53 protein-coding genes, 1 tRNA gene, 6 pseudogenes and 1 riboswitch are annotated in these 55,279 nt (G+C 63.8%); of the genes and pseudogenes, 35 read left to right on the top strand and 25 right to left on the bottom strand.

Features of this window, described 5'->3' with window-relative positions; translation table 11 throughout:
* Positions 1–113: 113 nt before the first annotated feature.
* Together P1U75_RS04925 and P1U75_RS04920 are read right to left on the bottom strand one after the other, a co-directional pair.
* Positions 114–461: pseudogene (locus P1U75_RS04925) on the bottom strand (biotin carboxylase N-terminal domain-containing protein); the annotation flags it as partial.
* Positions 462–565: 104 nt separating this feature from the next.
* The gene (locus tag P1U75_RS04920; RefSeq protein ID WP_300240461.1) at positions 566–1,720 is read right to left on the bottom strand and encodes an alpha-hydroxy acid oxidase; all 1,155 of its coding nucleotides are present in this window, start codon (positions 1,718–1,720) and stop codon (positions 566–568) included.
* A 228-nt stretch (positions 1,721–1,948) separates the two neighbouring features.
* On the opposite strand from P1U75_RS04920, the gene P1U75_RS04915 reads away from it, so the two are divergent.
* The gene (locus tag P1U75_RS04915; protein ID WP_300240457.1) at positions 1,949–2,524 is read left to right on the top strand and encodes a transposase; all 576 of its coding nucleotides are present in this window, start codon (positions 1,949–1,951) and stop codon (positions 2,522–2,524) included.
* 322 nt (positions 2,525–2,846) lie between these two features.
* Here the strand turns inward: P1U75_RS04915 and P1U75_RS04910 are convergent, their stop codons facing one another.
* Together P1U75_RS04910 and uvrB are read right to left on the bottom strand one after the other, a co-directional pair.
* Positions 2,847–3,323, bottom strand: coding sequence for a hypothetical protein (locus tag P1U75_RS04910; protein ID WP_300240455.1), 477 nt, complete (start codon positions 3,321–3,323; stop codon positions 2,847–2,849).
* 102 nt (positions 3,324–3,425) lie between these two features.
* Positions 3,426–5,621 carry an excinuclease ABC subunit UvrB gene (gene uvrB, locus P1U75_RS04905; RefSeq protein WP_300240453.1) on the bottom strand — a complete coding sequence of 732 codons (2,196 nt, stop codon included), beginning with the start codon at positions 5,619–5,621 and terminating at the stop codon, positions 3,426–3,428.
* Positions 5,622–5,834: 213 nt separating this feature from the next.
* Between uvrB and P1U75_RS04900 the strand changes: the two genes are divergently transcribed.
* From P1U75_RS04900 to P1U75_RS04890, 3 genes are all read left to right on the top strand, one after another.
* A complete protein-coding gene (locus P1U75_RS04900; RefSeq protein WP_300240451.1) occupies positions 5,835–6,146 on the top strand; it encodes an ETC complex I subunit in 312 nt (103 codons plus the stop codon).
* 7 nt (positions 6,147–6,153) lie between these two features.
* Positions 6,154–6,678 carry a GNAT family N-acetyltransferase gene (locus P1U75_RS04895; protein ID WP_300240449.1) on the top strand — a complete coding sequence of 175 codons (525 nt, stop codon included), beginning with the start codon at positions 6,154–6,156 and terminating at the stop codon, positions 6,676–6,678.
* Positions 6,669–6,745, top strand: a tRNA-Arg gene (locus P1U75_RS04890). The genes P1U75_RS04895 and P1U75_RS04890 overlap by 10 nt, the downstream gene beginning before the upstream one ends.
* A gap of 322 nt (positions 6,746–7,067) precedes the next feature.
* Here P1U75_RS04890 and P1U75_RS04885 read toward each other — a convergent pair.
* The gene (locus P1U75_RS04885; RefSeq protein WP_300240447.1) at positions 7,068–8,381 is read right to left on the bottom strand and encodes a glutamine synthetase family protein; all 1,314 of its coding nucleotides are present in this window, start codon (positions 8,379–8,381) and stop codon (positions 7,068–7,070) included.
* Positions 8,382–8,565: 184 nt separating this feature from the next.
* Between P1U75_RS04885 and P1U75_RS04880 the strand changes: the two genes are divergently transcribed.
* Together P1U75_RS04880 and P1U75_RS04875 are read left to right on the top strand one after the other, a co-directional pair.
* Complete coding sequence (locus tag P1U75_RS04880) at positions 8,566–9,408, top strand: N-formylglutamate amidohydrolase (RefSeq protein ID WP_300240445.1); 843 nt, start codon at positions 8,566–8,568, stop codon at positions 9,406–9,408.
* Entirely contained in the window at positions 9,405–10,058 is a 654-nt protein-coding gene (locus tag P1U75_RS04875; RefSeq protein WP_300240443.1) for an isochorismatase family cysteine hydrolase, read from the top strand. The genes P1U75_RS04880 and P1U75_RS04875 overlap by 4 nt, the downstream gene beginning before the upstream one ends.
* A gap of 22 nt (positions 10,059–10,080) precedes the next feature.
* Here the strand turns inward: P1U75_RS04875 and P1U75_RS04870 are convergent, their stop codons facing one another.
* The 12 genes and pseudogenes from P1U75_RS04870 to P1U75_RS04815 all read right to left on the bottom strand — a co-directional run.
* Positions 10,081–11,055, bottom strand: coding sequence for a quinone oxidoreductase (locus P1U75_RS04870; RefSeq protein ID WP_300240441.1), 975 nt, complete (start codon positions 11,053–11,055; stop codon positions 10,081–10,083).
* A gap of 5 nt (positions 11,056–11,060) precedes the next feature.
* Entirely contained in the window at positions 11,061–11,471 is a 411-nt protein-coding gene (locus P1U75_RS04865; protein ID WP_300240439.1) for a carboxymuconolactone decarboxylase family protein, read from the bottom strand.
* A 16-nt stretch (positions 11,472–11,487) separates the two neighbouring features.
* Positions 11,488–12,336, bottom strand: a complete 849-nt coding sequence (locus P1U75_RS04860; protein WP_300240437.1) for a branched-chain amino acid aminotransferase — start codon at positions 12,334–12,336, stop codon at positions 11,488–11,490.
* A gap of 49 nt (positions 12,337–12,385) precedes the next feature.
* Positions 12,386–13,882, bottom strand: a complete 1,497-nt coding sequence (locus P1U75_RS04855; protein WP_300240435.1) for a sugar ABC transporter ATP-binding protein — start codon at positions 13,880–13,882, stop codon at positions 12,386–12,388.
* Positions 13,879–14,916 (bottom strand): hypothetical protein, encoded by a 1,038-nt coding sequence (locus P1U75_RS04850; RefSeq protein WP_300240433.1) that lies wholly within the window; start codon positions 14,914–14,916, stop codon positions 13,879–13,881. The genes P1U75_RS04855 and P1U75_RS04850 overlap by 4 nt, the downstream gene beginning before the upstream one ends.
* Complete coding sequence (locus P1U75_RS04845; RefSeq protein WP_300240431.1) at positions 14,913–17,036, bottom strand: SMP-30/gluconolactonase/LRE family protein; 2,124 nt, start codon at positions 17,034–17,036, stop codon at positions 14,913–14,915. Before P1U75_RS04845 ends, P1U75_RS04850 begins: the two co-directional genes overlap by 4 nt.
* 90 nt (positions 17,037–17,126) lie before the next feature.
* Positions 17,127–18,146 carry a sugar ABC transporter substrate-binding protein gene (locus P1U75_RS04840; protein WP_300240429.1) on the bottom strand — a complete coding sequence of 340 codons (1,020 nt, stop codon included), beginning with the start codon at positions 18,144–18,146 and terminating at the stop codon, positions 17,127–17,129.
* Between the two features lie 64 nt (positions 18,147–18,210).
* Positions 18,211–19,182 carry an ABC transporter permease gene (locus P1U75_RS04835; RefSeq protein WP_300240427.1) on the bottom strand — a complete coding sequence of 324 codons (972 nt, stop codon included), beginning with the start codon at positions 19,180–19,182 and terminating at the stop codon, positions 18,211–18,213.
* Between the two features lie 167 nt (positions 19,183–19,349).
* Entirely contained in the window at positions 19,350–20,276 is a 927-nt protein-coding gene (locus P1U75_RS04830) for a LysR family transcriptional regulator (RefSeq protein ID WP_300240425.1), read from the bottom strand.
* A gap of 52 nt (positions 20,277–20,328) precedes the next feature.
* A complete protein-coding gene (locus P1U75_RS04825) occupies positions 20,329–20,556 on the bottom strand; it encodes a hypothetical protein (RefSeq protein WP_300240473.1) in 228 nt (75 codons plus the stop codon).
* Positions 20,557–20,635: 79 nt separating this feature from the next.
* Positions 20,636–20,953: pseudogene (locus P1U75_RS04820) on the bottom strand (transposase); the annotation flags it as partial.
* Positions 20,954–21,031: 78 nt separating this feature from the next.
* A pseudogene (locus P1U75_RS04815) lies at positions 21,032–21,374 on the bottom strand (transposase); the annotation flags it as partial.
* Between the two features lie 718 nt (positions 21,375–22,092).
* Between P1U75_RS04815 and P1U75_RS20585 the strand changes: the two are divergent.
* From P1U75_RS20585 to P1U75_RS04780, 8 genes and pseudogenes are all read left to right on the top strand, one after another.
* The gene (locus P1U75_RS20585; protein WP_366914957.1) at positions 22,093–22,479 is read left to right on the top strand and encodes a LysR family transcriptional regulator; all 387 of its coding nucleotides are present in this window, start codon (positions 22,093–22,095) and stop codon (positions 22,477–22,479) included.
* Positions 22,380–22,940: pseudogene (locus P1U75_RS20580) on the top strand (ATP-binding cassette domain-containing protein); the annotation flags it as partial. The gene P1U75_RS20585 and the pseudogene P1U75_RS20580, both read left to right, overlap by 100 nt.
* A 196-nt stretch (positions 22,941–23,136) precedes the next feature.
* A complete protein-coding gene (locus P1U75_RS20575) occupies positions 23,137–23,412 on the top strand; it encodes an oligopeptide/dipeptide ABC transporter ATP-binding protein (protein ID WP_366914964.1) in 276 nt (91 codons plus the stop codon).
* On the top strand, positions 23,405–24,415 hold the full coding sequence (locus tag P1U75_RS04800) for an ABC transporter ATP-binding protein (RefSeq protein ID WP_300240421.1): 1,011 nt from the start codon (positions 23,405–23,407) through the stop codon (positions 24,413–24,415). Before P1U75_RS20575 ends, P1U75_RS04800 begins: the two co-directional genes overlap by 8 nt.
* Positions 24,416–24,427: 12 nt before the next feature.
* Positions 24,428–25,363 carry an ABC transporter permease gene (locus tag P1U75_RS04795; protein ID WP_300240471.1) on the top strand — a complete coding sequence of 312 codons (936 nt, stop codon included), beginning with the start codon at positions 24,428–24,430 and terminating at the stop codon, positions 25,361–25,363.
* Positions 25,360–26,019: a gamma-glutamyltransferase gene (locus tag P1U75_RS04790; protein WP_300240419.1), complete on the top strand. Its 660-nt coding sequence runs from the start codon at positions 25,360–25,362 to the stop codon at positions 26,017–26,019. Before P1U75_RS04795 ends, P1U75_RS04790 begins: the two co-directional genes overlap by 4 nt.
* A 390-nt stretch (positions 26,020–26,409) precedes the next feature.
* Positions 26,410–26,535: pseudogene (locus tag P1U75_RS04785) on the top strand (IS6 family transposase); the annotation flags it as partial.
* Between the two features lie 316 nt (positions 26,536–26,851).
* On the top strand, positions 26,852–27,544 hold the full coding sequence (locus P1U75_RS04780) for a Crp/Fnr family transcriptional regulator (protein WP_300240418.1): 693 nt from the start codon (positions 26,852–26,854) through the stop codon (positions 27,542–27,544).
* Between the two features lie 37 nt (positions 27,545–27,581).
* Here P1U75_RS04780 and P1U75_RS04775 read toward each other — a convergent pair whose 3' ends face one another.
* The 3 genes from P1U75_RS04775 to P1U75_RS04765 all read right to left on the bottom strand — a co-directional run bounded on the left by P1U75_RS04775 (position 27,582) and on the right by P1U75_RS04765 (position 32,635).
* Positions 27,582–29,957, bottom strand: a complete 2,376-nt coding sequence (locus P1U75_RS04775; protein WP_300240416.1) for a cbb3-type cytochrome c oxidase subunit I — start codon at positions 29,955–29,957, stop codon at positions 27,582–27,584.
* A gap of 82 nt (positions 29,958–30,039) precedes the next feature.
* Positions 30,040–31,191: an alkane 1-monooxygenase gene (locus P1U75_RS04770; protein WP_300240413.1), complete on the bottom strand. Its 1,152-nt coding sequence runs from the start codon at positions 31,189–31,191 to the stop codon at positions 30,040–30,042.
* Positions 31,192–31,243: 52 nt separating this feature from the next.
* Positions 31,244–32,635 carry a cytochrome P450 gene (locus P1U75_RS04765; RefSeq protein ID WP_300240410.1) on the bottom strand — a complete coding sequence of 464 codons (1,392 nt, stop codon included), beginning with the start codon at positions 32,633–32,635 and terminating at the stop codon, positions 31,244–31,246.
* 588 nt (positions 32,636–33,223) lie between these two features.
* On the opposite strand from P1U75_RS04765, the gene P1U75_RS04760 reads away from it, so the two are divergent.
* Genes P1U75_RS04760 through P1U75_RS04750 form a run of 3 tightly spaced genes read left to right on the top strand, consistent with a single transcriptional unit; the run spans position 33,224 to position 36,269 of the window.
* Complete coding sequence (locus P1U75_RS04760; protein WP_300240408.1) at positions 33,224–33,805, top strand: TRAP transporter small permease; 582 nt, start codon at positions 33,224–33,226, stop codon at positions 33,803–33,805.
* The gene (locus tag P1U75_RS04755; RefSeq protein ID WP_300240406.1) at positions 33,796–35,103 is read left to right on the top strand and encodes a TRAP transporter large permease; all 1,308 of its coding nucleotides are present in this window, start codon (positions 33,796–33,798) and stop codon (positions 35,101–35,103) included. The genes P1U75_RS04760 and P1U75_RS04755 overlap by 10 nt, the downstream gene beginning before the upstream one ends.
* Positions 35,104–35,150: 47 nt before the next feature.
* On the top strand, positions 35,151–36,269 hold the full coding sequence (locus P1U75_RS04750; RefSeq protein ID WP_300240404.1) for an enolase C-terminal domain-like protein: 1,119 nt from the start codon (positions 35,151–35,153) through the stop codon (positions 36,267–36,269).
* A gap of 79 nt (positions 36,270–36,348) precedes the next feature.
* On the opposite strand, the gene P1U75_RS04745 is transcribed toward P1U75_RS04750, so the two are convergent.
* Positions 36,349–37,521, bottom strand: a complete 1,173-nt coding sequence (locus P1U75_RS04745) for a LysR substrate-binding domain-containing protein (protein WP_300240402.1) — start codon at positions 37,519–37,521, stop codon at positions 36,349–36,351.
* Between the two features lie 188 nt (positions 37,522–37,709).
* Between P1U75_RS04745 and dctP the strand changes: the two genes are divergently transcribed.
* From dctP to P1U75_RS04715, 6 genes are all read left to right on the top strand, one after another.
* Positions 37,710–38,735 (top strand): TRAP transporter substrate-binding protein DctP, encoded by a 1,026-nt coding sequence (gene dctP / locus P1U75_RS04740; RefSeq protein WP_300240400.1) that lies wholly within the window; start codon positions 37,710–37,712, stop codon positions 38,733–38,735.
* A 148-nt stretch (positions 38,736–38,883) separates the two neighbouring features.
* The gene (locus tag P1U75_RS04735) at positions 38,884–39,984 is read left to right on the top strand and encodes an FAD-dependent oxidoreductase (protein WP_300240398.1); all 1,101 of its coding nucleotides are present in this window, start codon (positions 38,884–38,886) and stop codon (positions 39,982–39,984) included.
* Positions 39,977–40,267: a (2Fe-2S)-binding protein gene (locus P1U75_RS04730; protein WP_300240469.1), complete on the top strand. Its 291-nt coding sequence runs from the start codon at positions 39,977–39,979 to the stop codon at positions 40,265–40,267. Before P1U75_RS04735 ends, P1U75_RS04730 begins: the two co-directional genes overlap by 8 nt.
* Positions 40,260–41,678, top strand: coding sequence for an FAD/NAD(P)-binding oxidoreductase (locus tag P1U75_RS04725; protein ID WP_300240396.1), 1,419 nt, complete (start codon positions 40,260–40,262; stop codon positions 41,676–41,678). The genes P1U75_RS04730 and P1U75_RS04725 overlap by 8 nt, the downstream gene beginning before the upstream one ends.
* Positions 41,662–42,003 carry a RidA family protein gene (locus P1U75_RS04720; protein ID WP_300240467.1) on the top strand — a complete coding sequence of 114 codons (342 nt, stop codon included), beginning with the start codon at positions 41,662–41,664 and terminating at the stop codon, positions 42,001–42,003. The genes P1U75_RS04725 and P1U75_RS04720 overlap by 17 nt, the downstream gene beginning before the upstream one ends.
* Before the next feature lie 148 nt (positions 42,004–42,151).
* On the top strand, positions 42,152–42,295 hold the full coding sequence (locus P1U75_RS04715; protein ID WP_300240394.1) for a hypothetical protein: 144 nt from the start codon (positions 42,152–42,154) through the stop codon (positions 42,293–42,295).
* A gap of 80 nt (positions 42,296–42,375) precedes the next feature.
* Here the strand turns inward: P1U75_RS04715 and P1U75_RS04710 are convergent, their stop codons facing one another.
* Complete coding sequence (locus P1U75_RS04710) at positions 42,376–42,708, bottom strand: metalloregulator ArsR/SmtB family transcription factor (protein ID WP_300240392.1); 333 nt, start codon at positions 42,706–42,708, stop codon at positions 42,376–42,378.
* 217 nt (positions 42,709–42,925) lie between these two features.
* On the opposite strand from P1U75_RS04710, the gene P1U75_RS04705 reads away from it, so the two are divergent.
* The 7 genes and pseudogenes from P1U75_RS04705 (at position 42,926) to P1U75_RS04675 (ending at position 47,771) form a co-directional block, all read left to right on the top strand.
* Complete coding sequence (locus P1U75_RS04705) at positions 42,926–43,933, top strand: succinylglutamate desuccinylase/aspartoacylase family protein (RefSeq protein ID WP_300240390.1); 1,008 nt, start codon at positions 42,926–42,928, stop codon at positions 43,931–43,933.
* Positions 43,933–44,943 carry a threonine/serine dehydratase gene (locus P1U75_RS04700; RefSeq protein WP_300240388.1) on the top strand — a complete coding sequence of 337 codons (1,011 nt, stop codon included), beginning with the start codon at positions 43,933–43,935 and terminating at the stop codon, positions 44,941–44,943. The genes P1U75_RS04705 and P1U75_RS04700 overlap by 1 nt, the downstream gene beginning before the upstream one ends.
* Positions 44,940–45,992: an ACR3 family arsenite efflux transporter gene (gene arsB, locus P1U75_RS04695; RefSeq protein ID WP_300240386.1), complete on the top strand. Its 1,053-nt coding sequence runs from the start codon at positions 44,940–44,942 to the stop codon at positions 45,990–45,992. The genes P1U75_RS04700 and arsB overlap by 4 nt, the downstream gene beginning before the upstream one ends.
* Positions 45,989–46,144, top strand: a complete 156-nt coding sequence (locus P1U75_RS04690) for a hypothetical protein (RefSeq protein WP_300240384.1) — start codon at positions 45,989–45,991, stop codon at positions 46,142–46,144. Before arsB ends, P1U75_RS04690 begins: the two co-directional genes overlap by 4 nt.
* A pseudogene (locus tag P1U75_RS04685) lies at positions 46,117–46,272 on the top strand (arsenical resistance protein ArsH); the annotation flags it as partial. The gene P1U75_RS04690 and the pseudogene P1U75_RS04685, both read left to right, overlap by 28 nt.
* A gap of 73 nt (positions 46,273–46,345) precedes the next feature.
* Positions 46,346–46,663, top strand: a complete 318-nt coding sequence (locus P1U75_RS04680; protein ID WP_300240382.1) for a metalloregulator ArsR/SmtB family transcription factor — start codon at positions 46,346–46,348, stop codon at positions 46,661–46,663.
* A gap of 55 nt (positions 46,664–46,718) precedes the next feature.
* Positions 46,719–47,771 (top strand): permease, encoded by a 1,053-nt coding sequence (locus P1U75_RS04675; RefSeq protein ID WP_300240380.1) that lies wholly within the window; start codon positions 46,719–46,721, stop codon positions 47,769–47,771.
* Between the two features lie 61 nt (positions 47,772–47,832).
* Here the strand turns inward: P1U75_RS04675 and P1U75_RS04670 are convergent, their stop codons facing one another.
* A complete protein-coding gene (locus P1U75_RS04670; RefSeq protein ID WP_300240378.1) occupies positions 47,833–48,894 on the bottom strand; it encodes a zinc ABC transporter substrate-binding protein in 1,062 nt (353 codons plus the stop codon).
* A 102-nt stretch (positions 48,895–48,996) separates the two neighbouring features.
* Between P1U75_RS04670 and P1U75_RS04665 the strand changes: the two genes are divergently transcribed.
* From P1U75_RS04665 to P1U75_RS04645, 5 genes are all read left to right on the top strand, one after another.
* The gene (locus P1U75_RS04665; protein WP_300240465.1) at positions 48,997–49,494 is read left to right on the top strand and encodes a transcriptional repressor; all 498 of its coding nucleotides are present in this window, start codon (positions 48,997–48,999) and stop codon (positions 49,492–49,494) included.
* Entirely contained in the window at positions 49,491–50,234 is a 744-nt protein-coding gene (locus P1U75_RS04660; protein WP_300240376.1) for a metal ABC transporter ATP-binding protein, read from the top strand. The genes P1U75_RS04665 and P1U75_RS04660 overlap by 4 nt, the downstream gene beginning before the upstream one ends.
* Positions 50,234–51,031: a metal ABC transporter permease gene (locus tag P1U75_RS04655; RefSeq protein ID WP_300240373.1), complete on the top strand. Its 798-nt coding sequence runs from the start codon at positions 50,234–50,236 to the stop codon at positions 51,029–51,031. The genes P1U75_RS04660 and P1U75_RS04655 overlap by 1 nt, the downstream gene beginning before the upstream one ends.
* A 115-nt stretch (positions 51,032–51,146) precedes the next feature.
* On the top strand, positions 51,147–53,507 hold the full coding sequence (locus P1U75_RS04650) for an ATP-dependent helicase (RefSeq protein ID WP_300240371.1): 2,361 nt from the start codon (positions 51,147–51,149) through the stop codon (positions 53,505–53,507).
* Positions 53,508–53,573: 66 nt separating this feature from the next.
* A riboswitch (cobalamin riboswitch) is annotated at positions 53,574–53,770 on the top strand.
* A 152-nt stretch (positions 53,771–53,922) separates the two neighbouring features.
* Positions 53,923–54,219, top strand: coding sequence for a hypothetical protein (locus P1U75_RS04645; RefSeq protein ID WP_300240369.1), 297 nt, complete (start codon positions 53,923–53,925; stop codon positions 54,217–54,219).
* A 424-nt stretch (positions 54,220–54,643) separates the two neighbouring features.
* Here the strand turns inward: P1U75_RS04645 and P1U75_RS04640 are convergent, their stop codons facing one another.
* Positions 54,644–54,817: a DUF1127 domain-containing protein gene (locus P1U75_RS04640; protein ID WP_300240463.1), complete on the bottom strand. Its 174-nt coding sequence runs from the start codon at positions 54,815–54,817 to the stop codon at positions 54,644–54,646.
* A gap of 38 nt (positions 54,818–54,855) precedes the next feature.
* Positions 54,856–55,279: hypothetical protein (locus P1U75_RS04635; protein WP_300240367.1), on the bottom strand; the 424-nt coding region annotated here is incomplete at its 5' end.

The following is a 55,279-nucleotide window of genomic DNA, read 5'->3' as shown; positions in this document are numbered from 1 at the left end:
CCCGGCTATGGCCTCTTGTCCGAAAACCCCGATTTCGTCGATGCCTGTACCGAAGCGGGGATCACCTTCATCGGCCCCAAAGCCAAAACCATGCGCGAATTGGGCGACAAGGCCAGCGCGCGCATGGTCTCGGCCTTTGGCCCGATGAAGGCGATACCGGCGGCGGTGCAGGCATCGACGAAATCGGGGTTCTCGCTGAGCAGGCCATAGCCCGGATGGATCGCGTCCGCCCCGCTCTCGCGCGCCACACGGATGATCTCCTCGATGCTCAGATAGGCCGCGACCGGCCCCATCCCTTCACCGATCTTGTAGGCCTCGTCGGCCTTGAACCGGTGCAGCGAAAGCTTGTCCTCCTCGGCATAGATCGCCACCGTCCGCTTGCCCATCTCGTTCGCCGCCCGCATCACACGGATCGCGATCTCGCCTCGGTTCGCTATCAGGATCTTGCGGAAGTCGGACATGGGCACCTCAGTCTCGGCTTTGTGTTGCACCGCAGCATACGGCGATTTTGCCATGCTTATATGGGTTCGGCGGACCTGGCCAGAATGGTTGCGCTATCGGCCGGTCAATCCGATGCTGCAGGTGCAACCGGGATCGGAGCGGGCAAATCGGCGAGCGTCTTAACCCCCATCTGGCCCATGTTGGCCGCCATATCCTTGGCAAGGATGTCGATCAGATGCGCCGGCCCGCGCGGCCCCAGCGCCGCCAGCGCGAAATGAAAGGCGCGGCCGAGCATGACGAAATCGGCGCCGAGCGCGAGGGCGCGCAGGATGTCGAGCCCGCCCTCGATGCCACTGTCGAAAAGGAGCGGCAGGCGGGTGGCCGCGCGCAGCGCCGGCAGCGCCTCGATCGCGCCGGGGGCGCCGTCGAACTGGCGGCCGGCGTGGTTGGAGACCCAGAGCCCGTCGATGCCCAGTCTTTCAAGCAGCTCGGCATCCTCGGTGCGCAGCACGCCCTTGACGATGAAGGGGCCGTCCCAATGGTCGCGCAGCCATTTGACATACTCCATGTCGGGGGAGGTGCGCAGGAGATACCCTATATGTGCGGTGGGCGGCAGGTTGGAATTGCTCTCGATATAGCGGTCTAGCGTGCGCATCCGTGGCATCTCGCGCCGCGCCGCCATGCCCAGCGCCCAGGCCGGGCGGGTGGCGATTTGCGCCAGAATCCGGGGGGTTAGCCGCGGCGGCTGGGTCAGGCCGGAGCGGGTCTGACGTTCGCGGCGGGAGGCGACGGGCACATCGGCGGTGAGCACCAAGGTGGTGAAGCCGGCGGCGCGGGCGCGGGCCAGCAGATCGGTGCGGATCTCCGGCTTTTTGGGCGGATATAGTTGGAACCAGGCGTTTTCCCCCAGATGTTGTGTGATGTCCTCGGGGTTTTGGGCGGCGACGGTGGAGAGAGTATAGGGAATCCCGGCCTCGGACGCGGCGCGGGCGAGCAGCGCCTCGGCGCCCGGCCAGATCAGCCCGGACATGCCGATGGGGGCGATGCCGAAGGGCAGGGGAAAGCGCCGGCCCAGCAGCGTCGCGGAGAGGTCCGGCGCCTGCGGCCCCTTCAGGATGGCGGGGAGGAAACCCAGCGAATCCAATGCCTTGCGGTTGCGCGCCTTGGTCGCCTCGGTTCCCGTGCCGCTGTCGAGATACTCCCAGACAAAGCGCGGAAGGCGTCGTTTTGCGCGCCACTTCAGGTCCATGACCCCGGGAAAGGTGCTGTGCAGATCCATGCGCCGTATTAGTCGATGCGGCGGCGGTCTTGTCCAGATGCGGCGATGCGGCAGGGGCGAAATGGGGAGTTTCGGGCGCGTTTTGTACGGGTTTCCGCGGCGCGGCGCGGCCGGGACGGGCGGTTCGGGGAGTTTCGGGCACGTTCTGTACGCTCGGGCCCTCGCTTCGCGCTCCGGGGCAGGCTCCGATTAACCCCCGGTTAATCGCCGTCCCGGCACGCTGTCCGGATGTCCGCCTATCGCCGCCTGCGCCGGTCCGGCGCCAGCTATTTCTTCACGGTCAATCTGGCCGACAGGTCCGCGCGCCTGCTGGTCGAGCATATCGACCTGCTGCGCGGCGCCTATGCCGCGATGATCCGCGACAGGCCGGTGGTCTGCGACGCGATGGTGATCCTGCCCGGCCACCTGCACGCGGTCTGGACCCTGCCGGAGGGGGACGCGGATTATTCGGTCCGGTGGGGCGCCCTCAAGGCGCGGTTCACGCGGGGGGTGTGCCGGGCGGGGGTTTGCCCGCCGCAGGAGTTGCCGGTCGTGCGGGCCGGGCGCCATGCCGGGCTGAAGCCCGGTCTACGCAGACACAAACGCGAGGCCGGAGTCTGGCAGCGGCGGTTCTGGGAACACATGATCCGGGACGAGGCGGATTACCGGGCGCATGTGGAATATTGCTGGGGCAACCCGGTGAAACACGGGTTCGTCGCGCGGGCGGCGGATTGGCCGTTCTCCTCGATCCACCGGGATATTCGGGCCGGCCGTGTCGGGCCGGAATGGGTTGGCGGGGAGGTAGAGGGGGAATTCGGGGAGTAGGGCGGCGGGGTAGGGCGCGGGTCGGGCGTAGGGCGTAGGGCGGGCTTCAGCCCGCCATGGCATCGGGTCCACCCCGGCGGGGCTTTCGTCGGAATGGGGCTTTGGTTGGCTGGATGGCGGACGTAGGGCGGGCTTCAGCCCGCCCCGGTGGGGGGCACGGGAAAGAGGTATTGGTTGGGTCGGGTGGCGGGCTGAAGCCTGCCCTACGGGTTGCTGCCCGCAGGGAACTTCGGAGAAGGCAGTGGGCATACCGCCCACCTCATTTCCCAATCAAACCACTCTCGTCAGAGGGCAGATTGCTCACCCTATGGAATGCGCATGGCTATTCCTCGGACATTTCGAGTTGCAAATCTGTAATTTGCGCGGAGATACTTCCCTGGTTAGCTTTCCAAATCGTCCCATCGGCAAAACGAGCAATATCGATATACGCCACTGCCGTTCCATATCTGCGAAATAGATATGCCGAAAGCGACCGCCGTTCCCATACTGGATCTTGCGTGCTTCCAACCTTTATTCCGGACATATCGTAACCAACAAACGGAAGATCCATGCTTCGCTTAAATGCATCGAATACTTGGATGCCCACGCCATAGGCGACAACATCTTGCTCCCCAATATTTTCCACAACAAACCTATGAACAATTGACCCGTCACCGATTCCTCTAGCCGGGGATTTGTAGTTTGCACTATAGCTCGAAATTCTCAATGGTGCGCCGATTTGCTCTAGTATCTTGATTTCAGTAGCTTGTGCGACCGTTGCCAGGCACAAAATAAAAAGAAGTGGAAAAATTTTTCTCATGATACAACACCTCATGCTTGTTAAAAAAATATACCACAATTTTAACGAAAGTCCATGCCGCCTCATCTGTCCCGTTTCTCTTTGCCCGGCGCTACCCAAAAATCACCGCCCCCTACGCTTCACCCCGCCGCGCTGCCCCGGCCGGCCGGCCGTGGAGCGGCCGCGCGCGGTGACGGCGGCCTCGCTGGCGGCCTCCACCGCCGATTGCCGCGCCAGCGGGTCGTCGGCGATGGCAAGGTCCACCGCCTCCAGCCGCTTGACCTCGTCGCGCAGGCGGGCGGCCTCCTCGAACTCCAGGTTCTCGGCGGCCTTGCGCATCTCGGTCCGCAGCCCGTCCAGATGCGCCTCCAGATTAGCGCCGTGCAGCGGCTTGTCGACCTTGGCGGTCACCCGGTTCATGTCCGCGTCGCCCTTGTAGAGGCCCGACAGGATGTCCTCGACGTTCTTCCTGATGGTCGCGGGGGTGATGCCGTGTTCCTGGTTATAGGCGATCTGCTTGGCCCGCCGCCGGTCGGTTTCGGCCAGGGCGCGTTCCATGGATCCGGTGATCCGGTCGGCGTACATGATGACGCGCCCCTCGGCGTTGCGCGCGGCCCGGCCGATGGTCTGGATCAGCGAGGTTTCCGAGCGCAGGAACCCCTCCTTGTCGGCATCGAGGATCGCCACCAGCCCGCATTCGGGAATATCCAGCCCCTCGCGCAGCAGGTTGATGCCGATCAGCACGTCAAAGGCGCCAAGCCGCAGGTCGCGCAGGATCTCGATCCGCTCGATGGTGTCGATGTCCGAATGCATGTAGCGCACGCGGATGCCCTGTTCGTGCATGTATTCGGTCAGGTCCTCGGCCATCCGCTTGGTCAGGGTGGTGACCAGGGTGCGGAAGCCGTCGGCGGCGACCCGGCGCACCTCGTCCAGCAGGTCGTCGACCTGCATGTCGACCGGGCGGATCTCGACCATCGGGTCGAGCAGGCCGGTGGGGCGGATCACCTGTTCGGTGAAGATGCCGCCGGTCTGCTCCATCTCCCACTTGGCCGGGGTGGCGCTGACGAAGACCGATTGCGGGCGCATCGCGTCCCATTCCTCGAACTTGAGCGGTCGGTTGTCCATGCAGGACGGCAGGCGAAAGCCGTGTTCGGCAAGGGTGAACTTGCGCCGATAGTCGCCCTTGTACATGCCGCCGATCTGCGGCACCGAGACGTGGCTTTCATCGGCAAAGACGATGGCGGTATCGGGGATGAACTCGAACAGGGTGGGGGGCGGCTCTCCGGGGGCGCGGCCGGTGAGATAGCGCGAGTAATTCTCGATCCCGTTGCAGACGCCGGTGGCCTCGAGCATTTCCAGATCGAAACTGGTGCGCTGCTCCAGCCGCTGCGCCTCGAGCAGCTTGCCCTCGCCGACCAGTTGATCGAGCCGCTGGCGCAGCTCTTTCTTGATGCCCTGAATCGCCTGCTGCATCGTCGGTTTCGGCGTGACGTAGTGGCTGTTGGCATAGACGCGGATGCGCTCGAAATTGTCGGTCTTCTCGCCGGTCAGCGGGTCGAATTCGGTGATCGATTCCAGCTCTTCGCCAAAGAAGGAGAGTTTCCAGGCGCGGTCCTCGAGGTGGGCGGGAAAGATCTCCAGCACGTCGCCGCGCACCCGGAAACTGCCGCGCTGAAACGCGTGGTCGTTGCGCCGGTACTGCTGGGTCACCAGATCGGCGATCACCGCGCGCTGGTCGTATTCCTTGCCGACCACCAGATCCTGTGTCATCGCGCCATAGGTCTCGACGCTGCCGATGCCATAGATGCAGGAGACCGAGGCGACGATGATCACGTCGTCGCGCTCCAGCAGCGCCCGCGTGGCCGAGTGGCGCATGCGGTCGATCTGCTCGTTGATCTGGGATTCCTTCTCGATATAGGTGTCGGAGCGCGCGACATAGGCCTCGGGCTGGTAGTAGTCGTAGTAGGAGACGAAGTACTCGACCGCGTTGTCGGGGAAAAATCCCTTGAATTCCCCGTAAAGCTGCGCCGCCAGTGTCTTGTTGGGGGCCAGGATGATCGCCGGGCGCTGGGTCTGCTCGATCACCTTGGCCATGGTGAAGGTCTTGCCGGTGCCGGTCGCGCCCAGCAGCACCTGGTCGCGCTCGCCGTCCCGCACCCCCTGGCTGAGTTCGGCGATGGCCGTGGGCTGGTCCCCGGCCGGCTGAAACTCGGTCTCCAGAACAAATCGCTTGCCGCCCTCCAGCTTGGGGCGCGATTTCACGTCCGGGGCGGGCGCGTGCATCATCGGCTGCGACTTGTCGGAATGGGCGTAGGCCATGGGGGGAATCCTTTTCTCGCCCCGATCTTGGTCACTTTTTGTTCCAGATCAAGGGCACCCCGCCCGCCGGGGGCAAAGAAAGCGCGCGTATCCGGGCGTGGGTCTGTTCGCGCCTGCTCCACGACGGGCCTGCGGCCCGGGGCGAAAACGAGCCTTGCCGCGCGGCAGCGGCTGTCGCATATAGGGGTCAGTCAGACTGCACGGAGAGAGCCCATGCGCGCACGGATTTACCGACCGGCCCGAAACGCCATGACCTCGGGGATGGCCAAGACGCGCGACTGGGTGCTGGAATACGCCCCGGCCTCGGCCCGCGATGTCGATCCGCTGATGGGCTGGACCTCGTCGTCGGACACCCAGGCCCAGGTGCACCTGCGGTTCGAAAGCAAGCAGGCGGCGCTGGATTATGCCGAGGCGCATGGAATCGATGCCAAGGTGATCGAACCGCACCAGCGCCGGACCAACATCCGCCCGCGCGGCTATGGCGAGAATTTCGCCACCGACCGGCGCGTTCCCTGGACCCACTGAAACCCGCTTGACCGGGTTCTCGATCCGCGCCGACAGGCCGGGCAGCCCCGCCGCGCGGGGGCTGCTGGCGCGCCATCTGGCGACAATGCGCGCACAAAGCCCGCCCGAGGCCGTGCATGCGCTGGACGAGGCGGGCCTGTCCGGGCCCGACGTACGGTTCGTTGTCTTGTGGGAAGGGGATTTGCCGCTTGCCATGGGGGCGCTGAAACGGCTTTCGGACACCGGGGGCGAGCTCAAATCCATGCATGTGGCTGCCGAGGCGCGCGGGCGCGGGGCCGGTGCGGCCATGCTGAGGCACCTGCTGGCGCTTGCCGCCGACATGGGGATGTCCCGGGTCAGCCTCGAAACCGGAAGCTCCGCCGATTTTGCACCGGCGCGGCGGCTCTACGCGCGCCACGGCTTCACCCCCTGCGCACCGTTCGCAGGCTACGCGCCCGATCCGCGCAGCAGTTTCATGTCCCTCGAGCTTGGCCAAGTTTCGCTTGAACCCAACGGCCAAAGCCCGCAAAAGTCACGCCCAGCGGTCCCATAGCTCAACTGGATAGAGCAGCTGACTTCTAATCAGCAGGTTGAGGGTTCGAGTCCTTCTGGGATCGCCAATTGGATCAATGACTTGGGTTTAAATCGGAAGCGCGTGAAATTCGACGTGTCCGTTTGGTGTCCGGTGTCTCAAATACCTTGCAAATGTCGTGACCGCGAAGTCCTTGAAGATTAGATCGCACAAGATCCCGCTGCCCTTTCAGGAAGGGCGACCCGAGGGGCTGACCGCTGACGGCGTGGTCGCGGGGTTTCAATACAGGCCCTCGCAGGGGGGGCATCGGCGCCGGTCAACCCAAGGAAACCGGGCGCCGGCGGAACGACCGGACTGAGAATTCCCACCTGCCATTTGGACGGCGGGAAAGAGCGGGTCGGGCAAGTGGATCAGTAGACATCGCGATAGGCCGCACAGCGTTCCGCGTCGGTCATACCGTCGAGATGGGCGATTTCACAGCGTTTATGGGCGGTATAGAGCTCGGCGAAGCCTTTGGGGAACCATCCGGTTACCGTCGGGTTCTGTTCGAACCGGCACAGGGCCTCATCCAAGGTCTGCGGCAGCCGCAGATAGCCTCGGCGGGCGAGGTCTTTCGGCGGCACAAGCGACAGGTCTTCGGATGTTGCCTGCGGGGCGGGCAGGGCGTCTTCGATCCCCTGCGCCCCGGCATGCACGATCGCCGCGAGCGTCAGGTACGGCGAGGCAGAGGCATCGGCGGCGCGATACTCGAAATTGTACTGGCGCGCCCGGGTCTCGGCATCGCCGGATTGCACCGGGCAGATGCGCACCGAGGCTTCGCGGTCGCGGAAGCCGAGATTGTTGAAGGCCGCGCTCCAGCGGTGCGGGGTCAGGCGCAGATAAGAGATGTCGGAGGCGGCGGTCAGGGCCACGATCGCGTCGAGGTATTTCAGCACGCCGGCAATGAAGGCGCCGGTCAGTGCCGACATGCCCGCAGGCCCCTCTTCGTCATAGGTGACGGGTGCGCCGGAGGCGTCGGTGAAGCTCATGTGGATATGAACCCCGTTGCCGACGCTGGCCGGATCGAGGATCGGCGAGAACGAAACCCTTTCGCCGCAGCGCAGGGCCGTCATCCGCGTCAACTCGCGCAGGATCACCGCGTGATCGGCCGATCTGTGCCCTGAGGCGGGGCCATTGGTGGCCTCGTACTGTTCGGGGCCGTATTCCTTCATGAAAGTGTCGGTTGTCAGCCCGCCCTGTTCCAGCGCCGCGAACAGGGCCTCGCCAAAGTGCCGGCGTCGGCTGAACCCGCCGAGCGTATAGGCCTCGCCCGGGGCGGCAGTGCTGTCGGGGAACTGGAACTCATGCTCGAAGGCGCTGACCAGAGCGATACCGCCTGCCGCGTTCAACCGGGCCAGCGCGGATTTGAGGATGGAGCGGGTGCAGAACGCCCACGGGGTGCCGTCAAGCTCCTGTATGTCGCCGATCATGAATCGTTCGACCGTGCCGCCATCGCCGAAATCAACCTCAGCGCCGGCCTTCGGGTCCGGGATGATCTGGAGATCGCCAAGTGCTGCGAACGGGCTTGGCGCAATGGTGTCAAAGCAGGTGATCTGCACATTCGTCGGGGTCCAGCCAACCCCGCGCCGCAGCCGCTTTTCGAGATCCGAGACCGGAAAGGCCTTGCCGCGCGTCTTTCCGGCGATGTCGGAAATGGCCGCGAAAACGAGTGGTTTGGAGATCATCGTTTCATCCTTCGCCTGTGCCAGCTCCAGGGCCTGGGACGACCCGGGGAGAATGATGAAAGAAAACCGCCGGATATGAAAGCGTTGCGGTCCGGAAAGGACGAGGCATCTGCGCCCGTCCGGCTCAGCCGTCGCGGCTGTTGCGCCACAGTCGGGGAACTTGTGCGGCAGGGCGCCAGCGCCATTGACCAACCCCGCGGTTCGGCCGAAGAATTGCGTTGGCCGAACGGGTATTGCAGAACCGAAGACGGGGACGGATGTGCAGGAAACTGGCGATCTTCTGGGACCGGGTGACCCCGACCCCGTGGACGAGGTGAATCCGCAGGGCTCTGCGCCTGTGCTCTTGGTCTGTGAACACGCGGGCCAGACCGTGCCGGCAGCTCTGGGCAATCTCGGGATCACCTGCGCCGATCTCGATCGTCACATCGGCTGGGATATCGGGGCAGGGGCCGTGACCCGTCTGCTGGCCGAGGCGCTGGACGCGCCCGCCATGCTGCAGCGCTACAGCCGCCTGGTGATCGACTGCAACCGGCCGCCGGATGCGCCGGACGCAATGCCCGAGCAAAGCGACAAGGTGGTCATCCCCGGTAATGCCGCCCTGTCTGCGCAGATGCGCGAGGCACGGGTGCGGGCGATCTTTGATCCTTTCCATGCCGGGATCGGGCATCGGCTCGACACCGGCCGCTTTCGCGCCGCGCTGTCGATCCACAGTTTCACACCCGTGTTCGACGGTGTACGGCGCCCCTGGGATATCGGCCTGCTCTACCGCCATGACACCGATACATCCGAAAGGTTGCGGGCGCATTTCCAGCGCCGGCACCCGGAACTCAACGTCGGCATGAACCAACCCTACCAGGTTGACGATATGTCCGACTGGTTCGTGCCGCGCCATGGCGAGGCGCGCGGTATTCCGCACAGCCTCATCGAGATTCGAAACGATCATATTTCGACGCCCGCCGGCCAACAACGCTGGTCCGAAATTCTGAGTGGCGCAATCCGCCACCTGCTGTACGAGGACGCCCCATGACCGAGACCCTGACCCGAGACCTGCCGGTGATACCCGGCCAGGCGGCGCTGCTGTTCATCGATGTGCAGAACTTCAGCGCGCACCGCGAAGGAGCGGAATTCGCGGGCCTGCCAGAGCAAGAGTTCGAGGAGACATACGGATGGTTTTTCAGCGAGCTGGAGGGGCGCGTCATCCCGAACATGCAGCGCCTGCAGGGCGCCTGCCGCACCGCCGGGGTCGAGGTGATGTATACCACCATCGAAAGCCTCACGCTGGACGGGCGTGACCGGTCGCTGGACTACAAGATCACCGGTTTCCATGTGCCGAAAGGATCGTGGGACGGCAAGGTGATCGATCAGATCGCGCCGCAGGGCGACGAGATCGTGCTGCCGAAATCATCGTCTTCGGTGTTTATCTCGACCCATATCGACTATGTTCTGCGCAACCTCGGTGTTCGGCAGTTGATCGTCAGCGGGCTGGTCACGGATCAGTGCGTTGAAAGCGCGATCCGCGATGCCTGCGACCTGGGGTATCTGGTGACCCAGGTGACCGATGCCTGCCTGACCTACAGCGCCGACCGGCAGGCCCATTCGCTGCGCACGATACAGGGATATTGCCGCCAAGTGTCCACCGACGACCTGGTCGGGGAACTGGCGCGGCCCCGCGGATAGACGCGCCGCCCGGGGTGGTGCCTCAGACGATTAGGATGGTCGATCCGCTGGTCTGGCGCGTTTCCAGTGCGGTATGCGCGGCGCCGGCTTCGGAAAGCGGGCGCCGGGTCGCCGCGTCGAGCCGGATCGTGCCATCCAGGATCCGGGTAAACAGGTCATTCGAACGCGCCAGCAGTTCGTCGCGCTCCACGATGTAGTCGAACAGCACCGGCCGGTTGGCGGACAGCGAGCCGCCGGCGGCAAGATCCGACAGGGCGAACCCGGTGATCATCCCCGAGGACTGGCCGAAATTCACGAACATGCCGCGCCGTTGCAGGCATTTGAGCGACCCGCGCCAGGTGTCGGCGCCGACGCTGTCATAGACCGCGGCACAGCCCTTGCCATCGGTCAGTTCGGCCACCACGGCGGCGAAGTCTTCGGTGCGGTAGTTGATGACATGGTCGTAGCCATGCGCCAGGGCGAGCGCCACCTTCTCTGGCGTGCCTGCCGTTCCGATCGCCCGCGCCCCGAGCGTGTGCAGCCATTGCCCGAGGATCAGCCCGACGCCGCCGGCGGCGGCATGAACCAGCACGGTATCGCCCGCCTGCACCTTGTACGAGCCGGTGACCAGGTATTGCGCGGTCAGCCCCTTGAGCATTGCGCCCGCGATCAAGACCGGATCAATCCCGTCGGGCAGGCGCACCAGACGATCGGCTGCCACCACCCGGTGCATCCGATACGCCCCGTGCGGCAGGACATAGGCAACCTTGTCGCCGGGGGCGAGATCGCGCACCCCGGCACCCACGGCCTGCACCACGCCGGATGCTTCGGCGCCCGGGATCATCGTCTTTTCCGGCCACGGATATAGACCGCTGCGGAAATAGACGTCGATGAAGTTCACCCCGACGGCCGTCTGTTCCAGCAAGACCTCGCCGGGACCCGGTGCAGCGACCGGGAGATCCACCCATTCCATCACCTCGGGGCCGCCGGGGCCGTGGGCGATCCAACCTTTAGACATTGTCATCAGCTCTCGACCAGGAAAGCGTCATCGACCGGCAGTTGCATGGCCGTGACCAGGTGATTGGTCTGTGCCGCCAGCCCGATGATCGTGAGAAGTTCGGCGTGCTGCTCGGGTGTCATGCCCTTGGCCTTGGCCGCAGCGGTGTGGGAATGCACGCAGTAGGTGCAGCCGTTCGCCGTCGAGACGGCGATATAGATCATTTCCTGGAAGGCCGGGGTCAGGGCGGTATCGCCGGTCATTGTGGCCTTCAGGGTTTCCCAGGTGCGCGCCAACGCGACCGGATCATTCGCCAGCCCGCGCCAGAAATTATTGATGAAGTCGGTCTTGCGCGTTGCGCGGATGTCGTCGAACACGGCTTTCACCGCAGGAATCGCCTCGGCCTCGGCATCGCTCAACAATTTTACTGTCGCCATGTCTTCCTCCTATGTTTCAGGCTTTCGCCCAGTCCCAGTAGAGCTGCCGCGCCCTGCGCGCCACCGGCCCGAACGGCAGGTCGCGGCCATCGAACCCGATCACCGGCACCACTTTCGAGATGTTCCCGGTCGAGAAAATCTCGTCCGCCTCGCGGAAATCATCGATGCTCAGCGTCACCTCGTGAACCGCCACGCCGGCGCCGCGCAGCAGCGCGATCACCCGTTGGCGGGTGATCCCGTTCAGGAACGTGCCGTTGGGCAACGGCGTGAACACCTCTTCGCCGCGGGTCATGAACACGTTGGATGTGGCCAGTTCCGCGACATTGCCGTTTGCATCGCAGCACAGCGCATTCTGATAGCCCTTGGCCTGCGCCTCGCGCACCATGCGGGCGTTGTTGGCATAGAGGCAGGCGGCCTTGGCGTTGACCGGCATCACCTCCATCGTCGGCCGCCGGAAACGGGTGGTGGTGATGGTGAACCCGGTCGGTTCCACCATCGGCATTTCCTCGAGGCACAGGGCAAAATCGGTGCTGTCGGGCTTCGGCGGCAGAATACCGGCGTCGCTTTCCTCGGCCCAGTACATCGGCCGGATATAGACATCGGTGCCGGGGGCGAAATTCTTCAGCCCTTCGAATGTCAGCGCCTCGATCTCTTTGGCCGACAGGGTCGGGGCGAGGCCGAGCGCGCGGGCACTGTCATTGATGCGCGCGCAGTGGCGGTCGAGATCAGGGGCCACGCCATCGAACAGGCGCGCGCCGTCGAACACCAGGCTGCCGAGCCAGGTCGCGTGCGAGTCCGCCCCGAGGATGCGGGTATCGCCCTGATGCCAGGCGCCGCGGTAATAGGTCCATATCGTCTTTGTCATTCGGTCTTCTCCTTCGGCACGTTCGGGGGCCGCTGTCCGGCTGCGCGGGTCAGTGAACGGCGGCGTACATGATTTTTTCTTCGGTGGCCTCGGCCGGCGACAATTCCTCGACGATACGGCCCTGTCGACAGACCAGAATGCGGTCTGACAGGTTCATGATTTCGGGCAGGTACGAGGAAATCATCACCACCGCGAGCCCGGCGTCGGCCAGTTCGTTGATGATCTGGTGGATCTCGGCAATCGCCGCCACGTCCACGCCCCGCGTCGGTTCGTCGAAAATCACGATGCGGGGCTTCTGGATCAACCCCTTGCCGATCACCACCTTCTGCTGGTTGCCGCCGGAAAGCTCGACCACCTGCGCCTCGGCGTTGATCGTGCGGATGTTCAGGCGGTCTGTCCATTCTGCCGCCAGGTCGCGGATGTCACTGTTGCGAATGACAAGGCCGTCTTCCTTGCCGGCGGCCAGAAGCCCGCCAAACATGTTCTCACCGATCGACATCGTCTCGAAGATTCCTTCGGACTTGCGGTCTTCGGAGACATAGGCGATGCCGTCACGCACAGCTTCGGCGGGGGTATAGTAGCGGACCGGCCGGTCATCGAGGGCGATGGTCCCGCCGCGCAGGAAGTCGCGTTTGTAGATGCCGGAGACGATCTTGAAGGTTTCCGTCCGTCCCGATCCGATCAGCCCGAACACCCCGGTGATCTGCCCTTCGAATACGGAAAACGCGGTGTTGCGCACCATTGCGCCCATCGAAATGTCCTGCACCGACAGGACCTTGCGGCCGGGTTTGCGCAGGCGCGTCTCGTCGTGGTGGCGATAGATTTCATCCGACAATGTGCGCCCGACCATCGCGGCGATGATCTTGTCGCGGTCAAACTCGGAGGTCGGGCCGGTGGCCACCCTTTCGCCGTCGCGCAGGATGGTGATGCGGTCGGAAATCAGCAACGCCTCTTCAAGCGCGTGGGAGATGAACACGATCGAGACGCCCTCGGCCTTCAGCCGGCGCAACAGCGCGAAGAAATGGCGTTTTTCCTCGGGCGTGAGGGTGGCGGTGGGTTCATCGAAGATGATCACGCGTGCCTTGTGGTGCACCGCGCGCGCGATTTCGACCATCTGCCGCTTGGCCGCGCCAAGGGTTTCGACCATTGCGGCGGGATCGACGGGAAAGTTGAGCGACTGCAGGAATTGCTGCGCCGAGATATAGGTGCCGCGCAGCCGGTTCAGGAAGTTTTCGGACCCGAGATAGAGGTTTTGCGCCACCGTCATCGACGGCACAAGGCTGGTCTCCTGAAACACCATCGCGATGCCGGCCTGAAGCGCCGCGTGCGGGCTGGCGAACTGCACCTCTTTGCCCAGATAGGTCATCTTGCCCGAGGTCGGGGTGACGACACCCGCCATGACCTTGGTCAGCGTCGATTTCCCGGCGCCGTTCTCGCCAAGAAGGGCATGGATTTCACCCTCGGCGAGGTCGAAATCAACATCTTTCACCGCCGGAACGCTGCGGTAGGTCTTGGTGATCTGCTCCATCCGCACAACGGGGGTCATGCCATCTCCTCCGCCGCGAGAATGCAGTTGCCGCCGCGCGACGCGATGAGGGCGCGGCCGTTGTATTCGATTGCGCTGCAGGTGCCGTGCCGCTTGCCATTGGCGCGGCTGTGCAGGCTGAACGCCGGGGTCTTGTCCGGGGCAAGGCGCACCGCCAGCCCGCAGGACCGACTGGGCGACCAGGCCTTGTGAACGCCCATGGTGCGAATGCCGCCGCATTGCAACGGTTCCAGAAAACTCTGGCCCGAGGCAAGAGCCGGCGCGATCCAGAATTCACGCGGCACGCTGGCCATCATGTCGAAACGGTAATGGCTTTCCTGAAGGACCATTTCGATCAGCCGGTTGCGCGGTGCGAAAATCGACAGCCAGGCGCCGCCGTCGGCACAGGGCGCAAGCCGGGCGGGGTAGCCCGGCAAATGCCGCAGAACCGGCTTGACCGTGCCGCCCTCGACCCGGACCAGCCGGTGCCGCCAGCTTTCGCTGACCAGGCATCCTTTGGCGTCGGGCAGCAGGCCAAACGGCCATTCCAGGTTTTTCGCCATCACCTCGAAACCCGCGCCGGGCATCCGTCGCCAGACCGACCCGTCGGCGTTCTTCTCCATCAGATCGGCGACCCAGCCCGACACCGGGTGCCGGGAAGAGCCGTTGGCGAGCCACAGCGCACCATCGGGGCCATAGGCCAGCGCCGTGATGCAGGCCACCCCCTTGGGCAAGGGCACGGGTGTGCCGTTCTCGGTCAGGCTGCCGTCATCGAGCGCGACGGCGAGCGTACCATCCGGTCCGGCGGCCAGCGCGGCGATGGCGGCGGCAAAGCTTTCCAGATGTTGCGGATCGGCATCCTCGCGCAGTTCGACGAGATCGCTGCCGCTGGACGCCAGCAGCCGGTCGCCGACCCGGCACAGGTTGTCGGCGTCAGGCAGGTCGGCAAACACCGCAATCTCGTCCAGGGCGGAATTGGGACGAAATGCGCCATCCATCGGCGGGATGGTGATTGCGCGGCCGCGAAAGATGTCGAGGATCGGATCAAGGATCATTTCGCCGCCCCCCAATAGGCGTCGTTCGAGGTCCAGGTCTTGTCGGCTCCGTCGACCGTGAAGCGACCGATCCGGTTGTTCAGGATGCCTCCGATGAACAATTCACCCTTGTGCTCGCGCATCGAGGTGACCATCGGATGCGCCAAACCTGTCAGATCGCCCATGGTCTGAAGGATTTCGCCGTTGTCGTTGAACTTGACCACGCCGCCGGTGTTGATGTTGGGAAACAGCCAATCGTCCTGCGGCAGGCGGCGCGCCATGCGTTTGCGCATTGCCGGGTGACGCAGCGACAGATCGAACGACGGCGTGCGCATGCCCAGCCATGCCATCCAGTAGGTGCCATCGGATGCGCGGTTGATGTTGTCGGGATAGCCCGGCATATCGCGGATCACGCATTCGGCGGTGCCGGCCTTGGGGCCTTCCAGCCAGTAGCGATGAATGCGGCAGGCCCAGCTTTCGCAGAAGAACAGAGATTTGTTGTCATGCGCCATCGTCACGCCGTTGGTGTAGCGATAGCCATCGAGCAGGGTCTTGGTGCTGCCGTCGGCGGGATCATAGACCAGCAGCCGCCCGGTGGCGCGGTTCTCGATGCTGTCGAGCGCCCATTCATGTGCGTCGTAGCGTTTGGTCGAGTCGGTGAAATAAACCTTTCCGTCAGGGGCGATATCAAGATCGTTGGGATCGCGCAGGCGGGCGTCATCGACGATGGATGTCAGCGAGCGTCGGGTTTCGGCCGACAACCGGGTGACAGTGCGGTCAGGTGCGATCTGGTAGAGACCCATTGCGCCGACGCAGGTGATCAGATTTCCGTCGCGGTCGAAGGCAAGCCCGAGGGGGAAGCCGCCGATATGGGCAAACACCTCGGACCGGGTGTAGTCGGGGGCGAAAAAGCGCACGATCTCGCCGTGGCGGGTGCCGCAATACAGGTGATCGTCCCGGTCAAGGATGACGTCCTCGGGGCCTTCCACCTCGCCCAGCCCGATATGCGCGGCGCTGGAAAGGTGGCTGTTGAGCGAGTACGGCGTGCCCGAGCCCGGCACCGCCGAGGGCGCCTCGCCCATGCGCAGATAGACCGGTGCGACATAGACCTCGTTCAGCACCTTGTGGCGGTTCTTGAGCCAGCGGATGTCGATGGTCACGGCCACGGCGAGCAGGATGCCCAGAACCATCTGGTTGGTGCCGGTGCCATAGCCGAGCCGGATCAGCCCGTTGGTCATCACCAGCACGATCACCGCGCCCATCATGCCCTTCACCACCGAGCCGCGCCCGCCGCCAAGGCTGTTGCCACCGACGACAGCCGCCGTAAGGGCGAGGATTTCGAGCCCATGCCCGGTGCCGGGCCCGGCGCCCGAAAGTCGTGTGGCGATCAGGAAACCGGCGGCCGCGGCGCACAGGCCGGAAAAGACGTAGGTCATGAACACGGTCAGGCGCACCCGGATGCCGGCATTGTGGGCCGAGCGGCGCGACCCGCCGACGGCCAGGACGTGCCAGCCGGGGCGTGAGCGGGTCAGGGCGATATGGGTGACGATGGCCAGAAGAATGGCCGACAACACCGGGACCGACAGGCCCAGCACGGTGCCGTCGCCGATGAAATCCCAGGTGTCGGATGACACCATCGACAGCTGGATCTTGGAACCGAATTTGACCACCAGGATATCATAGAGCGCCCGCCCGATGATGAAGGTCACAAGCGTGGTAATGAAGGCCCGCAATCGCAGAAACCCGATGAGATAGCCGTTGATCGCGCCGAATGTGGCACCTGTGGCCATCGAGGCGGCAAAGGCCAGCCAGACGGGTGTTTCAAAGATGAAGACCATCGACACGGCGGAAAACGCGGACAGCGCGAAGATCGAGCCGACCGCAAGGTCGATGCCGCCGCCCAGCATGACCACGGTCACGCCGGTCACGACCAGGCTGAATTCGCCCAGTTGACGGGTCGATTCCTGCAGCGAGTAGAGTTTGAAAAAGCCGGGGATTGCGCTGCCGAAACTGGCGACGACGATCACCAGTGCGATGAAAGGGATCGCGTTGTCGGTCCAGCGCTTGGTCAGGATTTCGCCGATGATGTGATCCGGCACAAGATTATAGCGCCACGCCTGCAACTGCTCGCGGAATGTCATCGGGGCTCCATCGGATATGGGAGGGAGGGGCAGAGGGGGAAACGGCCAGATCGGGTCTGGCCGTTTCATGAGGCGTTCGGGTGCCCGGGATCAGTCCGCGTTCATCGCCTGCAGGGCCTTCAGATCCCAGCAGCTGTCGGGCTTGAGGTCGGCTTTGGTGGTCGCCTTGAGCAGAGTGTAGATGTAGGGCGAAGAGGTTCCCGGTTCTTGCCCGCTCTGCAGCAGGTACTTGATGATGGTGACCATGTTGTAGCTTTCCTGTGCCAGCTCGGTCATGACCACAGCGCCGTAGGTGCCGTTTTCGATCATGTCGCAATCGGCGGCTTTTTCACCGCCACCGGTGGTGACGAGGAACACCTGGTCCTGCATTCCCGCGTCGCGGATCGCGGCGGCGGCGCCGGTCGCGTCGCCATCCCAGAAGTCGATGATGGCGCAGATGTCGGGATGCTGTTGCAGCATGGTGGTGGTCACGTTGCGCGAGGTGGTCGCATCCCAGTTGGAATCCGGTTTGGCCACGATTTCGAAGCCGGGGTTCTTGGCCATCACATCCATGATGCCGGCATACTGGAACAGGCTGGTGGCGTTGACCTGATCCCCCTGCACCAGACCGATCTGCTTGGACGAATCCTCGCCGCAGCCCTTGATCGCGGCCTCGGCTTCAAGCCGGCCAAGCTGGGTCCAGTCGCTGCCGATATAGGCATCCGGTTTGAAGTTGGCAGGGTTGTCGATCAGCAGCACATAGATCCCGGCCTTCTGCGCGCGCTTCATCAGCTTGGAATAGGAGTTCATGTCCGGCGACATCACGATCAGCACATCCGGTTTTTGCTCGGACGAGATCGCTTCGGTGATGGCCTGCGCGCCGGCCTCGACGCTCCAGTTCGGGTCGCGGGTCTCGAAGATGCCGCCAAAGGCCGAGACCTCGTGCTCGAGAATGGCGGCCCAGCCCTGCGCCAGGTCAAAGCCCATCGCCATCGGCACCAGCAGAACGCGCTTGCCGCTCAGGGCCTCGGAATAGGTCATGGGCCCCGGATCCTGCGCCGCGGCAGGTACGGCGGCAAGGGTGGCTGCGGTCATCGCCGCGGCCGTCAGAAATGTCCGTATCATCTTCATAACTCTGTCCTTTTCCTGTTGGTCTTGTTCTTCGGTTGTTATTCCGTCTTTGACTGAAGCGAGGTCAGATATCCCCCTGCTGGGCGGTTTGTTCGTCGCGCGGGTTCAGGACGCCATCGACGATGATCGCGAACAGCAGGATCGTCGATTTGATCAGGTTCTGATACAGCAGGGGAATGTCGATGATCGTCATCGCATTCAGCATGATACCGATCAGCGCGGCGCCCACCAGCACGTTGCGCACACCGCCCTTGCCGCCGGACAATCCGATGCCGCCGATCACGGCGACCAGGACAATGTCATAAAGAAGGTTGGAGTTGACGACGCGGGTGTTGATCGAATGCAGGCTGGCGGCGGTCAGCAGCCCTGCGACAAAGGAGATCAGGGCCGCCAGCACATAGCGCAGCACCAGCATCGGCCGCACCGGAATGCCGATATTTCGCGCCGCAATCGGGTTGTCGCCGGCGTAATAGACATAACGGCCCCACTTCGTATAGCGCAGGAACAGGAACATCGCGCCGGACAGCAGCGCAAAAAGATAGACCTCGACCGGAATGCTGGCAAAGCGAAGCCCGCCCAGCAAGGCGACCCAGTGCCCCTCGGGCACCGGCACCGCGTCGGAAGAAATCAGCTGAGACCGCACATACCCGAAGACGAAAGAGCCGCTGGCAAGGGTCACGAATATCGCGGGAACGTCGGCATAGGCGACCAGAAATCCATTAAGCAATCCAATCGCCAGAACGCCGGCCAGAACCAGCAGCAATGCCGTGTGGTCGGGCACGCCATTGCCCAGAAGCTGGAGGTACCAGGCCACCGACATGGCCATGATCGCGACCATCGACAGGTCGATGCCCCGGCCGATGATGACGACCGACATACCCAGGGCCAGGATACCCAGCACCGAGATCGAACGGACAATCGCGATCAGGTTCGGCGCAGACAGAAAGCCCGGAAGCGCGACCGATGCGGTGACGAAAATCAGGACTGCCACGATCAGGACAATACGTTCCTGATTGAGGTTTTTCAGGTTGCTCAACGGGCCGATATCCATGTGTTGCTAGCTGCTCCCCGATCGCACCATCCCTTTGTGGAATGCGCGCCGAGCAGCCTGACAACAGGCTAGCAACAGGCTATCGCAGCCGTCCAATGAAAGTTTTGTTCGGAAAATCATTCCGATAGGGAATGCGTCTGGACACGATGCGCCTACACAATATGCAGATGTCCGCGACCTGCCGATTTTTCTTCCACCACGATATGCTTGCGCAACGCCTCGATGAAACGGCGCCCATAAACCGGCAGCGTGGCGCGGCTGTCTGACATGGCGCAGATGTCGAACCGGATGGGTTCGCCGCGCAGGGTGATCGGTCGGCTGATCAGCGACCGGCCTGCAAGTATCGCCGAAGACGGCACCACGGCGATGCCATTTCCGCCCTCGGCCATGGCAAAAAGCGTGTGCGGCGAGGTGCTTTCCAGCACGATCCTCGGCACCAGCCCCGACAGCCGACAGGCGGCATCGAACACCTCGCGCGAGGCGTGGCGGCAGTTGAGCGTCAGGATCGGGCCCTCCAGAAGGTCGGTAATCTCGATCGGGCCGCCGGTGTCGGGCAGGAAGTCGGGGGTGGCGACCGCGAGAAAGCCCAGCTCACCAAGGCGCACCGCCTCGAAAGGCTCGATCGGCGCGGTCGGCATCGCGCTGATCGTCAGGTTGACGGCCCCCGCGTGCAGTTTTTCCGCAAGCTCGGGGCCGCCGCCATCTTCAAGCCGGACGTCAATACCGGGGTTGGCCAGGCGCCATTCGCCCAGGAACCGGGGCAAATAGCGCTCGATCAGCTGCGAACAGGCCCCGATCTTGAGCAATCCGCTTTGATTGCGGGCCAGATCGCCAGCGAAGGCCCACAGATCGCGGTCGGCCACCAACACGCCGTTGACCTTGGTCAGCAGTGCCTCGCCGGCCGCCGTCAGGCGCACGTTGCGGCCGGATTTTTCGAACAGTCTGAGGCCCAGGGAGTCCTCGAGCCCGCGTATCTGGCGCGACAGGGCCGATTGCGTGATGTTCAGGCGCTGGGCGGCCAGCGTGAAATTTGCAAGCTCGGCGGCGGCGACAAAACCGGAATATGTGCGGATGTCCATGTTCGTGCTCCAGGAGGCGACAGGAAAGGGTAAGAGCCCCCGGGATCGGATGTCAACGCAGAGCCTGCCGCGCGCCGGACCATGCGCTGGGGCTGTGGCGTCCGGCCGCCCCGTGATCGGCCGTTCGCATTGCTCGAAAATAACCGGATTGATCCCGAGTTCCCGGCTCAGCGCCGCGGTCGAAGCTTTCGATCGCTGTATTGCTGCTCGGATGCCCTCGCAACGCATTGATCGTCTGGGTGCGTTGCCCGGTCAACAGGTCGCGGGTTTTGAGTGCCATCGACTGTCCTTGTTGTGCCGTGGTCTTGGTCGCCACAAAACGCCCTCTCGGCGATGCAGGCATCGCCTGCCGGGTAATACATGGTCGGTCGGGAAGCTGCTTCAGCAATAGCCTCGGCGTCGTTCGCATCGTTCTTTTGCCGCTTCACGTAGGGTTTGACGTATTGTGGGGCGATCAGCCTGACATCGTGACCAAGTCTGGAAAGCTCTCGACTCCAGTGGTGCGCACCTGCACAGGCTTCCAACGCGATGGTACAGGGTTCAACACCACTGAAAAACTCCAACACTCGGCCCCGCGGTAGCGCCTTACTGAAAACCTTCGATCCGTCTTCGGCTGCTCCATGGGCGTGAAACGAATTCTTGGCAATATCCAGCCCTACAATGCTAACATTTTCCATGGGCGCTTCCTCCTCCTAGCAAGTTTCGACACCGCGACCTTGGCACAGCGATGCCGTAAGGGGGCGTCCACCCCATCAAGAGGGCACGAGCAGGTTAAGCGGACCATTGGCGCGGCGATACGGGATCTGAACGGCCAGGATCTTCTGTCGACGGCAAAGGGTCGAGTAGTCTGGAACGGGCCAATCCAGTCCAGCCAGACGCAGGAGGCTGGTAACCATCCCCGCGGCTTGCCTAAGCGGCAGTTTGAACAGTACCTTGATCGAAAGGCAAAATTGGATGGCAGCATCGGAGAATACCGGTGGTCGACCCGGACGCCCAGCCTTGGGGGCATGCCATACCATGTCCTTGTCGAGCCACCCTCTCATCGCTGCAAGCAGCGACTGCCGGGCAACGGATCAACAGAGATCCACGCCGCTTCAGCGCTTCGTTCTAGGACTTCCAGTTCGTCGTGCGGTAGCGGGCAGGTTCGGGCTTGCTCATGCCCCGCGTCTTAACCTACCGGATTCACGCCGTGAATCCCCCTGCCACCGAGTTCTGCAACAACGCCTCTTTCACCGCCTGCCGGGCATACCGCAGCATTACGTCCTGGTCGGAGGGGTTTTCAGCATGGCTTGGAACAGCGCCTGACGCGGGGCCGATGTCTCGGAAAGCAGGGGGCCACTGTACAGCCCAAAACAAAATATGGCAGCAACGAAGGCACGAAGAACAATCATTCAAGAAACCTTTGGAAAACCAGAGAACAGAATCTCTGGCGATGCTGTTTTTTTAGTCTGTGGCGAAATTTCCAATTAATTGTATCGCGCGGGAATTGGTTTTTCACTGTCCGATGAACCTGTGATTGGACTGTAGCGCAGCGGCCACAGACTTAAGATCGCACTATTTTGGGGCGACTCCACCCCTGGCGGGACAATTTTGGCACTTATTAAAAAAAGAGCGCGATGCGCTATCGGAAGATCCGCCAGGGCGCCGGGTCGTGAACGTCGCGGCGATTATCGCCGTTGCTGCCAACACCCATGTAGGGGATACCGTTTGAACATACATCGGGTTGCGCGGACAACCCTCCGATCCTGGGGCGACTGGCCTGCCCTGAGTATTGTCTACTGACCGACTTGAAGCAGGGCTATCCAGGGGGGCCGGTGTGAGATTACGTGAACTCGAGACTTTGGCCGCAATATTCGAAACCGGCTCCGCCTCCGAAGCGGCGCGCTTGCTCGGCGTCACCCAGCCCGCGATCAGCCGGACTCTCGCCCGGCTGGAGGAAAAGCTTGGATTCGAGCTTTTCAACCGGGTCAACGGGCGGCTGGTCACAACCCGGCGCGCCGAGGCAATCCGCGCCGAGGTGCAAAACCTGCTGGACGGGCTGCACAATCTGACACGCATAACCGATCAGTTGTCGAAAGGACGGGTGGGCGAGCTCAGGTTCGGGTGCGCCCGTCCCTCCTGCAGCAACTCTTTGCTGCAGGAGGACCGAAGGTGCAGCAACTCACAAGCGAGACACGGATCAACGGGGCAAGGCCGGTCCTGACCGTTCGGGATGTTTTGGTTCGCTATGATCTTGACGAGGCGTCGATCCATGCGGTCAACGGCGTCTCCTTCGATCTGAACGCGCGCGAGACCTTTGCGATCGTGGGAGAATCCGGCAGCGGCAAATCCACGGTTGCCTTGTCGCTACTTGGCCTGGTGCCGGTAGTCGGGGGCGAAGTCGAGCTTGACGGCAACCGCCTGACCGGCATGGATGCCACCGCATTGGCCAAGATCCGCGGCAGCAAGATCGCGATGATCTTTCAAGAGCCGATGACCTCGCTCAACCCGGTTCTGACCGTCGGCTTCCAACTCACCGAAGCGATCCGCCTGCACACCGATATGGGCAGGCGGGCGGCGCGCGATCATGCCGCGAAGATGCTCGGCCGCGTAGGGATTTCGGATGCCGAACGCCGACTGCGCCAATATCCGCACGAGTTGTCGGGCGGGATGCGTCAACGGGTCATGATCGCGACGGCGCTCTCGTGCAGTCCGGCTGTGCTGGTGGCGGACGAGCCGACGACGGCGCTCGATGTGACTGTCCAGGCCCAGGTCCTGGCCCTGATCGACCAGCTGCGCGATGAGTTCGGAACCGCGGTGGTCCTGATCACCCACGATATCGGGGTGGTGGCGGAAACCGCCGACCGGATCGCCGTCATGTATGCCGGTCGGATTGTCGAGGAGGCGCCGACGGCGGCCTTGTTCGCGGACCCCCGGGAGCTATACCCAAGGGCTGCTCGCTTCGGTCCCCCGGGTCGATCGCGTTCCCGATGGCAGGCCGATGCCCACAATGGAAGGCAGCGCGCCGTCGATGCGGAACTTGCCCGACGGCTGTCCTTTCCGTCCTCGCTGTGCGCAGGCGATGGAGACATGCAAGTCGGAACCGCCGGTCCGAACCGGGACGCGGCGCATGGTGAGGTGCTGGCTTTATGAATGAAGCGTACAAAGTTGACCCGCTTCTGTACGTCGAGGGGCTGAGCCAGAGATTTGCGGTTGCCACGGATGTTCCTGGCCGTCCCTCGCAATGGCTTCACGCCGTCGAGAATGTCGATCTTGAGCTTTATCCGGGCGAAAGCCTGGGCATCGTCGGCGAAAGCGGCTGCGGAAAATCCACCCTCGCGCGCACGATCTTGCACCTTTACAAGCCCTCGGTCGGGCGGGTCACCTTCCAGGGGCGCGATGTCGGAACGGCCAGGGCCGCCGAACTCGCTGCGCTGCGGCGCGACATGCAGATCGTGCTTCAGGACCCGTTCGGGGCGCTGAATCCCCGCCGCAGTGTCGGCGCGTCGATCGCAGATGGGATCAAGGGCCACGACCGCAGCAGAAAGGCCCAGGCGCTGCTGGAGCGGGTCGGGCTGAGTGCGGCGGATTACGGACGCTATCCGCACGAATTCTCGGGCGGCCAGCGTCAGCGCATATGCATCGCGCGGGCGCTTGCCCCCGAGCCCAAGCTGCTGATCGCCGACGAGGCGGTTTCCGCGCTCGACGTGTCGGTGCAGGCGCAGATCCTGAACCTGCTTGGCGAGTTGCGCGCGGATCTGGGGCTGAGCTTTCTGTTCATCTCGCACAATCTGGCCGTGGTGCGCGCCTTCTGCGACCGGCTGGCAGTGATGTATCTGGGCCGGGTCGTCGAAACCGGCCCCACCGAAGCGGTGTTCACGGATCCGGCGCACCCCTACACCCGTGCGCTGATCTCGGCGGTGCCGATCCCGGATCCGGCCCATCCGGGCCAGCACGCGTTGCTTGAAGGGGAGGTGCCCAGCCCTCTTACCCCGCCTTCGGGCTGTGCCATCCGGACACGTTGCCCCCACGCCGTTGCGGCCTGCGCAGAGGCGGTGCCTGCGATGGCCTCGGCGGGCGACGGGCGCGCCGCGGCCTGCGTCCGGCTTGATGAAGTTCCGCGCGGTCCGATCTGGAACACCGCGGAAGGAGAGGCGTGATGCTGAAAATTCATTGTTCGCCGACTGCTGCAGCTTGTTCCGGTTCTGCTGATCCTGTCGGTTCTGGTGTTTTCGCTCGTGCATCTTGTGCCTGGCGACCCGGTCGACGTGCTGATGGGCGAGGGTCATTCCGACACCGTGGTCGAGGCGGCCTTGCGCGCCAAATACGGTTTGGACCAGCCAATCGTGGTGCAGTACTTCACCTGGCTCGGAAATATCCTGACCGGCGACTTCGGCAGTTCGCTTTATACCAAGGAACCGATCCTGAAAATGATCGCGGACCGGTTTCCCGCGACGCTGCTTCTTGCCTTTGCCAGCGCCATCGTTGCGATCGTGATCTCGATCCCGGCCGGCATCATCGCCGCGCTTTATCGCGGTACGCTTCTGGATTTCGGCGCTATGGGCGTCGCGCTTTTTGGTATTTCGGTTCCGAACTTCTGGTTCGGGATCCTGCTGATCCTGTTCTTCTCTCAAATGCTTTGCCTGCTGCCCTCGATGGGGCACGTCGCAGTCTTCTCCGACCCCTGGGCGGCGATCCAGCATCTTTTCATGCCGGCGCTGACGCTGGGAACCGCGATGGCCGCCAACCTGACGCGGCTGGTGGGTGCCGAGATGATCGAACAGCTGTCCCAGGATTACGTGCGAACGGTCCGCGCCAAGGGGGTGCCGGAACGGGTCGTGGTCGGCCTGCACGTGCTGAAGAACGCCATGATCCCGACCGTGACCATCATCGGTCTTCAGTTCGGCGGGCTTCTGGAGGGCGCGATGCTGACCGAAACCATCTTTGCCTGGCCCGGCATCGGCAAGCTGGCCGTCACCGCCGTCTATGAGCGCGATTATGCCCTGATCCGGGGCGTCGTTCTGTTTGCCGCCATTGTCTATGTCTTCGTGAGCCTGCTGGTCGACATCAGCTACCGGTTCCTGGACCCCCGCGTGAAACTAAAATGACCGGAGAGAACCGGTCATTTCTCAACAGCAGGAGAAAAAACGATGTTGAAACATGTCCTTGCCTCACCGGCGATGGTCGGGCTGATGCTCTCCAGTCCGGCGCAGGCGCCGCAAGACGGCGGAACGCTGAAGGTCGGCATCGCCTCGACCCCGCCAACACCAGCCTTCTGGGGCGCGCGCAGATCCTGTGGCGGGGCGCCGATGGCCGTTGTGCCGCCATTGATGGCGCCAGTGCGGTTCCCGACGACTTGCCGTCGCCCGCAGGCGCTCCGCTGGAGGATGTGGGGCTGGCCCTGGCCGGATTGCCCGGCCTGCCGCAGGCGCTGGAACGATTGCACGCTCAGCACGGGCGCCTGCCGCTGGCGCAGGTCGCCGAACCGGCTGCGCGGCTCGCGGAAAACGGTTTTGCCCCGCCCCAGCATCTGCGCGAGGTCTGGGCATTGCGCGTCGATGCGTTGGGCGAGGGCGGGGCGCGCCCCTATTGCGGCGCAGACCCGGCCCACTCACGGGCACCGGAGCATTTCAGGCATCCCAAACTCGCGGGCCTGTTGCGGGACTTCGGGCGGCTCGGCGCCAACAGCATCACGCGCGGAGAAACCGCCAAGGCGCTGGTCGAAGGCGTGCGGCTGCGCGGCGGATACTGGAGTCTGCCTTGAAACCCTCGTATCCGCTCCGTTCATCCGGCCAAGGGTGCACGCCGGTATCGGCGACGATGTGATCGCAGATCTCGCAGCGCACGGTATGGCGCGCGAAATCAGCGCCCGCGGACACGTCAATCACCCGGGCATCGTCCACGCGGTTGGTATGGATGCGGCAGGAAACATGACAGGCGCCGCCGATGACGCCTGGGTGGCGTCGTCGCCTACGCCTGATCGGAAATGAAAAGCCCTTGCGGACCATCATCTGGCGTCAGTTCGGAGCGCGTCCGACCGTCCCTCTCGCGGTGACGGTCATGATGATCCTTTTGCAATCGGGGCGCACGCTGCGGGATCACGATCGGGACCGGAGCCGCTTGCTCGGAAATTGCGGTCCCAAGCGGCCCAAGTATCTTTCTTTCGGGACTTCTAGATGAGCCCGAGAACATCAGATCGGCCGTGACGATGTATGGGTGTTTCCCGCTTTCACGGCGTCGCGTCGAAGACCTGCCGCATGAACCCGGCATTGATGTCAGCCAAGGTGTGAGGCGCCCGGGTTCCGGTCATGCCCGTGGTCCGAACGCAGGCGCGTCCCCCCCTCCGGGCGCGTCATTTCGGCCGATTGATGCGCCGAGGGTATCGGGCAATATGGGGCATGACCCGATGGAAAGGCACACCCCTCATCCCGACCGGACATGCGGACCCGTGTTGCATGGGGATCGGCGGATTGCGCACCGCCGTCGCAGACCCGGAGGCGGTGTCTTTGCCACGAATGCGCGAAGGCACCTGCCGGAACTGCCCTGGCGGGCGACGGGACCGCGCCGCATCGGTCGCGGCATAGGCGGAGCACAGGATGTCTGATCACCCCTGCGGCAACTGCCGCTTTTACACCGACAGCATATGGCAGCCGCTGCCGGCCTGTTCGGTCTCGCTGCTGTCCAAGAACTTCACGCGACGCGAGTTGGCGGCGGGCGACACGCTGTATCACCAGGGCAGCGAATGCCGGTCGGTCTATTGCGTCTCCCGCGGGCTGTTCGCGATCCGCAGTCTCGGGCCGGATGGCACCTCCAGCCTGCTCCGGCTGGCGTACCCGGGCGAGATCATCGGCTACCGCGCCTTTCTGAAGGGCAGCGAACACAGCACCGAGGCCTCGGCGTTGATGCCCTCCCGGGTCTGTACCGTGGGCGAACGCGATGCACGAAACGTGATCCGGGCCAGCCCGGCGGTTCTGGCCCGGATCGCCAAGCGCTGCGCGGACGGGCTGGACCAGTGCCGCGACCGGTTGAGGAGCAGGGAGACGGTGTCGAACAAGGACCGGCTGTCAGAGCTGTTGGGCCGCCTCACGGAGGCCTTCGGCGAAGACGCCGAAGACTGCCGCCGCCTTAGGCTGCCGATGCCCCGGCAGGACCTTGCCGACCTGATCGGCGTCGCCCCCGAGACCCTCTCGCGGCTGGTGTCGCAACTGGAGCGTGACGGGGTGCTGCGGGCCTCGGGGCGCCGCATCGAGTTTCCCGCCGCGCCCAGGCCGAAGGTCGCCCGGCGGTGACCGGCGCCGGGTCCAAGGGGCCCGGCACCAGGCGGTTTCAGCTTTGTTCGGGGGTATCGCCGGCCGCGGCCCAGCCGTCTGCGCGGGGTGACCAATCGCCGGTGTCCTCAAGGACGGTGCGGCGCAGATGGCGGCCGCGGGACAGCACGAACCACATCATCGGCAGCACCCCGCCCAGCACGAAGACCGTGCCGCCAAGCGACCGGAAGATCGTGAACGACCGGAACACCGCGCCTTGAATGATCTCCTGCGAGCGGGCGTACCAGAGCCCGTCCTGCAGCACGATGACCAGTTGGTAGATCCCCACCGGCAGCAGGTCGAGGAACATCATCAGCGCGATGCCGATGTTGAGCGACCAGAAGGCGGTCCGGAGCAGTCGGCGGTTCCAGCTTTCGGTCTCGAACAGGTGCTGACAGCAGAACAGCATGCCGCCCAGGGCGATATTGCCCTTGACCCCGAACATCGCCGCATGGGCGTGGTTGCCGGTCAGATAGGTCGAATGCTCGAAATAGTTCACCACGGGCAGGTTGATCATCGAGCCGAAGACGCCGGCGCCGAACACGTTCCAGAAGTTGACAGCGAGGATGAAGTACCAGACCTCGTTCATGATGAACCTCTGGCTGCCGGATGCCTGGAAGGCCGTCGCGCGGGTCCTTTCCTGGCGCATCCGCCAGGCATCCAGTGTCAGCAGCAGCAACGGCAACACCTGCAGCGTCGAGAATACGCTGCCGAAGGCGATCACGCCGGTCGGCTTGGCGATCCAGTAAAAATTGTGGGCGATGCCGACCGTGGCCGTGACCAGAAACAGCATCACGGCCAGAAAGATCACCCGTTCGGCCATCACCCGGGTGATCAGCCCCATCTGCACCAGCATGTAGGCCACGATCACCGTGGTGAACACCTCGAAGGTCACCTCGACCCACATGTGCACCACCATCCAGCGCCAGAAATCGGTGATGGCGAAATTGGTGTCGGGGGTGACCAGAAGCCCGAAGAACAGAAAGAACACCATCACGCCGCTGCCATAGAGCAGCCAGGCCGGGACCGACCACAGGTTGTGCCGGGTCAGCCAGGGGCGGATGCCGCGATAGATGATCACGATCCAAAGCGCAAAGGCCGCCAGCAGCAGGATCTGAAAGGCGCGGCCCATTTCCATGAACTCCCAGCCCTGGCTGCCGAACCAGTAGGCTGCGGCCCCGGTCAACCGGCCCGTCTGGCCCAGGAAGATCCCGATCAGCGCCCCGGCCCCGACGGTGAAGCAACACAGGAACAGCAGGTCGATCAACGCCTTTTGTCCCCGCGGCACCGGCGCAAGGCGCGGCAGGAAGAAGATCGTGTAGCCGACCCAACACATGAAGAACCAATAGATCTGGAACAGCGTGTGATAGCTGCGCAGCACCGTGAAGGGCAGCAGGTCGCCAAGGACCAGGCCAAAGGGCCGCACGAAATCCGTCGCGGCACCGATCCCCGCGAGCACCTGCGCGCCGAAGGCCAGCATCGCCAGTGCGAAGAACTTGTAGGTCGCGCGCTGGGTCTTGCGGACAAGCCCTTTTTCAAGGTCATAGGTGGTCAGCGACTGCGCCGTGCCGCCCGCGAAGGGGTCGTATTGCAGGGTCTTCATCTGCCCGTAGATATAGAGTACCAGCCCGATGCCCAGAAACAGCGCCAGAACCGACAGGATGCTCCACAGGTAGGTGGCCGAGGTCGGCGTATTGCCCGCATCAGGATCGAACGGCCAGTTGTGGGTATAGCTGTAACGCTCGCCCGGCCGATCCGCCGCAGCGACCCAGGCGCCCCAGAAAAAGAACGCCGAAAGATCGCGGATCTGGTCGCGGTCGGTCAGATACCCGGTCTGGAACAGCTCGTCATAGGTGGGGTCGGTGAACATCCGCTCGACATGGAGGGCGACCGCCTCGAAGGCGGCGGCCTGCGCGGCGGTCAGGGTCACAAGACCGGCGGCCGGATCGTAGGTATTGGTATGCACCTCGCGGCGCACCCGCGCGGCGATGGCGTCGGCCTCGTAGATGGCGAGGGCCTCAAAGGAAGTCGCGCCATAGACCTCGCGTGCATAGTGGTCGCGCATCGCGACGACGGTACGGTGCAGCGCGTCGGCGGTGAAATCCGGCCCCCGTTCCGCGCCGTCCCCCCAGAACGAGCCATAGCTCATCAATCCGCGAAGATGGAACACGCGCTCACCCCGATGGATCTGCGCGGGGGTTACCACAGCCTCGCCCGCCGCGGTGGTGAACCGCGGGATCGGCGGGGCCTCGTCATATGTCGCGTCGCCCATGTAGAGCAGCCCGGCCAGACAGATCACCACGACCGCAAGCAAATGAAACCCCCAGAATTTCTTGTTGAGCAGGATCAGCGCCAGCGCCCCTATTTTCGGTGGTTGTGTCTTGGCTTTGCGCATCTGGGTCTTCCGTTCTTCTCTGTTGGTGTCGCGCCGTCATTGCGGCCGGATTTTCGGTCGGGTTTTGCGGATCGGTCGGGGTTCAACCGGCGCCGCGTGGCATCGGCAAGGCCATCGACTTGTAGGGCGTCCAGTCCTCGATCTGCGGATAGTACCGGCGGCGCCAGGCCCGGACCCTGGGGTTGAAGATCCGGCGCCATAGCGGCGGAATCATCGCCATCGCGGTCATCGGCGGATAGCCGGTGGGAAGCCGGGGAACATCGGCCTCGTCATAGACCTGCAGCAGTGGATAGCGGCGCGCCGGGTGCAGGTGATGGTCGGCATGGCGTTGCAGGTTGATCAGCAGCAGGCCGGACACCCGATGCGCCGAATCCCACGAATGATGCGGTTGCACCGGCTCGTAACGGCCATCGCCAAGGTATTCCCGGGTCAGACCGTAGTGTTCGACGTAGTTGGTCAGCTCCAGCTGCCAGACCGCCACGACGGCTTGCAGCGCGAACAGCCCCACCGCCATCCAGCCGCCGATGACAAAGGCCAGGGCAAGGAATCCGACCTGAAGCCCGATGTATTTGAAGATCGGGTTCGAGGGATGCCAGGCCGAGCGGCCAGCGCGCGCCAGCCTGGCCTTTTCCGCCCGCCAGGCCGAGCCCGGTCCCTGCCACAGAACACGCGGAAAGAACCGCAGGAAGCCTTCGTTGTAGCGCGCGGTGACGGTATCGCGCGGGGTCCCCACATGGGGATGATGCACCAGCAGATGCTCGGTCCGGAAATGACCGTAGAGCACCAGCGCCATGAGCAGATCACCGAGGTTTCGCTCGATCCAGCCGGGCTTGTGGAACAGCTCATGCGCATAGACGATCCCGACGGTGCCGGTGGTGACGCCGATGCCGAACATGATCCCGAAGGTTTCGAGCGTGCCGAAGCCGCCCACATGGGTCAGATACCATATCGTTCCGAACACCAGGACGATCTCGATCGGAAACCAGATCCAGGTCAGGAGCCGGAACCAGAACAGTTCTTTGTCCGGGGTGTCGGGATCGGGATTGGTCAGGTTCTTGCCAAGCAGCAGATCCAGCAGCGGCATCAGGACCCAGCCGTAAAGCGGGATCAGCAGGATCGTCCAGCCGCCCTGCAAGACCGCGAGGACCACAAGCGGAACGAAGGTGAGGGTCAGCCAATAGGGCGCGGCGTTGAGATGCGCGATGCGGGGCGCCGCCCGTTCGGTCATGGTCATCCTGTGAAAAACATCCCTTGTGTCTGGGTTTCATCAGCCGGCGGGCGGCGGGTTATCTGGGCCGGATCGCAAGATGGATGCCGTCCCGTCCCCGCAGGGTCAGATGCGCGACCGGCACCGGCTCGCGTCCCGGAACCTCGTCGAACCGGAAGGCACGGACCAGCAGCGAGAGGATCAGCGGCCCCTCGATCATGGCAAAGGCCGACCCGGGACAGACCCGCGCCCCGGCCGAGAACGGGATATAGGCCGAACGCAGACAGGCCTTGCCGTTCGGGGTCTCGAAGCGAGAGGGATCGAATTCGTCCGGCCGATCCCACAACCGTTCATGGCGGTGCAGGTGCCACGGGCTGAGGACGACCTGCGAGCCACGGCGCACGCGGCGCCCCCGGAACTCTTCGTCACGGGCCGCCTCGCGGACGAACATCGGCACCGGGGGATAAAGCCGCATCGCCTCGCGGAACACCGCGCGCGACGTTTTCAGCCGGCTCATGGTCGAGAAATAGATCTTGTCCGGGTCAATCTCCGCCTGCGCCTCGGCGGCGAGCCTGTCCTGCCACTCTGGATAGCGCGCCAGCAGGAACAGCGCCCAGGCCAGCGCGGCGGCCGTCGTTTCATGCCCGGCCAGAAAGAAAACCGCGATCTGGTCGATCATCTCCCCGCGCTCAAAGACCCGGCCGGTCTCCGGGTCCGGGGTGGTCATGATCTTGGTGGCGATGTCGTCGGGGGCGCGGCCCGCAGCAATGGCCCGCGCGCGATCGTCCACCAGTTGCGCGACCAATCCGCGGATGGCGCTTGCGGTGCGGCGGGTCTGCTTCGAATGATACCGCGGCATCCATTTCGGCAACGGCAGCACGGCCGCGAGATTGGCGACCGGCTGCGCCGTCTGGTGGGCGCGAAACGCATTGAACGCGGCCTGCGCGATCTCGCTGTCGATCGGCACCGAGAACATGGCGCGAAAGATCACGTCCATCGTGGCGTGACTGCTGTGTTCCTCGATCTCGACCGGGCGACCGTCGGCCAGCGGCTTCAACCGCCCGACCGCCGCCATCCCGCTGTCCCACATGGCCGGAAAAACCGTGCGAAGCCGCCCGCCCGCGAATGCGGGGTCGATGACGCGCCTCTGATGCTCCCACAGCGCCCCGTTAGAGATGAAGATCGCCTCACCCAGCAGCGGCTTCAGCCCGACCCGGATACGCTCGGACTTGGGAAAGTCGCGGGGGCGGTCCTTGAGGACCAGATCCACCAGCTCGCGGTCGTTGCACAGGTAGGAGCGGAAGAATGGCGTGCGCATCTCGGCCATCCACGCCCGGTAGAGACGTGCGGGCAGCGCCGAAAGAATGTCCCGTTTGAACAGATGGTAATACGACCAGGCCGAGGCCCGACCGTTTCGGGCTTCTGGTTTCGGAGGCAAATGCACATGACCGCCGCCGCTGCCGTCCATCATCCCACTCCCCCCCTTGGTGTTTTCCCCCGGGCTTGCCAGGCGTTTCGCCGTGTTTGCCACAGCCGGCGCATCGGTATCTTGATGGCCGTCAAAATTTCGGCAGGAGATTCTTTGTGTGGTCCAATCCAATGAAACATAACAATAATGCAACGCCGTTCATCCCGGATTCCCAAGCCGCGAGGCAAGCTGGATGCGATCGCATTCGCCCGGATCGGGCCAGGTCGGTCCGGCCATCGCCAAGGAAACCCGCGCCGCGAGGTCCGGGGGCACCGCCAATGTCCGAGGCTTTGGGGGGTTCTGTCGAGCCGGACAGAAAATCCGATCGCGTCAGTGGCCGCGCCCGTTCGGAGTGCAGGAAACCTCCGGGATACCGAAGGCTGTCGGGGTTTTCCCCGACCCGCAAAACATAAGAGAAAACGATATTATTGCAGATTTTTTTAATTTGCATTTATGAACTCTGCGGCGGCAATATCGCTGCATATCCAAGCGGATTGCATTCTTCGAAGCCGCCCGTCCCCGGTGTCGGACAAAGACATTTGGAGCGCGATACAAAGCGGAACTGCGGGCGGCAAAAAGGGAAAGCTCTCGATGACAAGCAAATGGAAAGATCCGGTGCGCGCAGGCAGGTTTGTTTGGGACCTGCTCTTGAAGGGGCAGCGGCTGATCATGCTCATCGCCATCATCCTGACGACGACAGCCATAATGATCGAAGTGGTGATGCGTTACCTCTTCGAGTCCTCCATCGTCGGTGTGCAGGAACTCGCGGCCTATTCAGCGCTCTGGCTCTACTTTTCCGGCGCGGCATACGGAACCCATGCAAGAATTCACATCACGGCGGATCTGTCGCATCTGGTCTTCAAGAGCCCCCGCCAGGTGATCGTTCTGAAGTTTCTCAGCAACCTGATCTCCTTCGGCCTGCTGGCCTATATCATCCCCTGGGGATGGCGATACTTCGAATGGGGCCTCACAAGACACGAGCAGTCGTCATCGACCTTCATGGGCAGCACCTATGACATCGTCCTTTTCCAGGCCGCCATCTTCTACGGGATTGTTTTCATGGCGTTCTACTTCTTCATCGAAACGATTCAATGCCTGCGCGCGATCCTGGCCGGGCATGGCGACCATCTGGAACTGATTTCGGATCGCAAGGAGACCGAGACGTGGATCTGATTATCATCGCCTCCCTGGTCATTTTCACCTTGCTGATCTTTTCGGGCGTTCCCATTGCCATCGGCTTTCTGGGCGCAACCGTCTTTGTCGCCGTGGCCAAGGACTATAACCCCGACTTCCTGCTTCCTGCCGGATTTGCAAGCTTCAACTCGGTGACCCTGCTGACGCTGCCCTTTTTCATCGCGGTGGGCTATCTGGTCACGGCGGGCAGTGTCGCCAGCCGGCTGATCGACGTTGCCAACGCCCTGTTCGGCAGGGTGCGCGGCGGGCTGGGCATCGTGGCCATCGTGGTCTCCTGTGTTTTCGGGGCGATTTCCGGGGCCGCAGCCTCATCGGTGATCGCCATCGGCACCACCATGATCCCGCAGATGGAAAAACACGGCTATCCGCGCGGCTATTCCGCCGCCCTGATCAGCTCTGCGGCGGTTCTGGCAACGATGATCCCGCCCAGCCTGGCGATGATCATGTTTGCCTTTGTCACCGGGCAATCGGTTGCCGCCTGCTTTCTGGCGACCGTGGGGCCGGCGATCGTGCTGGCCAGCCTGTTCAGTGTTCTCAACCTCATCATGGTCCGGCGCCTGCCCGACGTGAAACCGCCAGAGCCGATGTCCTTCAGGGATGTGGCGCTGGATCTGCGCGACAAGACCAAACCGGCGATCGGCGCGATCATGCTGCCGGTGGTGATCCTGGGCGGCATCTATGGCGGCATCATGACACCGACCGAAGCCGCGGCGGTGGCGGTCTTCTACGTGGCTTTCCTCAGCCTGGTGGTTTACCGGGACATGAGCCTGGTGCAGATGCTGGTCGCCCTGCGCACTTCTGTGGCCAGCACCGGCACCATGATCGTGATGACCTTCTTCGCCGCGCTGCTGGGCCGGCTCTACACCATGGAGCAGGTGCCGCTGCAGGTGAGCGAGATGCTTCTGTCGCTGTCCTCCAACCCGCTGGTGCTGTTGCTGCTGATCAACCTGCTGCTGATCTTCACCGGCATGGTGATGGATGAGCTGAGCGCCATCCTGCTGGTGACGCCGCTGCTTTACCCGGTGGTGCTGAAGCTGGGTATCCATCCGATCCAGTTTGCCGCGATCATCGGCACCAATCTGGGCATGGGCATGATGACACCGCCGATGGCCGGCATCATGTACGTCGGAGCCCGGGTCGGCAGGGTGACCATCGACAAGATGTTCAAGACCTCGATGATCCTGATCCTGTTCGGCTCCATCCCGGTCATCCTTCTCACCACCTATTGGGCGCCGCTGTCGCTCGCCCTGCCGCAATTGCTCGGCGTTGTTCGCTGAGACATCCCCGCCAGAATACTGGTCAGATCCGAAAATGAGGCTCCAAGTTGAAAATCACCGAAATTGAAATCTTCCCGGTCAGCGTGCCCACGATCATGCCCTATGTGGTGTCCTCGGGAACGCTGACCGCTGCCAACTCCATCGTGATCAAGCTGCACACGGACAACGGGCTTTATGGCATCGGCGACACGTCTCCGTCGCCGCTGTTCTCTGAAGAGACGCCGCAATCGGTGATCAGCACCTTGAAGGACATCCTTGCGCCGGCCATCCGGGGCATGAACCCGATGGCGGTGGAAATGGTCCACCAGCGGATGGATGCCGCGATCAAGGCCAATGCCTTTGCCAAGGCCGCCGTCGGCATTGCGCTGTACGATCTGCTTGGCAAGCATTTCAACGTCCCGGCCTACCAGTTGATGGGCGGTCTGGTGCGGGAAGAGTTCCCGCTGCTCTGGCCGCTGATGGGCGGCGATGCCGAAACCAACGTCAAGGAGGCCGAAGAGGCCATGCGCCGGGGCTTTCGCTCGGTCATGATCAAGGTCGGGCACAACGAGCCGGACGTGGAAGTGGAGCGGGTGGCGGCCGTGCGCAAGGCCATTGGCGACAAATGCGTATTGATACCGGACGCCAACCAGGGCTGGAGCCCGCAGGTGGCGATCCAGTGCATCCGACGGATGGAACCCTATAACCTCGCCTGGGTGGAACAGCCGGTGCCGCGCTGGGATCTGGAGGGGATGGTCAAGGTCCGCGAGGCCACCGGCGCGCTGATCTGTGCGGATGAAAGCCTCTGTTCCATCTATGACGCCATGGCGCTGGTGAAATCGGGTGCGGTGGATGTCGTCAGCGTCAAACTGCAAAAAAGCGAGGGGCTGCTGAAAGCCAAGAAGATCGCGGCCATTACCGAAGCGGCCAATATTCCGATCTTCATCAACAGCATGATCGAAACCGGCGGGAGCGTTGCCGCGAGCCTGCAATTCGCCGCCTCAACGCCGAACGTGGTCCCCTATACCGCCGCGATGATGTCCACGCTGCGGCTTCAGGACGACATTCTGACACCGGGAAGCTTGGCGATCGACGGCACCAGTATCCGGGTTACCGACCGTCCGGGGCTGGGTATTGAACTGGACGAAAGCAAGCTGGCAAAATACGCCGCCCACTACGCGGCCTGACAGGTTCAACAAGCCCGACGCCCCCCCGACGAGATTTCAGCCGGGGCGGGCGCGGACGGCTGCGCCTGGCTGTTCCGCGCTATCCGCGAAAATCGACATAGGCTTCGAGCTTGCGGCTCAAGCAGGCGCGAAACTCTTCTGCGAGATGTGATATCGGCCGGTTTGCCGGCGTCATCAGGGAAATTTCGAGGTAGATCGCCGGTTCAAAGGGGCGGAACACGATGCCGCTGTTGCCCTTGTGATGGCGCTGGTGGCTCAGCGCCGAAAAACTGTCGCAGATCAGATAGCACATGCCTTCGGAAACCAATTGCAGCGCCGGCAGGATCGATTCAAACTCGACCCGGTGCTTCAGGTCGACATCCGCCTCCTCGAAGGCCCGCCGGATTTTCGGTCCAAGCGCGTTCTTTTGATGCACCAGCGCCAGCGGCAAATGCGCCAGGTCCTTTGGCCGGACAACGGCGCACGCGGCAAGGGCACTGTCTTCGGGCATGGCGCAGAGACAGCGCAGTGCAAAGCGCTGGGCATTGATCGTGCTGCCTTCTTCCGACGCTTCTCCAAGCCCGATATCGTATTGTTGTGATGCGATCCAATCGGTCACCACGGTCGAGGACCGCATCATCAATGAGACCTGGACCTCGGGTTTGTCCGCCAGGAATTCCGCCAGTGCGTTCGGCATGAAATAGGTCGAAGCCGTCGGGTTGCAGGCGATCCTCAGGCTGCCCCGGCTCAGATTGGCGACCTCCTGGATGGTGCGGCTGGCCTTGGTCAGCAGGTCGAGCACCGCCTCTGCCTTTTCCAGGAAATAATGCGCCTCGGGCTTCGGATCCAGGCGTTTGCGTTCCCGATTGAACAACGTGAATCCGATTTCCCGTTCAAGACCGGAAATCGTTGAACTGACAGCGGGTTGCGTGCGGCCCAGGCTTCGGGCCGCTTCGGAGATCGAGCCCGCACGCATGACTTCGGCAAAGGTCTGAAGCTGGCGGATGGAGAGATTCGTTTTCATGGCAAAATATAAGCAGGTCTTTTCTTTTGGTGGAAATGGAAAAATTTTCCATATATGTGGCGGTTTCCGGCGGATTGAGAGCCCAATTCCTGCGCCGGATTCGTCGCAGGAATTCCGCGTGGTAGTGGGCAGCCATGTGCATGCCGATACCGTTTTCCTGCCCTCCCCGGACCTGGCCAGCCTTTGCCGAAGCGCCGGGGTCCGCTGACGATTTGGTTCGATCCCGGGACGGATCGGGAAGCTGCGCAATGACGTTGCATACAGCCACTGAATGTCGATAGTTCATAAATCAAATCTATGAAAATAGCGATATTATCAATTTGGCTTTTGAATGTAGCTGCACGATAGTTCTTACCAGCTTGCCATGGGGGCTGCCTTTTCCACCGCGCGGTTTCCTAAAGAGCACTCTGATCAATGAATTGGCAAAGGAGGTTGTCATGGAGATACCAAGGTTGAAGCGCGTCATTGGTGCAGTCGCATCGGCGGTGCTGATGTTGGGCGTCGCCGCCGGTTCGGCGCAGGCCCAGGAACATACGTTCAAATGGTCGCATTCCTTCCCGGTCGACTCGATCGTGGATACCACGACCAAGGCGATCATCGCCGAAATCGAAGAGAAAACCGAAGGCCGCATCGCCTTCAAGCTTTTCCCGGCCGGGCAGCTCGGCGATTGGGTCGAGGTCAACGAACAGGTCGTGCGCGGCGTGGTGGAGTTTGCCAGCCAGCCGGTCTCTCCCTCTTATGATCCGCGCCTTCAGATCCGCGTTCTGCCCTATTCGGTGATGAATTTCGCCGAAGTGGAGCAGGCCTATTTCAGCGATGATCCCTATCTGTTCAACATGATGAGCGAGCTGATGGGTGAAAACGGCATGACGACCCTGGGCGTGGTGGCGCAAGGCTTCGGTGGCGGAGGATTCCGCGAATGCCCCGAGAACGTGTTCGACGCCGCATCGAACAGCGGGATCAAGATGCGGTTTCCGCCGGGAAACCAGGCCTGGCAGAACATGGTCGCCGCTTTGGGTTTCGAGCCGACGCCGGTGCCCTGGGGTGAGCTTTATCTCGGGCTGCAAACCGGGCTGGTGGATGCGCAGGTCGGCGGACAGCCCTACAATACCTGGACAACCCACCGCGATGTGACGGAGTGCTGGGTACAGTTCAACACCCATTTCCAGAACTCCTTCGTCTTTGCCAACACCGATGCGTTCAACGGCCTGTCGAAAGCGGATCAGCAGATCATCCGCGACGCGGTCGAGGGCGCGGCGCTGGCCAGCCTTGACCTGGCGCGCGGCGAAGATCAGAAATACATGGATCTGATGTCCGAGGCCGGTATCAAGGTCATTGTGCCGACCGATGAACAGCTGGCAAGGATCGCCACTGTCGCGCGTGAGCAGGTTTGGCCGGTGATGGACGAGGTCATCGGAAAAGACCTGATGGACATCATGCGCGAAAAAGCAGGGCTGATGTAAAGCCCGCCGCCGACTACCTCAAGCCGGGCGGCTACGGTCGCCCGCTTGTTCTTGATCCACGGCAGGCCGTCGCCCCCGCGCAGTGCGCGTGCCCCTGCGGCGGGTGGGTAGCAAGGCAAATTCTCGCCAGGATTGACCAGGAAATCTCATGGAACCTGAATACGCTATCATAGGTGGTGGCATCGTTGGCCTGGCGATTGCCTGGGGCCTGCTCAAGCGGGGACGCCGGGTCATCGTTATTGATGGCAGCGACGGCAGCTTTCGTGCAAGCCGGGGCAATTTCGGTCTTGTCTGGGTTCAGTCCAAGGGGCTGAACCGGCCAGAATATGCGCGCTGGTCGCAGAAATCCGTCGCCCTCTGGCGCGGGTTTTCCGACGAGCTTCAGGCGAACACCGGCCAGGATCTGGCCCTGCAGCAAAACGGCGGTTACTGGTTTTTCTCATCGGAGCAGGAGATGGAGGCCACCGTCGAAAAATACGACGCCCTGAAGGCCCGATTGGGTGGAAACTATCCTTTCGACGTGCTCGACCGGGTCCAGTTGCGCAAGGAAGAGCCCGAGATCGGTCGGAAAATCGCCGGTGCCATCCTGCACCATCAGGATGGGCACGCCAATCCTTTGAAACTGCTGCAAGCGCTGGCACAGGACGTGCGCCGACTGGGGGGCCGCGTTCTGAACGGCAAGACCGTACAGTCTGTTCGCCAGAACGGGCATTTCCGGATCGAATGCGAGGACGGAACGGTTGTGGAGGCGGCGAAGACGGTCCTGTCCGCTGGCCTGGGGGCGGCGCATCTTGGCCCGCAAATGGGGTTCAAGGCGCCGATCCGGCCACAGCGCGGGCAGGTTCTGATCACCGAAAAGCTGCCCAGGATCATCAACCGCCCCTCGCTGGTGGCCCGGCAAGTGGCCGAGGGCGGGGTTCAGATCGGGGCGACCAACGAGGAGGTCGGGTTTGACGACGGTGTAACCACCGCCGGCATTGCCGGGCTGGCCAGGGCTGCGATCGACGCGTACCCCATCCTCGGCCGCGCGCAACTGGTGCGCAGTTGGGGCGCGTTGCGCATTCTGACCCCTGACGGGTTTCCCATCTATCAGCAGAGCGACCACATGCCCGGTGCCTTTCTGGTCACCTGCCACAGTGCCGTCACCCTGGCGGCCGTTCATGCGTTACTTCTGCCGGATTGGCTGGAAGGCACCGAGAAAGCCCCGGATCTGGAGGTGTTCAGTGAAGCGAGATTTGGCCGTGCGTAGATTGGATGAGCCGGGCCGACCTGTCGTCGTCCGCCTTGACGGGCGGGACCTGGAACTCTGTGACGGTGGCAATCTCGCCGCAGAACTGCTTGCCGCCGGGATCGAGCCGTTCCGGCGCACACCCGTATCCGGAGCGCCGCGAAATCCCTTTTGCATGATGGGCGCCTGCTTTGACTGCCTGGTGGAGATCGACGGTGTGACCCGTCAGGCCTGCATGACGGAGGTTGCGGCGGGGATGACGATTTCCCGGCCGGGAGCGGTTTCGGAGACAAAGAATGATTGAAGCCGACCTTGTCGTGATCGGCGCGGGACCCGCCGGCATGTCGGCCGCCCGGCAGGCCGTGGAGGCGGGCCTGTCCGTCGTGCTGCTCGACGAACAGAAACGGGCGGGCGGTCAGATTTATCGCAACGTCGCCCATGTATCGCCCGCCCGCGCTGACATCCTTGGACCGGATGTCACCAGGGGGGGGCAGCTGGTCGCCGCGATCCAGCATCCGCGGATCACCCACATCGCGGGGGCATCCGTCTGGCAGATCGAGGGCGGCACGCGGGTTGCCTATTGTGTGAATGGTGTGGCCGCGGTGGCCTCGGGCAAGCGGTTGCTGATCGCTACCGGGGCAATCGAGCGGCCCATGCCGGTGCCGGGATGGACCTTGCCCGGGGTCATGAATGCGGGCGCCGCCCAGATCCTTGTCAAGCAATCCGGGATGGTGTTGGAAAATGCCGTTCTCGCCGGGTGCGGACCGCTGCTCTATCTGGTGGCGGCCCAGATGTGCCGCGCCGGTTCGCCGCCCCTGGCGTTGGTCGAGACCCAGTCCACGGCAGATCTTTTGTCCGCCCTGCGCCATTGGCCGGGGGCGCTGCGCGGCTGGCGCCATCTGGTCAAGGGGCTTGGCCTGTTGGCGGAAATCAGGAAAGCGGGTGTGAAACGGTATTCCGGCGCCTCCGCGATTGCCGTCGACGGCGCGGATCATGCCGAGGCGATCCGTTTCACGGTGCGGGGGCGCCAACATTGCCTGTCGTGCGAAACGGTCTTGCTGCACCACGGTGTCGTTCCCAACACGCAAACCGCGCGCTCGATCGGCGTGCCCCATGAATGGCAGGCGCGGCAGCGGGCCTTTGTGCCGACAAGGGATGAATGGGGCCGCTCCCCGCAGAACGGGGTCTTCATCGCCGGCGATGGCGCGGGCATTGGCGGCGCCCTGGCGGCCGAGCTTGCGGGCGCGATTTCCGCCCTGCAAATCGCCGGTGACCTGGACGCGCTCACCCCGGCGCAAAGGGATGCGGCCGCGCGGCCTCTGCGCCGCGCATTGCGGGGCGAACTGGCCCTGCGCCCCTTCCTCGACCGGGCCTATCCCCCGTATCAAGGCGCGCTGTCACCGGCGGATGAAACCGTGGTATGCCGATGCGAAGAGGTGACGGCCGGTGAGATTCGCAAGTTTGCGAAACTCGGGTGCCTGGGCCCGAACCAGGCCAAGGCCTTCGGCCGGCAAGGAATGGGGCCCTGCCAGGGACGGTATTGCGGTTTGACCGTGACGGAACTGCTTGCGGCAGAGAACGGGCAATCGCCGGATGTCACCGGCTACTACCGTATCCGGCCGCCGATCAAGCCCGTCACGCTTGGGGAACTGGCCAGTATGCCGGCGACAGGATGGCAACCGAATGGAAAGCAAGAAAATGATCGAGAGAATTGAACCACGTGCCCGTATGAGCAAGATCGTCAAACACAATGGTACTGCTTACCTTTGCGGTCAGGTGGGAGAGGGTAAGACGGTCGCGGCGCAGACGGCTGACTGCCTGTCGCGCATCGACGCGCTGCTGGAAAAAGCCGGGGCATCGCGCGAAGGTTTGTTGCAGGCCATTATCTGGCTGGCGGATATGTCGGATTTTGATGAAATGAACGCGGTATGGGATGCATGGGTGCCCGATGGTCACGCTCCAGCAAGGGCCTGCGGCGAGGCCCGGTTGGCGCGCCCCGATCTCAAGGTCGAGATCATCGTTACCGCCGCCTGCGATTGAGCGGTTTTCTTTCGGGAACACAATCGTTTCAACCTATATGCCGTGGCACCGATAGCTGCCATGCACCGAGCGCGCCGCGCCCGGTAGTCTGGGTCGTGGCGGAACAACAGGGCTCGCGGCGGGGCAGGGCGCGCAGGCGCCTTCTGGCATGGCGAGCTTCGAGCCGTTCAGGTCCTTCAAGTCCAGCCTTGAGATCATCCGTCCGACGGCCATGCCATACGTCCGGTTCCCGCTGCCGCACAAGCAGGCCATGACGGGCCGCACCGGGTTCAGTGACGTTCTCAATCGGTGATGACGTCCAGCGGGACGCGGCCGGGTCGGTTCAGACCGGGTCTGATTTCACACGCTCCGATGACCCGCATCATGCTGGCGCTATTGGTCGGGGGCGAGAAGGCAAAGAACCTCTGAACAGTTTTCGATCCGGCCCTCGCAGCAATCGGCCAGCAGGAAGGTGACCAGCTGGTTGATCGCGTTCAGGTTGGCCGCGTAGTGAATCTCGCGCTGTTGCCGGGTGGCGGTCAGGATACCGGCACGTTTGAGGATGGCCAGGTGCCCGGAGAGCGTCGAGGGCACGATGTTCAGGCGCCGCGAGATTTCCAGCGCCGGCAGGCCGTCAGGGCCGACCCGGATCAAGAGCCGGAACACCCCGATCCGCGACGGTTGGGCGAGCGCGGCAAAGGCCTCGATGGCGGTTTCCTGATCCATGTTTCGTCGATGCCCGAATTACCGAATCTTGACAAGCCCGGGGCGGTCACTTAGTCCGAAATCAATTCGGCACTTACCGAAATGAGGGTCGGGTTGTAGGGCGTGAAGTTTTTCTTCGGTCCTTTTGGATGAGCGGCCGGCCGGTTCCTGGCAAGCGCGCCGGAAGCAACAAGAAACACGCCGCTCGCGGCATCTTGAGGTCAGTCGGGGGCGCGACATGCCAGCCACTCAGATCACCGCCGAAATAGATTTCGCCGCAGACGGCAAACATGTCGGCTACCTGCGTGTTCCGCATTCGGTGCATCGCTCGGCCTATGGCTGGATCCCGGTGCCGGTGGTTTCGATCAGGAACGGGGATGGTCCGACGGTCTTGCTGCTGGCCGGGGTTCATGGCGACGAATACGAAGGGCAGATCGCCCTGTCCCGGCTGGCGAATGACCTGGCCCCCGAACAGATCCGGGGGCGGGTCATCCTGCTGCCGATGAGCAACCTTCCCGCCGCGAAAGCTGGCCTGCGCACGTCGCCACTGGATGATGGAAATCTCAACCGGACCTTCCCCGGGGATCCGGGCGGCACGCCCACGGCGATGATTGCCGACTACCTCGAGCAGACCCTGTTTCCAATGGCCGACTATCTGGTCGATCTGCACTCGGGCGGTTCCTCATTGTTCTATCCGCCGACACTGCTGCGCGGGCAGGGCCATACCCCCGAAGAGGCGGAGATGCTGCAACGGCTGCAAGCGGCGTTCGATCTGCCATATGCTTGGGTCTTTACCGGCGGCGGCGGACCCAACAGCACCGCGCGCACGGCAATGGGGGCCGGGAACCGAAATGGCGTGGTGTCGATCATGGCCGAACTGGGTGGCGGCGGGGCCGTGACGTCGGACATCCTGGCGATGACGGAACGCGGGCTGCTGCGAATTTTGCATGTCCTTGGGATGTTGCCCGACTACGAGCCTGATGCGGCCCGGGGAACCCGCGAATTGCATGCGCAAGGGTCGGTCTATGCCTATCAGGCCGGGCTCTTCGAGCCGCTGAAAGACATCGGGGATACGGTTGAAAAGGGCGAAACCGTCGGGCTGATCCACCATCCGGATACACCGCTACAGGCCTCGGACGTCATTGTGTCACCCTATGAGGGGATCGTTCTGTGCAAGCGTGCGCTGGCCCGGATCGAACGCGGCGATGCGGCCTTCCAGATTGCCCGTGACGCGGAGCCGCTGTGATGGCGCATCCTATCGCCCTTGCGGATATGCGCGCGGCGGCCAAGGGGCTGGACGGTATCGTCATCCGCACGCCGATGCTGGAAAACCCGGATGTCAATGCGATGCTGGGCGGACGGCTGCTGTTGAAGGCCGAAAATCTTCAACGCACCGGTGCCTTCAAGATCCGCGGCGCCTATTGGCGCATGCTGAAAATGAGCGCGGAAGAGCGTGAGCGGGGCGTCGTCACCTATTCCTCGGGCAATCATGCGCTGGGGGTTGCGCGTGCTGCGCAGGTTCTTGGCTCGTCGGCCGTGATCGTCATGCCCAGCGACGCGCCCGAGGCCAAGAAGGCCGCAAGCCGAGCCCTTGGGGCGGAAATCATGGCCTTCGACCGGGACTCCGAGAGCAGCGACGCGGTGGTCGAGCGTATTGAGCGCGAAACCGGCCGACTGGTCGTCGGACCCAGCACGCACCCGCTGGTGCTGGCGGGGGCAGGCACCACAGCGCTGGAACTGCTGGAGCAGGCGCGGGATGTACACGTCGAGCTTGATGCCGTTCTGGTGCCCTGCGGCGGCGGCGGGTTGACCGCGGCGACGGCGGTGGTGATGGCGAATGCATCGCCCGCAACGCAGGTGTTCGCGGCCGAGCCCGACCTCTTCGACGACACGCGCCGGTCGCTGATCGCGGGCGAACGCGTCGGCAATCCCGCGGGGCGCCGCACGATCTGCGACGCGATCATGACCCCGATCCCCAATGCCGTGACCTTTCCGATCAACCACGCGCTGCTGGCGGGCGGGGTGACAGCAACCGATGCCGAGGTCCGCGCGGCGATGCATTTTGCCTATGAGCATTTCAAGCTGGTGACGGAACCGGGTGCCGTGGTCGGCCTGGCCGCGATCCTGAGCGGCCGGGCGCCGATCAAGGGCCGTGCGGTGGCCACTGTCATTACCGGTGGGAATATCGACCCGGCCCGCTTTGCCGATCTGCTGCGCACCTCCGAAATCAACCAACAACAGGACAGTCCGACATGACCGAAACAGCCTCTACCGACAGCGGCGCCATGGGCGCGTTCGAGCGCTACCTGACCCTCTGGGTCGGGCTTGCCATGATCGTCGGAATCGGGATCGGCACCGTCGCGCCCGGGCTGGTCGGCGCCATCGCCGGCGCCGAGGTCGCCTCGATCAACCTCGTCGTTGCGGTTCTGATCTGGGCCATGGTCTATCCGATGATGGTCAACGTCGATTTCGGCGCGGTGGCAGGCGTGGCCCGGCAACCCAGGGGCCTGCTTGTCACGCTGGCGGTGAACTGGCTGATCAAGCCGTTCAGCATGGCCGCGCTCGCCGTTCTGTTCTTCGACTACATTTTCGCGCCCTATCTCGCCCCCGAGGATGCCGCCCAATACATCGCGGGCCTGATCCTGCTGGGGGCCGCGCCCTGCACCGCGATGGTGTTCGTCTGGTCGCAGCTCACCCGCGGCGATGCGACCTATACGCTGGTTCAGGTGTCGGTGAACGATCTGATCATGGTGGTGGCCTTCGCCCCCATCGTGGCGTTCCTTCTGGGCGTCACCGACATCTCCGTTCCCTGGGAAACGCTGGTGCTCGCCACCGTTCTCTACGTCGTTCTGCCGCTTCTGGCGGGGCTGGCGACCCGACGCGTGCTGCGCAGCCCGGAGCGGATCGAGGCATTTACGGCGCGTATCAAGCCGTGGTCGGTGATCGGGCTGATCGCGACCGTGGCGATCCTGTTCGGCCTCCAGGGCGAGGTGATCCTGCAAAGGCCCTTTCTGATCGCGCTGATCGCGGTGCCGATCCTGATCCAGTCCTATGGCATCTTCGCGCTGGCCTATGGCGCGGCCTATGTCCTGCGGGTGCCGCACCGCATCGCCGCCCCCTGCGCCATGATCGGCACCTCGAATTTCTTCGAACTGGCCGTGGCGGTCGCCATCAGCCTGTTCGGCCTGAATTCCGGAGCGGCGCTGGCGACCGTGGTCGGGGTGCTGGTGGAGGTGCCCGTCATGTTGTCGCTGGTCGCATTTGCAAACCGGACCCGGGCAAGGTTCCCGGAGCCTTCGGCGTGACGGGTTTCGACTTTGACGTCGAGATCGACCGACGGCAGGTGCCCGGGCTGAAGGTGCATCCGATGGTTCTGGGGCAGGATGGGGCAGACCAGTTTTCGGGCGGCGTTGCCGACATGGATTTCCGCCCGCCTTCGGCCGGATGGTGGATGTGATGGAAGAGCTGATGAAGGTCACGCTGCTGACGCGGGGACGGTCCGACTATCTTGTCGACCGCTACAGCCAGCGCAAGGAGAGCGGCGCGGCGCTGATCGCGCGGGTCAACAGCAAGCGCGCCGTTTGAATGCAGGGGCCGCCGGAACGGGCGCGGAAAAAGAATCATTTAAATAACCGGAAATATAGTTATATTGTCCGCCATGACAACGACCAGCCCCCATGCCCGTGCCCTTGCCGCCCTCGGCCACGATGCCCGCCTGTCGATCTTTCGCCTGCTGGTAAAGGCCGGTGACGGCGGGTTGCGGGTGGGCGAAATCGGCCAGCATCTGGGGCTGGCGCCGTCGACGCTGGCGCATCATCTTTCGACGCTGGTCGATGCCGGCCTCGTGTTGCAGGAAAAGCAGGGGCGCGAGGTGTTCAACAAGGTCGATTTCCCGGCCATGCATCGCCTTCAGACCTTCCTGTCAGAAGAGTGCTGCACCGGTGTGACGACCCGATCCGAGGAGGATGCGGCATGACTCGCAAATCCCCCTTTTTACCGCCTGAAATAACTAAAAATCCGGAGATACGGTGATGAGCGATACGGCATTTTCAACCAACGGGCCGCGGGCCATGTTGAGGCACATTTGGCAGGATCAGCGCATCTGGCTGGCCTCGGCGCTGATCCTCGGGGTTCTGATGGTGGTCGATCCGCGCCAGGCGGGGGAGAGTGCGAGTTTCGCGACCGCAGCCTTGCTGCACACCGCGCCCTACCTGATCCTCTCCATCGCAATTGCGGCCTGGGCGGGGGCGACCGGCGCCGACAACCTGATCGCCAGGGCATTCACCGGCGCGCCGCTGCTGATGATCGGCCTCGGGGCCCTGGCGGGGGGGCTTTCGCCGTTCTGCTCCTGCGGGGTGATCCCGCTGATCGCGGCGTTGCTGGCGATGGGCGTGCCCTTGTCGGCGGTGATGGCCTTCTGGCTGGCTTCTCCGATCATGGACCCGTCGATGTTCGTGCTGACAACCGGTGTTCTGGGGGCTGAGTTTGCAGTTGCGAAGACCTTCGCCGCCATTGGTCTGGGCCTGTTCGGCGGTCTTGTCGTTTACCTGCTGATGCGGGGCGGGGCTTTTGCCGACCCGCTGCGCGAGGGCATTGGCAATGGCGGCTGCGGCGGATCGAAAGTCCGCGCGCCCCAGCCTGTGGTCTGGCGGTTCTGGAGCGAGGCCGACCGCCGCGCGAAATTCGGCAAGACGGCGCTGACCACGACGCTGTTCCTGGCCAAGTGGCTGACGCTGGCATTCCTGCTCGAGAGCCTGATGCTGGCATGGATCCCGGCTGAAACCGTGACCGCGGCGCTCGGCGGCACCGGGCTGATGCCCATCGTCACGGCGACGCTGGTGGGCGTGCCGGCCTACCTCAACGGCTATGCCGCGCTGCCGTTGGTCGGCGGGCTGATCGAACAGGGGATGGCGCCGGGGGCCGGCATGGCGTTCCTCGTCGCGGGTGGGGTCACATCGATTCCCGCAGCGATGGCGGTCTGGGCGCTGGCCCGTCCGCAGGTGTTTGCACTCTATATCGGGTTGTCGCTGACCGGTGCCTTTGCGTCGGGGCTGCTGTTCCAGCTCTGGTCCTCGCTGGCATGAGGCGCAGCCCGCCGGGGGCCGGCCGGCACCGCCCTGGTGTCAGCCGGCTCGCCGGGGTGGATTACAGGCAATCGGCCAGAGTTGTCGCAATATTGCGGATAAGCTGCGGATAGAGCGAGGATCCCGGCTCAAGATCGATACCAAGCGCATCGATCACGCCGGTTTTCGCCTCGGTTCCATCGAGCACCGTGGCCACCAGGCCGGGATTGAACTGCGGCTCGGCCAGGACACAATCGATGCCCTCGCCACGGACCCGCGTCTGGATCTCGGCGATCCGCGCCGGGCCTGGGTCCTGCGCATCGCTGAGCGAGATGGCCCCCGACGCCGCGAAATCGAAATCCACCTCGAAATACTGGAAGGCATCGTGGAAGAGGATAAAGCTGCCGCCGCGCACCGGATCCAGGATTGCGTTCACTTCGGACTGTAGGGCCTTCAGTTCCTCGCGTCCGGCAGCCGCGTTGGCGAAGTACGTGCCGGCGTTTTCCGGATCGGCGGACGACAGCTCTGCCGCGATCAGGTTGAGCCAGGCCGACGCGTTCTCGGGCGACAGCCAGGCATGGGCGTCATACTTCCCGTGGGCATGATCGTGATCGTTGTGGGCGGCGTGCTCTTCGTGATCGTGCCCGTCGTCGTGCGCGTGCTCACCCTCGGCGTGTTCCTCTTGATCATGCTCGGCCTCATGGTCATGATCGCCCTCGGCATGTTCTTCGTGATCGTGCTCGTCCTCGCCATGCTCCTCCCCGTGACCATGGGAATGCTTTTCGAACAGAGCGTTCTGGCGGAAATCGAGCAGCTTGGTTTCGTCGGCCTCCAACAGTGTAAGGACGCCACCGTCCCCGGCCAGCGTCTCCACGGCACCTTCCATCCAGGGCGCGAGGCGCGGGCCCATCCAGACCACGACATCCGCATCCTGCAGCGCCCCCGCCTCGGACGGGCGCAGGTTGTATTCATGGGGGGACGCGCCGGGGGGCAGGATCAGGTCAGGCGTGCCGACCCCCTCCATGACGCGGGCCACGAGGGAATGCACCGGCGCGATATCGGCAACGACGTTCGGCGCATCGGCCATCGCCGTCCCCCCCATGAGCGCAGCGACGGCAGAGAGTGAAGCGAGCATTCTGGACATTGCACATTCCTTGTGATCTTATTACATAACGGTGGATATACGGGATATGTAATAATATGCCAAGACAGGATATGAAATAACATGCCAAGAGCGGCACAAGGCATGTCAGCGGGAAATGCCCCCCCGGTCGGGTTCGAGAAACACGACCACTCGGCCTGCGTCGCCCAGGCTCTGGCTGCGGCCGAAGCCCGCTGTGCCGCCGAAGGGCTGCGCTTGACGCCTGTCCGGCGAAAGGTCTTGGAATTGTTGTTGCAAAAACACCGTGCGCTTGGCGCCTATGCCATTCTCGACCTGTTGCGGGACGCTGGCTTCGGCTCTCAACCTCCCGTTGCCTATCGCGCGCTCGATTTCCTCGCGGAACACGGGTTCGTCCACAAGATCGAGCGTTTGAACGCCTTTGTTGCCTGTTCCCACCCCGGTGAAACCCATTCGCCGGCCTTCATGATCTGCCGCCTCTGCGATGCCGTGGCCGAAACGCAGTCAACGCCCGCCAAGGGCGCGCTCGGGGCCGCCGCACGCGCGGCGGGGTTTCACATCGAGAAGACGGTCGTGGAAGCCGAAGGGATCTGCCCCGCCTGCGCGGAGAAGCCCAAAGCATGAGTCTGATCACGGTCAAGAACCTGAGCGTCGCCTACGGCGCAAACACCGTCCTGCGCGATGTTTCCCTGGTCGTCGAGCCAGGAGAGATCGTGACCATTGTCGGCCCCAACGGGTCTGGCAAGTCGAGCCTTTTGCGGGCGATCATCGGCGCGACCGAACCGGCCAGTGGCGAGATCTTCCTCAAGCCCGGCCTGAAGATCGGGTATGTGCCACAGCGGCTGCATGTCGATCCGACCCTGCCAATCACCGTGGAACGGTTCATGCGGCTGACCGATCGCGTCTCGAAGGCCGATTGCCGCTCGGCGCTGGCGGCGGCCGCCGTGCCGGACCTGCTGAAACGACAGATGTCACGGCTTTCCGGCGGGCAGTTTCAGCGCGTCATGCTGGCCCGGGCCTTGATCAACCGTCCCGATGTTCTGCTCCTGGACGAGGCGACACAGGGGCTCGACCAGCCCGGTTCGGCGGCCTTCTATCAGCAGATCGAAACAGTGCGCCGTGACACCGGCTGCGCCGTCCTGATGGTCAGCCATGAGCTGCATGTGGTGATGAGCGCCTCTGACCGGGTGATCTGCCTGAACGGCCATGTCTGTTGCGAAGGGGCGCCCGCGGTGGTTGCCTCCGCGCCGGAATACCGCGCGCTGTTCGGGACCGGCACGGGGGGCGCGCTGGCGCTCTACCGGCATGATCACGGCCACGATCACAATCATGACCATCCGCAGAGCCACGAGGTGGACGACTGATGCTTGACGATTTCATGACCCGCGCCACGCTTGCCGGGGTGGGCGTGGCCTTTGCCGCGGCCCCGCTTGGGTGTTTCGTGGTCTGGCGGCGGATGGCCTTTTTCGGGGACGCCACGGCACATGCGGCCATTCTCGGGGTTGCGCTGTCTCTCGCGCTGAATATTTCGGTGTTTGCAGGTGCGATGGCCGTTGCTCTGATCATGGCGCTGGTGGTGACGCTTCTTGCCGGGCGCGGATACGCGATGGATACGCTGCTGGGCGTGCTCGCCCATTCCTCCCTTGCCTTCGGGCTGGTCGCGGTTTCGTTCCTGTCGGGTATCCGGGTCGATCTGATGGCCTATCTGTTCGGCGATATCCTTGCCGTTTCGCGGTCGGATCTGGTGGTGATCTGGGGTGGCGCGGCGCTGGTGGTGGCGCTGGTGGCCTGGCGGTGGTCGGCCCTCTTGACCTCGACCCTCAGCGAGGAACTGGCCTATGCCAGCGGGTTGGACCCGAAGCGCGAGCAACTGATCCTTACGGTGGCCCTGGCCATCACGGTGGCCGTCGCGATCAAGGTGGTCGGTGTGCTCTTGATTGCGGCCATGCTGATCGTGCCCGCCGCCGCCGCACGGGGCCTTGCCCGTACGCCAGAGACGATGGCGGTCATCGCCACGGCAATCGGCGCGATCTCGGCTGTTGCGGGGTTGCAAGGCGCTTACGTTCTCGACACCCCGGCGGGGCCCTCGATCGTCTGTGTCGCGGCAATTCTCTTCGCCGGGCTGAACCTCATCGGGTGGCGCAACCGAAGCGGCGCGTAAATGCGCTGCGATGGGATGCCGTCTCAAGCGCTCGCCGGGCCATCGGGTGGAAAACCGGGGGAACAGAATGCGAACGAACCTTTAACTGCGGCGCGATCCGGGTTAAGTTCGCGCCATGAGCAGTTTCGACGAGATGGACGCCTTTGAGGGCGCATCGCTGGCGGCGCGCGCGGTTGCGGCGCGTGGCCAGGCCATGGGGGCGCCCTACCTGGACGATCTGAACCCGGCCCAGCGCGAGGCGGTGGAGCGGCTGGACGGGCCGGTGCTGATGCTGGCCGGGGCCGGCACCGGCAAAACCAAGGCGCTGACGGCGCGGATCGTGCACCTGCTCAACACCGGACGTGCCCGGCCGAACGAGATCCTGGCGGTGACCTTCACCAACAAGGCCGCCCGCGAGATGAAGGAACGGGTCGGTCGGCTGCTGGGGCAGAGCATCGAGGGGATGCCCTGGCTGGGCACCTTCCACTCGATCTGCGTCAAGCTGTTGCGGCGGCACGCGGAACTGATCGGGCTGAAATCGAACTTCACCATTCTCGACACCGACGACCAGTTGCGGCTGCTGAAACAGCTGGTGCAGGCCGCCGGCATCGATGACAAGCGCTGGCCGGCGCGGCAGCTGGCCGGGGTGATCGACGGCTGGAAGAACCGGGCGCTGACCCCGGACAAGGTGCCGTCGGCGGATTCGAACGCCTACAACCGGCGCGGGGTGGAGCTTTACGCGCAATACCAGACCCGGTTGCGCGAGCTGAACGCGGTGGATTTCGGCGATCTGCTGCTGCATGTGGTGGTGATCCTGCAAAAGCACCCCGACGTGCTGGAACAGTATCAGCGCTGGTTCCGCTACATCCTTGTGGACGAATACCAGGATACCAACGTGGCGCAGTATCTGTGGCTGCGGCTGCTGGCGGGTGGCCATCGCAACATCTGTTGCGTCGGCGACGACGACCAGTCGATCTATGGCTGGCGCGGGGCCGAGGTGGGCAACATCCTGCGGTTTGAAAAGGATTTTCCCGGCGCCCATGTGGTGCGGCTGGAGCAGAATTACCGCTCCACCCCGCATATCCTGGCGGCGGCCTCGAACGTGATCCGGGGCAATGCCGGGCGGCTGGGCAAGGAGCTCTGGACCGAGGCGGACGAGGGCGAGAAACTGCGCCTGATCGGCCATTGGGACGGTGAGGAAGAGGCGCGCTGGATCGGCGAGGAGATCGAGGCGATGCAACGGGGCACGCGCGGCATGCGGCCCTTTGGCCTCAACGAGGCGGCGATCCTGGTCCGCGCCAGCCACCAGATGCGCGCCTTCGAGGACCGGTTCCTGACCATCGGTCTGCCCTACCGGGTGATCGGCGGGCCGCGATTCTATGAGCGGATGGAGATCCGTGACGCCATGGCCTATTTCCGGCTGGTGGTCAGCCCCGATGACGACCTGGCCTTTGAACGCATCGTCAACACGCCCAAGCGCGGCCTCGGCGACAAGGCGCAGCAGACCATCCAGACCGCCGCGCGCGCCAATGGCGTGAGTCTGCTGGAGGGCGCGCGGATCGCGGTCGAGGACGGGCTGATCAAGGGCAAGGGCGGCGCGGCGCTGCGCACCCTGGTCGAGGATCTGCGCCGCTGGGGCCGGATGACGGGCGATGCGGACATGACCCATATGGAACTGGCCGAGATCGTGCTGGACGAGAGCGGCTATACCGGCCACTGGCAGAACGACAAGACGCCCGAGGCGCCGGGGCGGCTGGAAAACCTCAAGGAACTGGTCAAGGCGCTGGAAAACTTCGAGAACCTTCAGGGGTTCCTGGAGCATGTCAGTCTGGTGATGGACAACGACAAGCAGGACGCCGAGCAGAAGGTCAGCATCATGACCCTGCACGCGGCCAAGGGGCTGGAGTTTCCCGCCGTGTTCCTGCCGGGCTGGGAGGATGGCCTCTTTCCGTCGCAGCGCAGCATGGACGAGAGCGGGCTCAAGGGCCTGGAGGAGGAACGGCGGCTGGCCTATGTCGGCATCACCCGCGCCGAGGAGCTTTGCACGATTTCCTTTGCCGGCAACCGACGGGTGTTCGGACAGTGGCAATCGGCGCTGCCGTCGCGGTTCGTCGATGAATTGCCCGAGGAGAATGTTGAGGTGCTGACACCGCCGGGCCTTTATGGCGGTGGCTATGGTGCGGCGGCTGCGCCGGTACGCGGCAACATCGAATCGCGGGTCGCCGAGGCCAATGTCTACAACTCGCCGGGCTGGAAACGGATGCAGGCGCGCGCCGGTCAGCGCGGCATGTCGCAGCCCAGGGAGAGCCGCAGCACGGTGATCGACCTCGACGCCGTCTCCAGCTTCACCATGGGCGAGCGGGTGTTCCACCAGAAGTTCGGCTATGGCGCGATCATCGGCATCGAGGGCGACAAGCTCGAGGTCGATTTCGAGAAGGCCGGGCCGAAAAAGGTGGTGTCGCGGTTTGTCTCTGCCAGCGACGACATCCCGTTCTGAGGCCGAGCACCGGCAAGTGATTTTTCCCCGACAGGACGGATTCCCGATGCGGCGCCCTGCGAATCCTGTAATCTGACCGCGTAGGGTGCCCCCGCGAGGGGGAGAATTGGGAAGCCGGTGAGAGGCCGGCGCTGCCCCCGCAACGGTAAGGACAGGGCAAGTCCGGCAAAACCACTGAGGCGCAGGCCTCGGGAAGGGCCGGATCAGGGAGAGATCCCCCCATCGTCCAAGCCCGGAAACCAGCCTTGCAGCAACGAATCGAACCGCGGGCGGCGGTCGGGGCGTGGCGGCAAGGCCGGGTCCCCCCGTTCTTGCCCCCCGTTTCCTGCCTTCGTCCGCAGCAACAGGACGGATGCCACGGGGCGTGGCGGGAAAGGATGCGGATGACCCCTGATACGACCGCGGCGGGCCGGGCATGATTCTGGCCGGAATATTGCGGACCCTGCGGACCCTGCCCGAGGATCAATGCGCCGAGACGGCGGCGCGGATCGGATTCCTGAACTGGCTGATGAGCCTGCCGGCGGGCTGCGGTGCCGGGGCGGCGGCGCGGGCGGCGGAACGGCGCGCGGCGCCAATGGCGCGCGGCTGCCCGGCGGTGGCGCGGTTCTGCGCGCATCTGCGCGCGGCGCGGCGCGCCGATCGCGATGCGGCCTGGCCGAAACGCCGCGGCGGATCGCGGGCGCGACGGGCGGAGCGGCGTGGCCGGGTCTGAGGGAAGCCCTCCGAAAACGCGAAAACGGCGACACCAGGGAGGAGGAGAGGTGCCGCCGTTCTCTTTCAGCACCTCGGCGCAGGGAGGAGGAGAGCGCCTTGGTGCAACATCACGGCGCAGGGAGGAGGAGAGCGCCGGGATGTATCCCGAATTCCGTTGTCTTTCCGCCGGGCGGAAAATTGACCGGCGACACCAGGGAGGAGGAGAGGTGCCGCCGGTCGATTGAACATCGGACGCAGGGAGGAGGAAAGCGCCCGATGTGTCACAACACGGGGCGCAGGGAGGAGAGCGCCCGGTGTATGCGGTCCGGCTTATGGGGCCGGTATAAGGTGCGGCGACATCAGGGAGGAGGAAGATGCCGCCGCTGAGAACAGACCCCTAGGGAGGAGGAGAAGGGGTCTGAACCGGTAAACTGGTGCTGGTGTCAGAGCTCTCCAGCGGCTTCGAGGGCCACCCGGCGCAATTCGGACCGGTGCAGGCCCAGATCGGCCAGCTCACGGTTGCTCAGGGCGCTCAGTTCGGCGTAGGTGCTGCGGTACAGGCGGTACTTGGCGACGCGGCCTTTCAGGGCGTCGGTCGCACCGTGCAGGCGGCTCATGAGAGAGGCGCCTGCGGCATGGGTATGGGTCAGTGCAGTCATTGCTCGCTACCTTCGATCATCGTGTCGTCGCCGTCGTTGTGGCGTTGCTTGAGATTGAAGATAAGCGAATGCTGCAGATGCACAATGGCTTTCCAAATCAATGCTGCTATGCAGCAAGTGCATAGATTGATTGTATAAAAAACTGGCAGTACTACTGACGTAAGGTCACATGGGTGAAATGCTGTGGCATTGGGCAGGGCGCGCGGAATTTTGGCGGCGGCGACATCGGGGTGGTTGTGCGCCATGCGTTTCCGGCCCTGGGCCATGCGTCTTGCGCAAGGCGGATGGTGCCTGCGGGGAAGGCCGGGTGCCCACGATCCGCCCGCAAAAAGATCACGGCTTCGTAAAAGATGGCGCGCAAGCCCGTCACGCGCAGCCAGAGCCTGTATCGGCAGGGTGTTTTTCGCGCATTGAGGGTCG

The organism is Antarcticimicrobium sp. (assembly GCF_029212575.1).
GTDB lineage: Bacteria > Pseudomonadota > Alphaproteobacteria > Rhodobacterales > Rhodobacteraceae > Antarcticimicrobium.
The sequence above is the reverse complement of the archived record's forward strand: the minus strand, read 5'-3'. Positions and strand labels throughout refer to the sequence as shown.

What these genes read in the sequence shown, in the direction of transcription:
- P1U75_RS04720 (WP_300240467.1), top strand. Translation starts at nt 41,662, where the DNA reads ATGATCGAGAGAATTGAACCACGTGCCCGTATGAGCAAGATCGTCAAA.
- P1U75_RS04700 (WP_300240388.1), top strand. Translation starts at nt 43,933, where the DNA reads ATGGCGCATCCTATCGCCCTTGCGGATATGCGCGCGGCGGCCAAGGGG.
- P1U75_RS04665 (WP_300240465.1), top strand. Translation starts at nt 48,997, where the DNA reads ATGTCAGCGGGAAATGCCCCCCCGGTCGGGTTCGAGAAACACGACCAC.
- P1U75_RS04640 (WP_300240463.1), bottom strand. Translation starts at nt 54,817, where the DNA reads ATGAGCCGCCTGCACGGTGCGACCGACGCCCTGAAAGGCCGCGTCGCC.
- P1U75_RS04825 (WP_300240473.1), bottom strand. Translation starts at nt 20,556, where the DNA reads ATGGCACTCAAAACCCGCGACCTGTTGACCGGGCAACGCACCCAGACG.
- P1U75_RS04885 (WP_300240447.1), bottom strand. Translation starts at nt 8,381, where the DNA reads ATGATCTCCAAACCACTCGTTTTCGCGGCCATTTCCGACATCGCCGGA.
- P1U75_RS04765 (WP_300240410.1), bottom strand. Translation starts at nt 32,635, where the DNA reads ATGATGGACGGCAGCGGCGGCGGTCATGTGCATTTGCCTCCGAAACCA.
- P1U75_RS04875 (WP_300240443.1), top strand. Translation starts at nt 9,405, where the DNA reads ATGACCGAGACCCTGACCCGAGACCTGCCGGTGATACCCGGCCAGGCG.
- P1U75_RS04900 (WP_300240451.1), top strand. Translation starts at nt 5,835, where the DNA reads ATGCGCGCACGGATTTACCGACCGGCCCGAAACGCCATGACCTCGGGG.
- P1U75_RS20575 (WP_366914964.1), top strand. Translation starts at nt 23,137, where the DNA reads ATGCCGGTCGGATTGTCGAGGAGGCGCCGACGGCGGCCTTGTTCGCGG.
- P1U75_RS04845 (WP_300240431.1), bottom strand. Translation starts at nt 17,036, where the DNA reads ATGACATTCCGCGAGCAGTTGCAGGCGTGGCGCTATAATCTTGTGCCG.
- P1U75_RS04855 (WP_300240435.1), bottom strand. Translation starts at nt 13,882, where the DNA reads ATGACCCCCGTTGTGCGGATGGAGCAGATCACCAAGACCTACCGCAGC.
- P1U75_RS04850 (WP_300240433.1), bottom strand. Translation starts at nt 14,916, where the DNA reads ATGATCCTTGATCCGATCCTCGACATCTTTCGCGGCCGCGCAATCACC.
- P1U75_RS04840 (WP_300240429.1), bottom strand. Translation starts at nt 18,146, where the DNA reads ATGAAGATGATACGGACATTTCTGACGGCCGCGGCGATGACCGCAGCC.
- P1U75_RS04770 (WP_300240413.1), bottom strand. Translation starts at nt 31,191, where the DNA reads ATGACCATGACCGAACGGGCGGCGCCCCGCATCGCGCATCTCAACGCC.
- P1U75_RS04870 (WP_300240441.1), bottom strand. Translation starts at nt 11,055, where the DNA reads ATGTCTAAAGGTTGGATCGCCCACGGCCCCGGCGGCCCCGAGGTGATG.
- arsB (WP_300240386.1), top strand. Translation starts at nt 44,940, where the DNA reads ATGACCGAAACAGCCTCTACCGACAGCGGCGCCATGGGCGCGTTCGAG.
- P1U75_RS04675 (WP_300240380.1), top strand. Translation starts at nt 46,719, where the DNA reads ATGAGCGATACGGCATTTTCAACCAACGGGCCGCGGGCCATGTTGAGG.
- P1U75_RS04865 (WP_300240439.1), bottom strand. Translation starts at nt 11,471, where the DNA reads ATGGCGACAGTAAAATTGTTGAGCGATGCCGAGGCCGAGGCGATTCCT.
- P1U75_RS04650 (WP_300240371.1), top strand. Translation starts at nt 51,147, where the DNA reads ATGAGCAGTTTCGACGAGATGGACGCCTTTGAGGGCGCATCGCTGGCG.
- P1U75_RS04860 (WP_300240437.1), bottom strand. Translation starts at nt 12,336, where the DNA reads ATGACAAAGACGATATGGACCTATTACCGCGGCGCCTGGCATCAGGGC.
- P1U75_RS04705 (WP_300240390.1), top strand. Translation starts at nt 42,926, where the DNA reads ATGCCAGCCACTCAGATCACCGCCGAAATAGATTTCGCCGCAGACGGC.
- P1U75_RS04790 (WP_300240419.1), top strand. Translation starts at nt 25,360, where the DNA reads ATGACCGGAGAGAACCGGTCATTTCTCAACAGCAGGAGAAAAAACGAT.
- P1U75_RS04710 (WP_300240392.1), bottom strand. Translation starts at nt 42,708, where the DNA reads ATGGATCAGGAAACCGCCATCGAGGCCTTTGCCGCGCTCGCCCAACCG.
- uvrB (WP_300240453.1), bottom strand. Translation starts at nt 5,621, where the DNA reads ATGGCCTACGCCCATTCCGACAAGTCGCAGCCGATGATGCACGCGCCC.
- P1U75_RS04670 (WP_300240378.1), bottom strand. Translation starts at nt 48,894, where the DNA reads ATGTCCAGAATGCTCGCTTCACTCTCTGCCGTCGCTGCGCTCATGGGG.
- P1U75_RS04645 (WP_300240369.1), top strand. Translation starts at nt 53,923, where the DNA reads ATGATTCTGGCCGGAATATTGCGGACCCTGCGGACCCTGCCCGAGGAT.
- P1U75_RS04715 (WP_300240394.1), top strand. Translation starts at nt 42,152, where the DNA reads ATGGCGAGCTTCGAGCCGTTCAGGTCCTTCAAGTCCAGCCTTGAGATC.
- P1U75_RS04830 (WP_300240425.1), bottom strand. Translation starts at nt 20,276, where the DNA reads ATGGACATCCGCACATATTCCGGTTTTGTCGCCGCCGCCGAGCTTGCA.
- P1U75_RS04775 (WP_300240416.1), bottom strand. Translation starts at nt 29,957, where the DNA reads ATGCGCAAAGCCAAGACACAACCACCGAAAATAGGGGCGCTGGCGCTG.
- P1U75_RS04735 (WP_300240398.1), top strand. Translation starts at nt 38,884, where the DNA reads ATGGAACCTGAATACGCTATCATAGGTGGTGGCATCGTTGGCCTGGCG.
- P1U75_RS04780 (WP_300240418.1), top strand. Translation starts at nt 26,852, where the DNA reads ATGTCTGATCACCCCTGCGGCAACTGCCGCTTTTACACCGACAGCATA.
- P1U75_RS04760 (WP_300240408.1), top strand. Translation starts at nt 33,224, where the DNA reads ATGACAAGCAAATGGAAAGATCCGGTGCGCGCAGGCAGGTTTGTTTGG.
- P1U75_RS04680 (WP_300240382.1), top strand. Translation starts at nt 46,346, where the DNA reads ATGACAACGACCAGCCCCCATGCCCGTGCCCTTGCCGCCCTCGGCCAC.
- P1U75_RS04910 (WP_300240455.1), bottom strand. Translation starts at nt 3,323, where the DNA reads ATGAGAAAAATTTTTCCACTTCTTTTTATTTTGTGCCTGGCAACGGTC.
- P1U75_RS04920 (WP_300240461.1), bottom strand. Translation starts at nt 1,720, where the DNA reads ATGGATCTGCACAGCACCTTTCCCGGGGTCATGGACCTGAAGTGGCGC.
- P1U75_RS04915 (WP_300240457.1), top strand. Translation starts at nt 1,949, where the DNA reads ATGTCCGCCTATCGCCGCCTGCGCCGGTCCGGCGCCAGCTATTTCTTC.
- P1U75_RS04655 (WP_300240373.1), top strand. Translation starts at nt 50,234, where the DNA reads ATGCTTGACGATTTCATGACCCGCGCCACGCTTGCCGGGGTGGGCGTG.
- P1U75_RS04660 (WP_300240376.1), top strand. Translation starts at nt 49,491, where the DNA reads ATGAGTCTGATCACGGTCAAGAACCTGAGCGTCGCCTACGGCGCAAAC.
- dctP (WP_300240400.1), top strand. Translation starts at nt 37,710, where the DNA reads ATGGAGATACCAAGGTTGAAGCGCGTCATTGGTGCAGTCGCATCGGCG.
- P1U75_RS04725 (WP_300240396.1), top strand. Translation starts at nt 40,260, where the DNA reads ATGATTGAAGCCGACCTTGTCGTGATCGGCGCGGGACCCGCCGGCATG.
- P1U75_RS04800 (WP_300240421.1), top strand. Translation starts at nt 23,405, where the DNA reads ATGAATGAAGCGTACAAAGTTGACCCGCTTCTGTACGTCGAGGGGCTG.